Genomic DNA, 55220 nt, shown 5'->3' with positions numbered 1-55220 from the left:
GCCGAAGAAGACCGAGCGGCTGCGCATCACGCCGACACCGCTGCATTCGGATGGCGATATCGAGCAGCTCGTCGGTGCGCTGCACGCCCTCTGGTCGCGCTGCGCGCTCGCTAGGGCCGTCGCTTAGGAAATCGCAAAGGCTGCAACACGATCCCTCAGACAAGAAAGGAACAATCATCATGGATCAGACTGCCGTCACTGCCCAAACCGGCACACCGGATGCCCTTCGGCCTCTTGGTTCCGTGGAACGCTATTTCTGGCTGAGCGATCAGAACAGCCCCAAGCATTTTTGCATGGCCCTGCAGGTGTCGGGAGAGACGACGCCGGCACGCTGGAAGGCAGCGCTCGGACATCTGCGTGCGCGCCATCCGTTACTTCGGGTCAGCATAGGGTCGAGCTCCGATGGACGGCCGACCTTCCTGGAAGCCGGTGACCGGGACCTTCCGCTTCGGGTCATCCCCTGCGAGCAGCCGCACGACTGGGAAGGAACGATTTCGAAGCAGCTCATGGAACCTTTCCCCGATGACGCGCCCTCTCTCGTGCGCGCCGTCCTGCTCCACTCTTGGAGCTTCAGCACCTTGATCTTCACGGCCCATCATTCGGTGGCGGACGGCATCTCGGTCGCCTATCTCATGCGCGACCTTCTCCTTGCCATGGAGGAGCAGCCGCTTTCTCTCCTCGCGCTGCCACCGGCCCAAGAGACCATCGCCGCGCGATGGGGGATCGTCGCGGAACCGCTCTCGGCCGGAGGCAGGAAAGCGGCCAAGCTCGACCGCAGCAGGGGTGTCCCGCACGTATCGTCGCTTCGCCTGTCAAGCAAGCTCACCAGCGATCTCAGGGCGTCGGCCCGCTCGAACGGCACGACCGTCCACGGAGCGCTGGTCGCCGCCCTGGTGCTGGCGGGACGCCGGCTTCACAAGGCATGGCAGCAGGGTCCGGTGCGGACCGTCTCGCCGGTAAACCTGCGACCGACGCTCGAAATCGCCGACGATTGCGTCGTCTCGATCGTCTTCCCCTCCGGCGCCTACGCACCGGAGCCGGATGGAGATCTGTGGGAACTGGCGCGAGCCGTCAAAGCGGATCTTGCGGATGCGAAATCCCGTTCCTCGATCGTCAACGCCTTCGCGGCCTTCGATGCGATCATGGCGACCTCGCCCGGTGTGCCGGAGATCGCGGAAATCGAGCTCACGGTCTGCGCCTGCGAGATGATGTTGTCGAATGTCGGCGTCGCCCCGCTTCCCGAAACAGCGGGATCGCTGAAAGTGGAGGCGTTGTGGGGACCTTCGGTCTTCGTCGGCATAGAAGGCGAGCAGATGATCGGCTGCGCAACCTTCGCGGGGCGCATCCACCTTCTGCATACGAGCTTCAGCCCGATACCCTCTCTGCTTTCCCTGACGCGGGCCATGCTCGAACAGGCGGCATCGGATTAGCCGATTCCGTCCGCTTTATACAAAAGCTGTCCGGATCGTTCATGGCAGTTCCGTACCGTTGTCTATGATCGGCCCTCATCGATGGAGGCGCACAATGAACCATGATGCCCAAGACCTGCCGGGCGCCTTGCCCCTGGAGAAGGCTTCTCCCAGCCTGATCGTCGAAGCTCTCAAGGCCGTGGCGGGGCATCCGCCGGGCGTCCGCGCGAGCTTCGCGAAAGGGCATTGTGTTCGTGGCCGCTACGAACCGTCCGCGGAAGCGAGATCCGTGACGCGTTCGAAGAGCCTGACTAGACCCGCCCAGGTTCTGGGACGGTTTTCGGTCGGCGGCGGCAATCCCCATGTCGCGGACACGAACGGCCTGGTCCTGCGTGGTTTCAGCGTCAGACTTTCGAATGAAGCATCGTCGAACTTCCTGTTCGAGAATGCGCCGGTTCATTTTGCGCGAACGCTGGATCAGATGCTGGCATTCCTGCGCGCGAGGATCCCAGGTCCCGACGGCAAACCCGACGCGGAACGGGTCAAGGCATTTTCGGAAGCAAACCCCGAGACCCTGAACCAGGCGCGCTTCGTCGCCGCACGCGCTCTTCCCGCAAGCTTCGCGTTGACGACGTACTGGGGCGTCCATTCGTTTCCGGCGACAAGCGAGACAGGCGCGACGCGCTTCATCAAGTTCAAGATCGTGCCGGCCGGCGGCAACGCCACATTCTCGCAGGCCGAAATCCCCGGTCTGGGTGCGGATTTTCTCCGCGACGATCTGGAGGCACGCATCCAGGCCGGCAACGTCCGGTTCGACGTAATCGCCATTCTCGACCGCCCCGGGGACGACTGTTCCGATGTCACGAAACGCTGGAGCGACGAGGACGAGCGCCCTGGCGTGGTGTTGGGGCGCATAACGATTGACGCGCTCGAACCGAATGGAACGTGCGACGCCTCGGTATTCGATCCCGCCGGCTTGGCCGAGGGCATAGGTCATCCTCCGGACGAGATTTTCGCGGCCCGGTCGCCGGCCTATCGGATCTCGCTTTCGAAACGTTCGTAACATCGTCCCGGCCGACCAGATCCGCAGAGGAGCTTGGCAACGTGGAGGGCTTGGCATGAACAGCAGGGGAGTTTACGGCCAAAAGCTGGGCGATCACTTCCAACTGGAAGATGCTCCCGCCATCGTGACGCGAAGCCTGAAACGCTCCGAAATCGGCGTAACGCATATTCGATGTCGGAAGCCAAGCCTTACCTCCTCGATACCGGCCGAGGACGCCTATCTCGTCGCGTTTCAAATCGAGGACTGCATCGAGCACGAGCTCTGGATCAATGGCCGCGGAAGCGGCAAGCTGCCGCTTTTTGCGGGCCAGACCTCCATCTACGATCTTCGCGTCGATCCGATCGCCTTCGTTCGCGAGACGTCGAACTGCGTCATGTACTATCTGCCGAAAACCGCCTTCGACACGCTCGCGGAAGAAAACCATGCCTCCCGTTTCAGCGAGCTGGATGCCCGCGAGGGACGCCCCAACGACGATCCGGTCATGGCGGCGCTCAGTGCGGCGCTTATTCCAGCGTTCCAGAACCCCGACTATGCCAGCCAGCTGTTCCTCGACCACACGACACTGGCGGTGGCATCCCATGTTGCGGGCCATTATGGAGACCTGCGGCTTCCACGGCGAACCGTCGTCGGCGGACTGACCGAGCGCATGGAGAGGCGGGCAAAGGACATAATCGACGCCAATCTCACAGGGGAAATTTCGCTTGCGCTGCTCGCGCGGGAATGCGGCCTGTCCTCCAGGCATTTTGCCCGCGCCTTCAAGCAATCGGTCGGTGTCGCGCCTCACCAGTGGATGGTGCTCAGGCGCTGCGAACTGGCCAAGGAACTGCTGCGTTCGTCGCCGCTCTCGCTGGCGGAGATCGCGCTTGCCTGCGGCTTCGCCGATCAGAGCCATTTCACGAGAGCTTTCGCGCGTCTGGTTGGAATGACGCCCGGTGCCTGGCGCAGGGCGTCCTAAAGGGTTTCGAACAATGGAAGAAAAAGGCGCATACGGGGAAACCCTCCGGCGAACTTTCAAAACGGATGTTGCACCGTCCTTCGTTGCAAGGACGCTCAGGCATTCCAAGGTCGCGGTGACCGAAATCCGCTGCGACAATGAGAATACCGGAATGACGTTGCCCATTCCGAGAGAGGACGCCTTCCTGGTTACGGTGCAACTCAAGGATGTCCCTTTGCATGGGCTGTTTCTCGACGAGCGCCGAATCCAGACAAGTTTTCTTCCGGCGGGCACGGCCAATATCTACGATCTTAGAACCTCGCCCGTTGCCGATAGCATCAGCGCCTTTCATCATGTGAGCTTCTATCTTCCTCGTATCGCGCTACGGGAAGTCACGGAGCGCGAGGCGATCCCGGACACCGACGGCTTCGACCATAATCCGGGCGTCGGCGTTAAGGACCCGGTTCTGCACAGTCTTGCAAGGGCGATGCTCGCCTGCTTTCGAAAGCCCGATCTCGCAAACCGCCTCTTCGTCGACCATGTCACGATTGCCGCAACGGCTCATGCGGTAAAGAGCTATGCGTGCGGGCACCCTCCAGCCGGTCCATGCGCTCACGCGCTTTCGCCGCTTGAGGCCAAGCGCGCGAGGGAGCAGATCGCGGAACATCTGGATGGCGAGATAACGCTGGAGACCCTTTCCGACGAGACGGGTATGCCGCCCCTCGATTTCGCGGCCTCGTTCGAACTCGGCGCGGGTGTCAGCATCCATCGCTGGCGAAGCGATCTGAGGATCGAGCGCGCAAGGCGAATGCTGCAGAGGGGTTATGATCTCGAGACGATCGCCAGGCTTCTGAATTATGCCAGCGGCGCTCGCTTTGCCGCCGACTTCAAGCGGCGTACCGGCGTGGATCCGAGCAGCGACACTCCAAGAAACAAGCTCTGATGCTTCTCGCAGGTCTGCTTCGCATCGCCGCGATACGCCGCGCTGCAGCGGTTCCGCGTTTCATGGCCCTTTCGTGAAAAAGGCGCCCGCCTTGCAAAAGAACGAGTGAAGCATCCATCCGATTATTGTCCTGCGACAACACCGAGAGGAGCAGCAGATGTTCGAAGACTTCACTTTGAAACGCTTTGCCGGCCGGCTGCTGGGGACGGCCCTGTGCCTTGCGACCTCAAGCCTGGCCGCTGCGGGCATCGAGCAGAAGGAATCGCCACAGGATCTCGTGAACGCGCTCCACGGCACGTTCGGAGCGCATCATGCGAGAGCCGTTCACACCAAGGGCGTGATGGTTGTGGGAACATTCGTCCCCGCAAAGGATGCCAGATCCATCACCAAGGCGTCCGTATTCGAAATGGGCAAGCTGCCGGTGGTCGCCCGCTTTTCGCTCTTCGCCGGCGTTCCGGATATCCCGGACACAGCGAATGGCGCGGCACCGACCGGCCTCGCGATCAAGATCAAGGCCAAGGACGGGACCGAGTATGACTTTGCCACCGACCAGCACAACGGCTTCGTCGTCGCGACGAGCGATGAGTTTGCGAACTTCCTTCGCCTCGTCGGCGAAAGCGGACCTGGCGTCGCCCACCCGACCCCTCTCGAGACCTTCCTCAATACCCATCCGGTATCGAAACACTTCGTCGAGACGCTGACCTCGCCGGCGTCCTACGCGACCGCGACTTTCTTCGGCATCAACTCCTTCAAGTGGACCAATGCCGCGGGCAAATCGGCGTTCGTGCGGTATCGCTTCGTTCCCAGGGCCGGCGAGCGCTACCTGCGGCCGGAAGAGCTGAAAACCATGGGCCCGAACTATCTGCAGGACGAGATCGTCGCCCGCATCGCCAAGGCGCCTGTGGAATTCGACTGGTACGCGCAGATCGGGGAGGATGGCGACAAGATCGAAGACCCTTCGATCGCATGGCCGGAAAGCCGCAAGCTCGTCAAGCTCGGGACCTTCACCTTCGATCGCCTGCCGGCCGACAAGGATGTCGCCGACAAGCAAACCCTGTTCCTGCCGGGCACCTCGCATCCCGGCATCGACCCAGCCGATCCGATGCTGACGTTCCGTAACCACACCTACCCCATTTCTTTCGGGGAGCGTCAGTAGCGGTTCATTTCGATTGACGAGGCGATCCTCCGTGGAGGATCGCCTCGACGCAGACCAAACGTCGCAAGCTCCCTAAGCGACGGCCTGGGCACCGGTGATCTCGACCAGCGACCCGCACATGAACGCGGCTTCGTCCGAGGCCAGGAATGCGACAAGCGCGGCGACCTCTTCGGGTTTGCCGATGCGCCCGAAGGGCACGAGCCTGTCCAGATCCGCGATCGTGCGGCCGGACCGCTTCACCCCGGCCTCCAGCATAGGCGTATGGATCTCGCCCGGGCAGACTGCGTTGACCCGGATCTTGTCCGGCGCATAGTCGCGGGCCAGGTTCTGCGTGAATGCCGCAACAGCCGCCTTCGTGGTGTTGTAGGCGATATGATTGGGCGCGGGATGAAGCCCCCATTGCGAGGCGGTGTTCACGATCGCGCCGCCGCCCGCCGCAACCATGTGCGGAAGAACTGCACGGCACAGATGGAACATCGAGTGGAGATTGACCGCGAAGCTGATGTCCCAATCCTCGTCCGACAATGACAGCAGATTACCACGACGATTGATACCCGCATTGTTCACGAGGATATCCAAGCGGTTCCGCCAGCCGAATGCCTGCCCAACCAGATTGAAGCATGAATCCCTGCTTGAGATGTCTGCCGCGATCACCCGCGCCTTGCCGCCGGCAGCCTCGATATCGCTTGCGACGTGCGCGGCCGCCTCGGCGTTCACATCCGTGACGACGACGAAAGCCCCCTCGCTCGAAAGGCGCCTGGCGATGGCCGAGCCGATCCCGCCGCCCGCTCCCGTGACGATCGCAACTTTTTCCTCAAAACGCTTCATGAGAACCATCTCCATATTATCGAATGTAGCTTCCGCCATTGACATCGAGCGTCGCTCCGTTCAGCGACGCCTGGCTGGGCCGCAGGACGAATGCGACAAGTTCAGCCACCTCGGATGGCGTCGCCATGTCGCCGATCGGAATCTCCGCGACGGCGGCGGCCTTTCCATGCGCGGCGATAAAATCCTCCGCCATGTCCGTGCGCACCCAGCCAGGAGCGATCGCCACCGCCGTCACACCCTCGGCCCCGAAGCTGCGGGCGATGGACTTGGTCAGGTTGATGAGGGCCGCCTTGCTCGCGCCATAAGGCATCGCCTCGGCCGCATAACCGCGCTGACCGGCGCGGCTGGCGATGCTGACGATGCGGCCGCTGCCATGTGCCTTGAAATGGACGATCGCTTCCTTGGAAAGATCGGCGGCGGCGAAGAAGTTGATCTGGAATTCCCTCTGCCAGGCGGCCTTCCAGTCTTCCGGAGATGCCTCGACGGAAATCTCGGCGCGAATGCCGGCATTGTTCACCAGGCCATGAACCCTTCCTGCAGCCGCGACGGCATCTCGCCAAAGGCCGAAAGGGCCTTGCTCGGTCGACAGATCTGCTGGGACAATCCAGCCGTGACCGCCAATGCGGGCAAGCAAGGCTTCGGCCCCTTCCCTGTCCCGACCGTAGTGGATGATCGGCCTTGCGCCTTCCGCAGCAAGCCGCTCGACAATAGCGGCACCTATTCCCCCGGACGCCCCGGTGACCAGTATGGCGTATCCTTCAAGTGACTTGCTCATTTCAGTCTCCTATTTCAGCAGGCCCACCTGCGGACCCCACGTATCCGAGAGAGCGAAGCCCGCAGCAAACGGATCGTCATCGGACATACGGAGTTCCGAGCGTCCGTAGATGTAAGCCTGCCCGGTAATGCGGGGCAGCACGGCCTTGCGGCCGCCGATTTCCGTTTCACCGATCGCCTCGGCGAGAAACTCTCCGCCTATGATGGAACGAGACGTCCGGACATCGCCGACGCCGACCGCGCCGCGTGCATGGAGCGTCGCGAGATTGGCAGAGCTGCCGGTTCCGCAGGGTGAGCGGTCGACACGGCCAGGCTGCAGTGTCGTGCAGGTGCGAACCGCGCCGTCCGGCTCCGCGTCGCGGAACATCACGTATGCAATCTCATCGATCCCGGGAAGCGTCGGATGAACGACCGCCACCTGCTCGGCGAGAAGACGCTTGAGCTCAATGCCTGCTTCGGCGAGCGCCCGTGCGTTGTCGGGCCGGATGGTAAGCCCAAGCTGACCTACGTCGACCAGAGCATAGTAGACGCCGCCGAATGCGATATCGACCTTGACGCGACCCCAGAGCGGCGTGTCGATCTGGTGATCGAGCCGTTCCGCGAAGCTCGGCACGTTGTCGAGGCTGACGCTGAGGCAACGGCCGTTCTCACAGCGGGCGCGGGCGACGACAAGGCCGGCCGGCGTATCAAGCCGGACCACCGTCTCCGGCTCGTGCATGGGAACACGGCCGCTTTCGACAAGCGCCGTGGCAACGCAGATGCAATTGCTGCCCGACATGGGATGGGCACGGTCCGCCTGCAGCACGATGAAACCGGCATCGGCGTCGGCGCGCGTGGGCGCCACCAGCAGATTGACGGACATGGCGACATTGGCGCGCGGCTCGAAGGTGACGAAGCGCCTGAGACTATCGTCGACCGTATTGATGTGGTTCATCTTGTCGAGCATCGTCGCGCCGGGAATGTCCGGAGCGCCGGCGACGAGGACGTGGCCGAGCTCGCCCTGGCAGTGAACGAGCAGCAGTTCGAGAGATCGTTCGAAACGCATCCGGTGAGACCCCTATTTGATGTACCAGCCCCAGGGCTTGTCGGTGACGTATTTGGTGATCTGCTTGGTCTCGAGATAGTTTTCGAGACCCCAGCGGCCGAGCTCCCGTCCGATTCCGGATTCCTTGTATCCGCCCCATGGGGCCTCGGTGAACGTCGGCTGCGAGCAATTGATCCAGACGATACCTGCCCGGAACGCTGCGGCGACGCGTTCGGCACGAGAATCGTCTTTCGACATGACGGCTGCGGCAAGGCCGAAACGGGAGTCGTTGGCAAGCTCGATCGCCTCCTCCTCGCTCCCGAAGGGCCTGATGCACACGACCGGGCCGAATATCTCCTCGACCCAGGCGGCGCTGTCGAGCGGAACGTCCGTCAGCACGGTCGGGCGCAGATAGTAGCCTTTGTCGAACCCTTCCGGGCGCGTTCCACCGCAGGCGATCGTCGCCCCGGCCTTGCGGGCGCCTTCGATCGCTGCGACCACCTGATCGTAATGCCGCTTCGACACCAACGGCCCCAGAAGGACGCCTTCTTCCAGACCGTTGCCGATCCTGATCTTGCCCGTCTCCTCGACGAGGCGCGACAGCAGGCGCTGGTAGATTTTTTGATGCACGAGCACGCGGGACGTTGCCGAGCAGACCTGGCCCTGGTTCCAGAAGATGCCGAACATGATCCATTCCACCGCCTCGTCGATATCGGCATCGTCGAACACGACGAAGGGCGACTTGCCCCCAAGCTCGAGACTGATGCGCTTGATGTCGCGGGCCGCAGCCGCCATGATCTTCGATCCCACCGGACCGGAGCCCGTGAACGCCAGCTTGTCGACGCCCTTGTGATCGATGATGGCCTGTCCCGCGACCGAACCCGAACCGGTGACGATGTTCAGCACGCCCGGCGGAAGTCCGGCTTCATCGGCGACGGCGGCGAGCTCCAATGCGGTGAGCGACGTCAGCTCGGCCGGCTTGAGAACGACCGTGCAGCCGGCGGCCAGAGCGGGCGCAACCTTCCAGGCGGCCATCAACAGCGGATAATTCCAGGGAATGATGGCGCCGGCGACGCCGATCGGCTCCCTGACCGCCTTCGATGTGAAGCGATCATCCGCGAGAGCTATCGTTTCCACCGGATTGTTGTCGAGCTGCTCGGCAAGCCCGGCATAAAAATCGAAGCAGCCGGCGGCGTCGGCGATATCCCAGTCTGCCTCCGGCAACGGCTTGCCGTTGTCGATCACCTCCAGACGAGCGATCTCCGCTTGCCGGGCGCGAATACCCTTGGCGATCGCGCGCAGGTATTTCGCCCGTTGTGTGCCTGAAAGCTTCGGCCAGCCGTCCTTGTCGAAAGCTCGCCTGGCCGCCCTGACGGCGACATCGACATCTTCGGCCGTTGCGGCTGCGATCGTCTGTACGACGTCTTCGGTCGCCGGATCGATCACCTCGCAGACGCCCCCCTTGAGAGGCTTCACCCAATTGCCGTCGATGTAGAGTTCGCTTCGCATCTTCATATCCTTACTGACATCGGTCGCCGCGGCGCTAGAACCGGTCGACGCTATAGGGTTTCATGTCCACGGGCGGCTTGACACCAGTAATGATGTCCGCCATCAGCCGGGCGGTGGTCGCCGCATAGGTCAGGCCGAGATGACCGTGGCCTGTCGCGTACCAGAGGTTTCTTCGCTTGGCTGACGGCCCCATCACGGGCACCGTGTCGGGAAGAGCCGGACGGTGCCCCATCCACTCCGTTGCCTGGCGCGGCTGCAGATCGGGAAGCGCCTCCCTGGCTCGCTTCACCAGCACTTTTGCCCGGCGATAATCCGGCGCCGCATCAAGGCCCGCCATCTCGACCGTCCCGCCGACCCGGATGCCGCCGGCCGTCGGCGTGACCATGAAGGTACGCGCCGGCCATATGATCGAATGACGCATCGAAACGCCGGGATCCATGATCTGCGTGTGGTAGCCCCGCTCGGTCTCAAGCGGGATGTACTCTCTCAGCATGTCCGAGAGCCGTGCCGTGAAGGCGCCTGCCGCAAGGACAAACTTGTCTGCAGCAAGCAATCGTCCGTCGTTCAGCCTGACGGCGGATAGGCCCTCCTCGCGATGCTCGAAGCCGATCACCCCGCCTTGTTCGATAATGCCCCCCAGGGCTCTGAACCTGTCGGCTATGGCAAGGACGAACCCATAGGGATCGGCAATCGAACGATTGTCCGGGAACAGGACGGCCTTTGTGATCTTCGTCGTCAGCGCCGGTTCGAGATCGCGGATGGCATTGCCGCCGAGGATCTCGTGCCGGAACCCAAAGCGTTCGAGAATTTCGATATGCTCGCGATCGGCCCGGAACTCGGCCTCGTCGGCGTAAAGACTGAGGCATCCTTCGGCGCTCAGCATATGCTCGAGACCAGTCGTCTTGAGGAAGGCTCCAAGATCCTCGTGGACGCGTGCGCACAGCGCCGCGCCGGCTTCTTCAAGCTGTCTCAGCCTGGATGGACGGCTTGCGGCTATGAAACGCAGAAACCAGGGGATCAGCCGCGGCACATAGGAGGGCCGGATGCGAACGGGCCCTTCGGGATCGAGAAGCCATTTGGGCATCTGCGCCCAGATACCGGGGCGCGAGGCAGGCATGAACTCGGTCACCGCGATGCTGGCCATGTTGCCATAGGAGGCGCCCTGCCCCGGCGCGCTCTTGTCGACGAGCACGACGGACTGGCCGCGGCGCTGCAACTCATAAGCAAGGCTGGTTCCAATTATACCGGCGCCGACGACAACGATTGAAGCCACTTCACGTCCTCAAAAATGGGTATCGAGGCGCCACCGCACCGCGATACCCGATCCGCTCACCAGTTCAGGATAGGTTGCATCGCGGCCTTGAATTCAGCCTTCTCATCGGCCGTCAGCTCGCCGAGCGGCGCGCGGCAATTGCCGACGGGCAGACCCTGAAGATCGCAGCCATACTTGACCTTCTGCACGAACTTTCCACTCTCGAGAATGTTCATCGCACGATAGAGCACGATCATCTTCTCGCGCGCGGCGGCAAGATCACCCGAGCGGAAGGTTCGATCGAGATCGACGCAGGCCTTCGCCATGCAATTGGCGGGTCCGCAGATCCAGGCGTCCGCGCCCCAGAACATGAAGTCGAGGGCGATATCGTCCGACCCGGAGATCAGATCAATGCGGCCCTTGTACCGGGAATGAATGTCGATCGCGCGCTGGAGCGAGCCGGAGCTTTCCTTGATGCCGAGAACGCGGGGATCGTCCGCGAGCGCATCGAGAATATCGAAGCCGATCTCGACACCATCCTTGTACGGATAGCTGTAGAGCACGAGGTTGATATCGGTTGCGTCGAGCACCCTGCGAAAATGGGCGAGGAGTTCGTCCTGCGTCGGGCGTGTATAGAAAGGCGTCGCCAGCAAAACGGTATCGTAGCCGATTTCCTTCGCGCGAAGCGTGTTTTCAATGACCTCTCGGCTAGCAGGCGCGTTCGTGCCGGCAATCAGCGCTTCGCCTTCCCTTGCGAAGTCCTTGACGAACTTCAACACGTCGTCGCGCTCTGCATTCGACAGCGCGGAATACTCGCCCGTCGACCCCATGGGCACCCAGCCGGTCACGCCGGCGGCGCGCAGCGCGGTTAGATGTCGTTCGAAGGCCTTGAAATCGACCTTGCCGTTCGCATCGAAGGGGGTGATGAGCGCGGGCATGACGCCGGACAGTTTCATGAAAATCTCCTGTACGTGAAGCGATTGCGTTTAGATGGCGAGTTTCTTGAGTATGCGCGCCTCGATGAGGGAGACGGCTCGCGTCAACGGAAATGCGATGACGAAATAGATCAGGGCGACGACGGTCAGAACTTCGACGGGACGCGCGGTATTGTTCGAGATGTTCTGGCCGACGAACATCAGGTCGGCCATGCCGACCGCCGAAACCAGGGCGCTCTCCTTGAACAGGCTGACGCAATTCGACAGCAATGTCGGGACCGCGCGCAAGACGGCCTGCGGAAGCACGACGTTGACGATCTGGACATTTCGGGGAAGTCCGAGAGCAACGCAGGCATCCAGTTGCTCCGGTCCGATCGACTTCAGGCTCGCCCGGAAGGTTTCGCTGGTGATCGCCCCCATGTAGAGGGTCAATGCGATGACACCCGATGCGAGGTTTGACAGCTCGACGCCAAGCAGCAGAGGCAGGCAAAAGAAGATCCAGAAGAGCTGGATGAGGACCGGCGTGCCGCGAAAGAACTCGACATAGATGCTGGAGACGGCTTTCAGCACGAGATTGCGGGATGTTCTGGCAAGGCCGACCAGAAAGCCGAGGGAACATCCGAGCACGATGCAGGTCACGGTCAGTTTTACGGTCATCCAAAGACCGAGCAAAAGCGCGTGCTCGAAGCGCGGAAGGATCGAGAAATCGAGTGTCATCCTTGGCCTCCTAGCTGACGAGAAGCTGTCGGCGGCGTTCCAGGAAGCCGACGATCTGCGTGATCGGAAAGGACACGGCGAAATAGATCAGCGCCACGACGGTGAATGTTTCGATCGGTCTGTACGTTTCGGTCGCAAGCGTCTTTCCCTGGTACATCAGGTCCTGGATTGCGACGATCGCAACGAGCGCGCTCTGCTGGAAGATGACGATGCCGTTCGTCAGCAAAACGGGGATGGAGGCACGGAATGCCGTCGGGAAGACGATGTAGAGCACGCGCTGCAGCGGCGAGAGGCCAAGCGCAATCCCCGCGTCGATCTGCTCCTTCGGAACCGCCTGGATTGCCGCCCGATAGGCCTCGGCGTTGAACGCCATGAGGTTCAGCCCGAGCGCCAGCACGCCCATGGTGATCGGATCCAGGAAGACGTCGAAGATCATCGGAACGCAGTAGAATATCCAGACGATCTGAACGATGGCGGGCGTGCAGCGGAAAAATTCGACGAAGAGCACGAAAGGCAAGCGGACCAGCCTGTAGGGGCTCATGATCAGAAGGGCCAATCCAAAGCCCAGAACGATGCCGATGACATTGGCCGCCGCGGTCAGCTCCAGGGAAACCCACAACCCCTGCAGCAGCGGCGCGATCGATACAGCGTTGAAGTCGAACGTGTAGTTCACGCGACCGCCCCCTGCTGCTTGATATGGAAGACGCGGTCGATGAATTCCTTCGTCCGCTCCTCCCTGGGAGAGCCGAGCACCTGTTCGGGAGGGCCATCCTCCACAACGACGCCGCCGGCACAGAAAATCACGCGCGAGGCGATGTTCTTCGCAAACCACATGTCGTGGGTGACGATCATCATCGGCATGTTCTGCGATGCCAGTTGCAGGATCACCTGCTCGACCTCGCTGACAAGCTCCGGGTCGAGCGCCGACGTGACCTCGTCGAACAGCATCAGCTTGGGATCCAGCATCAGGGCGCGGGCGATGGCGACGCGCTGCTTCTGACCGCCGGAGAGCTGGGCCGGATAGGCCCTGGCCTTCGCTGCCAGGCCGAACCGTTCCAGGAGAGCCTCCGCGCGCGCCATCGCATGTGCCTTGGCTTCCCCGCGCACCTTGCAAGGCGCAAGAAAGAGGTTCTGCATCACGTTCAAATGCGGAAAGAGCGTGTAGTGCTGAAAGACCATGCCGATCGACCGGCGGACTTCCGTATCGATGAGGGTCTTCTTGCCGGCACCTCCGGACGAAATATAGGCTTTGCCGTCAAAGCTGATCGACCCGCTGTCTATCTGCTCCAGGCCCATCATCACCCGGAGCAGCGTGCTCTTGCCGCCGCCGCTCGGGCCGATGACAACGACGCGCTCGCCAGGTTTCATTTCGATGTCGATGCCTTTCAGCACCTGAATGGCTCCGTTGCCGTAGCTCTTGTGAAGGGCCTGCATTTTGACGAGGGGAAGGCTGAAGGACATGGTCATGGCCGATCTCGGTTTGTCTGAAAAGCGAGAGAGTGCGCCGGCGACGAAGCGCCGACGCCGGGCGGGACTTAGTTTGCCCCCTTGAGGACTTCCTCGACGGCCCTGCGGATCAGCTCGTCGACATGACCGGTAGCTACCTTCTCCTCGAGAAAGATGTTCGCGACTTCGACGTCCGCCGCGGACATGTTGTGCGGCAGACCGAAAGATACGCCTTGCTTGGCAAGCGCGGGCTGCGGGTTCAGGGCGACGGCCCAGTCGGGATTTGCCTGGGTCAGAAGCTGGTTGGTGTCGGAGGCGTCGACCAGAATGTCGGCGCGCTTCGAGGTAAGGGCCAGGCGCGTCTCGTCATTGCCGGGAAGACGCATGATGGTGGCATTCTTAACGGCTGCCGAGATTGCCTTGTCCTGGGCTGTTCCGGACATGACGGCGATCGTCACACCGGCCTTGTCGATATCCGCCACCGAGACCGCCGTCGCCGGAATCTTCGGATTGTTCTTATTGTAGGCGAGCGAGATCTGATACTCCATCGCCGGGATGGAGAACTGAACGGCCATCGCGCGGGTGGGCGTCCGGTTCAGGGCCAGCGAGACGTCCCATTTTCCGGCCTGAAGACCGGCAACGATATTGTCCCATGTCGTATCGACAAATTGCGGCTTCACCTTGAGAACATCGGCAAATTCCTTGCAGAGATCGGCAAAGAAGCCCGAATACTCGCCCGTTGCCGGATCGCGCATGACGTAGGGCGGCGCTACGGCTGCTCCACACCTCAGGACACCGGCCTTCTGCACGCCCTGCCAGTAGCCATCGGCGGTTTGGGCATGTGCTGTGGTGACGGAAAGACCTCCCATGAGGGCGAGCGCAGGCAACGCCCGCAAGGCGGACGTGATCAACTTCGAAAGCATCGGCATTCCTCTTTTGCTGTGCGCGAAGCGCGGTTCCACTCGTCGGCTTTGGCCGTTTCTTTTCAATTTTTCTGTCGGCTGCGTGTCGACTGACAAATTTATGTCAACAGCGTGTCGACAAAGTCAAGCGGAAAAATTACATTGCCGACACGCTGCTTTTCTGACCCAATGCAGCATGCGCCGATGAAAGGGACCTAAGTGTCTGACGAAACCGAAGTGAAACGCGTCCGCGGAACCGGTTGGAAAAGCGTCTATGAAACGCTGCGAAACGAAATTCTCGCTCTCGCCCTGCCGCCGGGCCAGCTCCTCGACGAGATGAGCCTGGCCGAGCGTTTCGACATGTCGCGATCGCCGGTGCGCGAAGCCCTGATCCGCCTGGGCGCCGACGAGCTCGTCGTCACGCTCTCCAACCGCAGCACGATCGTCGCGCCGATCGAGGTGGCGACCTTTCCGAAATACGTGGAAGCACTCGACATCGCCCAGAGAATGAACACGCGGCTGGCGGCGGCGCTGCGAACGGATACCGATCTGAAGCTGATCGCCAAGCGGGAAAAGGCCTTCGCGACCGCGGTCAGAACCGGAAACCATCTGGCGATGTCGGAGGCCAACAAGGAATTCCATATGGCGATCGCCTATGCCGGCAAGAACCAGTATCTGGCGACCTTCTACGACAAGCTCCTGTCTCAGGGCCAGCGTATGCTGCATCTGCATTTCGAGTATCTGGAGCGCACCCACGAGGGGTATCTTCTCACGGACGAGCATAGTCTGATGCTGGAGGCGATCCGCGACAAGAACGTCGATCTGGCGGATGAACTCGCTCATGCTCACACCCGGCAGTTCCAGGATAACTTCATCAACTTCATGCGCGAGAACTACACCACCGACGTCCCGCTCGGGTCGGCGCGAGCGGCACAGTAGGTGGCCGGGATGAAAACAATCGGCTTTGTCGGAACCGGCGCGATCACGGAAGCCATGGTGCAGGGTCTCCTGACCGGGCCTAAGCACGTATCCGCCATCCATCTCTCGCCTCGCAATGCGGACATCGCGGCAAGGCTTGCCGCCAGATTCGACGATGTGACCGTTGCCGCCGATAACCAGGCAGTCGTCGATCGCAGCGACATCGTCGTGCTGGCCATACGCCCGCAGATTGCCGAAGACGTGATACGCGGGCTCCGCTTCAGAGATGGACAAAGCATCGTCAGCGTTGTCGCGACGATGGAGCGCCAAAGCTTGCTCGACTGGATCCAGGCGGACATAAGTCTGGTTCAGGCGATCCCGTTGCCTTTTGTCGCGAATCGTCGCGGCGCAACCGCCGTCTATCCGCCCGATCCCGAGATAGCCGCCCTTTTCGATGCCCTTGGCACCGCCGTTCAATGCGAATCCCGAAAGGAATATGATCTTCTTGCCGCTGCCAGCGCCATGATGTCGACCTTCTTCGGCGTCATGGAGTTCACGACAGACTGGCTGGAAAAGAACGGGCTCGATCGCTCGAAGGGACGAGCCTATATTGCGCCGCTATTTGAAAGCCTCGCGCAGCGGGCCAACGAAGGCAGCGGACATTCGTTTCACGCGCTCAGCGAAGAATTCGCAACGAAGGGCGGGGTGAATGAGCAGGTTCTGTCGGATTTCGAAGAGAGAGGCGGCCGTGCCGCAATAGTCTCGGCATTGGACCGGGTTTTCGCTCGCATTGAAGGACGGAGCGGCAACGCCGAACGAGATGGGTCGCCTTGAAGGGATCCGAACGACCGGCCACGTCGCTGGCACCGCACTCCTCCCGGGACATTCGACTTGCAGATCCGCAACAATTCCCGACTTGTTTGATGACGCCGTAACTTGCGCTGAGCGACGCGAATCAGCGGCGACGCATCGTGTGGAATGGTCACCTTCTGGATCCCGCACACCGAATTTCGCAGCTGAGAATTCGAAGGATACCGCGCATTGTTCGCCGCTGCCGAGCCGCACCGGTACGGATAGTCTGCGGCTGCCGATATCAACAATGATGGCGAATTGCCGATCTGCGCGCCTTGGGGCGTAGCCAAGGGTTGAGTTCGGCTACGCGCCGACTACCTCGAGGCTACGTATTACCAACGCAGGCGTTCAAGTATTGACTGGAGACGACTTAAGATAAGCACTCGCTCTCGAAATGCAATTTGCGGGAAACGATGCAACTTCCTGCAAGCTCCAGAGTAGATTTGATTAAATTTACGTAATATTCATAAATGTCAGTTGTCTTTGCCAGTCTTATCTGACCTCCTAGGCGGCACAGCGTCAAAAGCGGCGAGCAGGAAGCTCCTTGTCTGTAATGTTTCCGATTTATAGAGCAGGCAACCGCCGCCATGCATTGTTCCACGTCGCATAGGCAGACACCGGCTCACCGCGATTCATGAGCCCGCAATGTCCTTCCTCCGAAATTCGATATTCGGAAATAGAATCCTTCCCATCGTCACCCCGATCCGCCCGGCCGGCGTTGTCCGCACCATTGCGGCGACGCCACAACATGGCGGCAGCAGTGCTCGCTGCGTTCGGATGCGCCGGGAGAGCTGGGGCTACCGCCTCCCGGGAAGAGCCGCTTTTTCGCAATCGACGTTCCCACTCTCCTTAACTGAAAGCAGACGCGGATGATCTTGCCGTCAGGTGTCACCCCACCGGACCCGGCCGCACTCGCCGGAATCTTGCATCACGTTTCCGAGCTGATGGCATCGGGAAACAGCCAGGACGCCATCAATAGCCTGCTGGCTGTTCAGGATCTTATCCGATCGCAGCCTTTGGCCTGCTGCACGCTCGGCTACCTGCTGCTGCACAATGATAGATCGCCGGAAGCCATTTCCTGGTTCGAGGCCGCCCTTGCCGTCAACCCCGGCGACGCTCAAGCGCTCTCGGGCCTCGGCATGGCCTGCCAGGCCACCGGGGATCTTGCGCGCGCATTGCAGTGTTACGAAGCCGCGCTCGTGCCCCGTTGGAACCACGCCTCTGCCTGGTACCATCATGGTGCCTTGCTCACGCAGCTGGGACGTTTGCGCGAGGCGCTTTCGAGCCTCGACAAGGCAATAGAGCTTCAGGATGACTACGTCGCAGCGTTCACCAAGCGCTGCCAGGTTCTATCGGCGCTTGGCGACGTTTCGGGAGCGGCCCTGTCGGCCATGCGTTGTTGTCAGCTGGCGCCGAACGACGCATCGTCCTGGCTGCTCTTCGGCGATCTCTGCATGAAGCACGATGACCTCGGACGCGCGATATCGGCCTACGACAAAGGGCTGGAAGTCTCGCCGGCAAACTTTCAATGTCTCTACAACAAGGGATTTGCGCTCAAGCGGACGGGGCAGAGGGAGGCTGCCCTTGCTCATGCACAAGCTGCATTGCATATCGAACCGGACAACAAGGATGCACTGCTGTTCTGCGCCGGCATCGAGCAGGAACTCGGCAATACCGGGCAGGCGTATGACTGTTTTCGCCGTGTCGCGGCCAAGGGCGTCGCTCGCAGCTACCGAGCGAAATGCCAGCCGGCACGCTTCCAGGCGCTACTGCTCTTTTCGCCGTTTTCCGGTAACACGCCCTATGAAGATCTGATCAGCGACAGCTGCTACGACGCCGATGTCGTCCTTATTCTGCCCGGACATTCCGACGATCCGCGCGCAGTGAATGCGGACGTCGTCGTCAATCTGGTTTCAGAGGCCGATCTCGGGCGAGATATCGTCGCCCAGGCTGGGGATTTCGTCGATTCCATCGGAAAGCCCGTGATCAATCATCCGCAATTGATCCTCGGCACGGATCGCCAGAGCATCGCACAACGGCTTGCGGCCATTGCCGGCGCGGTCGTGCCGGCCACCATTCGGGTAGAGGCAACCGCTTTATACCGGTTCCTGTGCACAAACACTCTCCCGGGCATCAACCTCATCGCCCGCCACGCAGGCACTCATGGAGGCGACAAGATGGAGTTGCTCTCCACCTCTCGGGAATTGAGTGCCTTTGCCGAGCAGGCGGGAGATCAACCTCTCTATCTCACCGATTTCTTCGACTACAGGTCGGCCGACGGCTTTTATCGCAAATACCGCTTCATCTTCGTCGGGGACGAAATTCTCCCTTATCACCTGGCAATCGGGGATGTCTGGAAGGTCCATCACATGTCAACCCGCATGGCGGATGTCGAATGGATGCGCAAGGAAGAGCAGGCATTCCTGGAACGACCCCACGACGTCTTCGGAACCGGGGCCATGGCGGCGCTGGATGCGATCCGAAGAGAGGTGGGACTGGACTATTTCGGGATCGATTGTTCGCTGGATTCCGAGGGCCGGGTCGTGGTGTTCGAAGTCAACGCCTCCATGTTGATCCATCTTCACAACACGGGCTTCGAATATAAAACCAAGCATGTGATGAGGATCAAACAGGCATTCGAACAGCTGCTGGAACGGCGGGCGCAGAGCGCACGACGTATCTTCCAGCCGACGCAAACGCATTTCTCGAACCCGTCCATGACAAGGCAGTATCTGGTCCACTCCCGACCCAGCGAGACGGCGGATGCCGAATTGACGGCACATCGCATGAGATAGAGGGCGCGCGCTTGCAAAGACAGGTCAGCGGCGACGTCTCGCGAGTTCCGCTGTCCGGATCGTCACCGAAAGGATGGGCGACCCATAGCTGTGTCATCACAAAACAAAAAGGAAGGGCTCTCGGCATAGCCGGAGCCCTTTAAGGTTTGAAGGTAAAACCTCCAGAGGGAACAGCCAACGCAGCGCAACAGGGAGGAACGAAACGCCGAACGCGTTGACTATGGAGATAGTGCATCCGACGGGCGTCAAAGGCGACAGATAGAGTGTTCGAATTTTCGCCGGTATCCGACATATATGCCTAATATCCGGCGCAAGCTTGAAACATATCGCCACAACACGGCCACCGCTCGAGCGAGCTTTCGAATTCGCGGGGGCAACGCCTGAGCGAACACGCATATCAGGGCGCTCCTATCGGAACGTTTCAATTCGCGGGCAATTTCCAGAAGAGAAACTTCGGGCAAGATCTTGGAATTCTTTTCTACGATTGTCGGGTCCATTTGGTATCAACCGGAATAGCCATCCCTGTTGGCACATCATATAGTCTATTAAAATTATGGACTAATAACCTCCCTTCCCGCTCGGCAAGCGTAGCTGAAGGACAGATTGTGTGGGGTGACGGCAATGGCAAAACAGGTGATCGAATATGCCGGCGTGCCGGTTGGCATTGTCGTACCGGACCGGGACTTGCTCAAGTTCATTACCGTGAAATTTCATGTGCATGAGCTCGATGGCCAGCACTTTGCGTCGTCATCGGAGGTGTTGCGCGCGATCCATAAACTGATGCTCGTATCGAGCGCCGGCGCCCATCGCGCCGCCTGACGGGGAGAGAAATCATGGCCAGGCTACGCCACTTCTTCCGTCTCTCCGCGCAGCGCGACGATATCGAAACGAAGCTTCTTCTTCGAGAATTCAGCGCGCTGTTCCTCGAAGACCCTTTCGAGGACGGCACTGACAAGGAGCTGCGAGCGAAATGCGCGGAACTCTCCGCGGCAATCTCCTCGCGCCGCTTCAGGCACCGTCATTGATGGAACAGGCCGAAGTTTTCATGAACGCGGCAACCTCTCCCTTGCGGCGAAGAGCCGTGCGAATCCATGGTCTCGGCCGCCGCTGAAGATCGACCTCCTCCATCGCCATCGCCAAGGAACGCTGCGGCGCTCAATCAGGACATCATACATGCATAGCGGACTATTCTCCAAAAGAGCCTCGGTGTTGAAAGCGACATTGAGGATGGCGGCGCTGCTCGTCATCCTCCCGTTTTCGTTTCAGACGACGGCGGTGGCGGGTCAGAAGGTGCTTCTGTCCTATGAGGCAACGCCTTCTGCAGGCTTTCACCTGCCGCAGCTTGCCAAGGCCAGCTACGATGATCGGGCAGCCTTTTCGGTTGACGTGCTGAGGGAGATCGTACCGAGGATCGTAGCGGCCAACGGGATCGATCCTGCGACCTTGGAGACGGAGGTGACGCCGGGCGGTTATCTCCTGAAAACAAACGCGTCGCTTCAGACCGAGGGAGACCTTGATGACGTCGCGGCCGATCGGCTTGCCGGCTCTCTGGGATACGTCTTCCGTCAATACAGCGTCCTTGCCTCTCGCCTCGACGACACCACCGGCCGAACCGGCTTCGTCGTCGTGCGCTTTCCCAAGGACAGCCTCAACGCTGCCGTCGCCCAAAGGTTCTTCGAGGCGGCGGACGCTACGAGAAAGGGCCTGGGCGGTGGCTATACGGTGTTCGGAGACGAGCAGATTTTCCTTAATGTGACCAATTCCGAAGGAAAGCCCTATAGCGGCCTCGACGACACGGCTTTCCTTGAGGGCCTGAAACAAACGGCCGCATCGTTTCGCGATCCGGAACCGGAAGTGTCCGCCTCCGGCAGGGCGGCCGCGCGATTTATCGGGAATGATTGGGACAAATCCCAAAGAGGCGAGGATTATCTGAGCCTGCTCGGCGGATCCGGCTCTGAACTGGTAAACAAGCTGGACGAGATCGGCAAGGACTATGCATCCCTCGTCGAAAAGACGGCGGAGATCAAAGGCTGGAGCCGAGATGAGTGAGGATCCGTATGAGGCGCGCGGCATGAACTGCCCGGCCCTTTCTATCGTCTTTGCGCTCTCGCAAGGGCCTGAAGCACAGGGTCGGACCAGAGCCTGACCCAACGAGACCATCGCCATCGACCAGATCTAAATTTCGGAGATCCCATTCATGCCTGCCACGACCCAGCCCCTCGTCCTCGATCACGCGGTTATTGGCGTACTCGACCAGCTCGATGCCGCCGCAGCTCTTTATCGCAAGCTCGGATTCGCGCTGACGCCGCGAGGCTATCACACGCTCGGCTCGATCAACCATCTCGCCGTCTTTACCGACAACTATCTGGAGCTTCTGGGCTTTCCACCCGAGGGCGCCAAGGCCAGGAGTGATCTCTGGTCGTATCCGGCAGGCCTGAACGGTCTTGCCTTTCGCACCACCGATGCCGCCGCCCTGCAAGGCGAATTGGCGGCGGCCGGCAAACCGGTGACGGATTGGAAGGATTTCTCGCGCCCTGTCGACGTCGATGGCGTGCAAAAGCCGGCAAGCTTCCGTACCTTCCAGATCGGCGGAGATGCGATTTCCAATGGCCGCTTCTTCTTTTGCCAGCACAATACGCCGGAGCTGGTATGGCGGTCGGTCGATCAGAACCATCCGAATAGTGTCGTGAACATCAGCGATGTCTTCATCGTCAGCCGCGCCCCTCAGACGATCACGGGGCTGTTGGATGGATTTCCTGCAGCGTCGGCCCCTCAAGCCGGCAAGGACGGCATCTCCATTCAGGCCGGCATCGTCACGATCCACCTCCTATCGGAAGACAGCGCCGCCGCCCGCTTCGGGCAGGCCATTCCGCAGGGCTTCGACGGCAATGAGCGCAAGGTCGCGCTCGGACTCAAGGTTCGCTCGCTGAAGGCCGCCGCCGATGCTCTGGCGCTCGGCGGCGTTTCGCCTCGGCCGTTCGAAGACGGCCTGCTTGTTGACGCCGAGGCCGCCAATGGTGTCGCTCTCTGGTTCAAGGAATAGACCGGGACCATTCATTCCCACGACGATATCGATAACCCGATCGCCGATCGTCGGCGGAGACGACGATAAATCCGGTCGCAAACGCGCGGCCGCTCGCCTAAAGTTTCATTGTTAAAACAAATCAGAGCCAGGAAACATATGCATGGCCACCCAGCCCGTCACCACACGCATCGTGCTTGCGTCCCGCCCCACCGGAAAACCGGTCGCGGCCAATTTCCGGCTTGAACAAGAGACGGTTCGGGATATCGGCGAAGGCGAGGTTCTTCTCCAGATCCTCTATCTTTCTCTTGATCCCTACATGCGCGGCCGCATGGACGATGCAAAATCCTATGCCAAGTCAGTCGAGATCGACGGCGTCATGGAAGGGGGAACGGTCGCCCGGGTCATCAGCAGCCGCAACGCGGCGTTCAAGCCAGGGGATATCGTTCTCTCGCATTCCGGTTGGCAGAGCTATGCGATCTCGGACGGGTCCGCATTGCGCAAGCTTGATCCGGACGCAGCGCCGATCACGACGGCGCTCGGCATTCTCGGCATGACCGGCTTCACCGCCTATGCAGGGCTTCGCAATATCGGCAAACCCAAAGCCGGCGAAACCCTGGTGGTTGCGGCGGCAAGCGGTGCCGTCGGCTCCGCAGTCGGCCAGATAGCCAGGATTTTCGGAGCGCGGGTCGTCGGCATCGCCGGCGGCGCGGAGAAATGCGATTATGCGAGCCGGGAATTCGGCTTCGACGCCGTGATAGATCATCGTTCGAGCGATTTCGCCAGCCGGCTCGAGGCCGCCTGCCCGAATGGCATCGACGTCTATTTCGAGAATGTCGGTGGTCACGTCTGGAACGCGGTGTTTCCGTTGCTCAACGACTTCGCGCGCGTCCCGGTCTGCGGACTGATCGCCCATTACAACGAAGAGCCTTCGATCTCGGAGGGGCACAATCAGCTTCCGACGGTGATGCGAGGCATCCTGCGCCGAAGCCTGACGATACGAGGCTTCATACAGCGCGAATTCGTCGACCAGCGCCCCGATTTCTATCGCGAGGCGGCGCAGTGGATCGCAGAAGGACGCCTCAAGTACAGGGAAGATATCGTGGACGGACTTGAGAACGCACCGGAAGCGTTCATGGGCCTTCTCGAAGGAAAGAATTTCGGCAAGCTGATCGTCCGGATAGCCCAATAGCGGTGATATCGCCTCGACAGCTCCGGCGAACGCGGAAGCATCGCCGCCTGCCGAATAGCGCAAAGAGGCCCGTTCCCGGCAGAGGTGCCTTGCGAATGCGTTGCTGCCAACTGCATTGAACTCCCGCTGCGTGGCGGGAGCATTTGGCATGTTGTTGTCTATACCCCGCCCAATTCCGCCACTTCGCTTGTCGTGCTGAAGGGCGTGATGATCTTTCGGTAACCGACCGCGACGGGCTTCTTGCCGGAGACGGCAAATTCGCCGACGACGCGGTCGTGATAGATGCGCGGATTGTGCGATGTAATCGTGCGGGCATTGCGCCAATGACGATCCAGGGCCGTTGCTCGTTTGGCCGCCGATGCCCCGAGAGCGTCGAAGAGCACGGTCGTCGCCTCCAGGATCAGCTTCGAGATGACCGTCACCGACTGGCTCGTTTCGATCTCTGCCAGCAGATGAATATCCGTTTCGGTCGGGTCAACTCCGGCGAGGTTAGCTTCATAGGATCGCTGAAGGGCGGCGGCGACGTTCAGCACGATGGCGCCCGCGGCATATGCCGGACCCCTCACCCGGCCGACGACTTCAAGGACCTGAGGATCCTCTGCGCTCGCCGCGCCGTTCCCGCGCGGGTATATGCGTGCCCGCGCGCCCACATGTCGCGATAGCTCGCCGGCGGCGGCTCGGCCGATCCCGGCGAGGCTTGCGAGATGCACAAGCTGAAAGAACGCCGTCGTATAGGGGAAACGCGCCGAATTCGGCTTGATATGGAAGCTTTCCAGCCGGACATCCTTGAACCGTGCCGTGCCGCTGCCGCTCAGCGCCTGCCCGAAGCCATCCCAATCGTCCAGAATTTCGACGCCTGCTGCCGAGGTCGGGACGAGGGCGGCGATCGGCTCTCCCGATCCGTCAATCGCGCCGAGATTGATCCAGTCCGCGTAGATCGAGCCTGTCGTGTAGAATTTTTCGCCGTTCAGGCGATAGCCGTCACCATCCGTGACAATCGTCGTCGCATAGTCGCCCACCTTCGCCCCGGCGAGCTCGGAGAACCCGCTGCCGATCATCTCGCCGCCGCCCAGGCGGGACAGCCACTCGTCGCGCCATTGATCATGGGGCGCGTTGAGCAGATCCTCCGTAAAGCCTTGATGACTGCGGAAGATATTCGTGATGTTGGGATCCGCCGCCGATAGCTCGATCAGAAGAGCAAACAATTCCGGCAAGGTCAGTTCGCTCCCTCCATAGGCTTTCGGAATGCGAAGACCGCCAAATCCCGCCTCGCGCAGCCATTCGACCTCCCTGAAGGGGAGGCGCCGCTCCTGATCTCTCTCGATCGCGGTTTGAGCGATCCGCTCGAAAATCGGGCGGAAATGGGCGGCGATCTCATCATATCGGGCGCTGGGACCGCTGCCCCAGCCGTCACTGATCCTGGTCATGCAATGCTCCTTGAATTGCGGCCTGCCCGAATTGAACCTGCGTCATGAGCTTTCCTCCCGCCGGCTTACCCGTGCCCATGTCGAATTTGCCGGCTGCCGGGCCGGCGACCCCCAGCCATGCCAGAAGCTGCGATCGCAGCCGGTCGAATTCCGCGCCGCCCGCCGAACGGGGGCGCGGCAGATCAACCGGCGCCTCATGGGCCACGATGCCGTCCCGCATGACCAGCACACGGTCGGCAAGCAGCAGGGCCTCTTCCACATCGTGGGTGACGAGAAGAACAGCCTGACGATGTTTCTGCCAGAGATCGGCGACGAGTGCCTGTGCCTTGATGCGCGTCAGAGCATCGAGCGCTCCGAAAGGCTCGTCCAGCAACAGGAGATCGGGATTGCGCACAAGCGCCCGCGCGAGCGAAGCGCGCTGGGCCTCGCCACCGGACAAATCCTTGGGCCAGGCATCGCGGCGGTGGGCAAGACCAACCTCGGCAAGGGCATTTTCGGCTCGCGCCTTGTTGCGCCCGGCGGGCAGCCCCGCAACGACATTGCTCCAGACCTTTTTCCATGGAAAGAGCCGTGGCGACTGGAACGCAACGCCACGCCGGCGCGAGACAAAGACCTCGCCTTCGATTTCGCGATCGAGACCCGCCAGGATGCGAAGCAGCGTACTTTTTCCGCAGCCACTTGTGCCCAGCAGGGCGACGAACTCCCCTCGCCTGATATCGAGGCTCAGCCGGTCTATGATCGTTCTGTCTCCGAAGCGGCGAACGACACCCTGAACGCTCACGGCAAGGCCGGCAGCAGGATTGGGAGCTGAACTGTCCATCCTCACGCCCCGTCGAAGTTCTGGCGCCAGCGGAGCAGTATCCGCTCCAACAGCCGCACGACCAGATCGGCACTGAGCCCGAGAAGGGCATAAATGACGAGGCAGAGAATGATGATATCGACGCGATAGACCTCGCGTGCATGCATGATGAGATAGCCAAGCCCGCCTTGAGCATTGACGGTCTCGGCAAAAACGAGCGCCAGCCATGCGGAGCCCAGCGAATAGCGCAGGCCGACCAGGAGGTTGGGCAAGGCACCGGGCAGGATGACCTGAAAGATCAGGGCGGCTCGCCCGAAGGACAGGGTCTGCGCTGCCTCGACCAGCGCCTTGTCGACATTGCGGATGCCGGCAAAGGTGTTGATGTAGAGCGGGAACGTCACCGCGAATGCGACGAGCGCGATCTTCGGCGTCTCGTCTATGCCAAGCCAGATAATCAGAAGCGGCACGAGGCCTGCCCATGGAAGGGTGCGTGCCATCTGCATCGGAGCGTCGATCAAATCCTCTCCCAGGCGGAAAAGTCCCGAAACGAGCGCAAGACCGACACCGATGACGAAGCCGAAGCAAAAGCCAGCCGCGACCCGCTGCAGCGACAAGGTCAGGGCGTCGGAGAGATCGCCGCTGGTAATGAGATCGATCAGCGTCGCCCAAAGCGTCTGAGGCGTCGGCAGAAGGTCCGGCGATATCCAGCCGTAACTCGTGCCGACGGACCACAGCAGCACCAGCGCTGCGGGGCCGAGCCCCTTGCCGATGACGCCGCCCGGAATAAATCGCCGACGCTGACGGCCAACCGGCACAATACGCTCGAGATCCGCAAGCTCCGACCGCGAAACGGTTCTTCGAGGTGTCGATAGAGGCGACGTATCGTCCGAAAGGCTTGCTAGCGTCGCCATCAATTTGTCTTTGCGAGCTTCTTGTTTTCGCTGTTGATCACATCGTCAAAATCCTTGGCGACGTAATTCTCCACCTGAAACTCGTTCTTGAATTGTCCGCTCTGGTGAAAATAAGCCACTTCCTGTTGCCAGCCCTTCAAGGCATTCGCATCCGTTGCCGGAGCGTATTCCTGGAAAGAACGGCTGGTCTGGAGATTGGCGGCGTCCGGTGAGATCTGGGACAGCTTGGCGACCTGCGCCGACCATTCCTGCGGGTGGGCGTTGACCCAGGCCTGCGCACGGATGATCCGGCGCGTGAGATCTTCAAGAGCAGCCTTGCGAGCCGGATCGGCAAGCGAGGAGGTCGGCGCGTAGAGCACGCCGGCCGTATCGATGACCTTGCTCAGGGACTGGAGGATGCGGGCGCCGTGCTGCTGCTGGGCGATCGCGGTATTCGGGTCCCAGACGACAAAGGCGTCGACCTGGCCATTGACCAAAGCGGACAGGCCGTCCGTCGTGTTGAGGTTGAGGATCAGCTTTGGATCCCACGGCACGCCGGCCTGTTCCAATGCCTTGGCGAATTGATAGTGCTGCTTGGTGAAGTAAGGGAGCGCCACCTTGCGACCCTTGAGATCGGCCACCTTGCCGAGATCGGAATCCCCACGCACCAGAATGGCGCTGCCGCTTTCCTTGCGCTCCCAGGTCGCGGCCAGGATCGTCACCTTCACGCCGTTTGCAATCGCCGAAAGCACGCCGGTATCGCCTCCCGCGGCGATATCCACATGTCCGGCCCTTAACGCCTCGACAAGCGGCGGCGTCGAATCGAAATCGGCCCACTTGATCTTATAGGGAACATTCTCGACCTCGCCGGCGGCAATCAGCTGACGATGGAGGCCGGTCTTGTTCGGCGTCCCGATTGTGACCGTCACCGTTGAAAGATCCGCTGCGGACTGGGCCGATGCGGACATGGAGAACGAGGCCGCCAGAGCGATTGGCAGGACGACTCTCTGAAAAAGGCGCGACAAACAGGTCATTCCGATAATGCCTTTCCTTGGCGACGGACGAGAACAGCGCATCGAACCTGCACGGTCGAACGCGTCGCTGTTCGATGACCGAGACAGTAGGAAAGCATCGGCCTCATCGTAAGAAAATTTTATCTATAGATTTTATAGACTATAAAAATGCTTTCCCATTTGCCGGGCGATTGCGCCTGGCTCCACCGTCGTCACCGGCGAACTCCGGCGCTAGGTTTGAAGGAGGAAACGGCATCGCACGGGAGCGAAATCATGAGCCAGAAGACGATTTCCAAGGACACCTTTCGCAATTGGCTGGAGGATGGCAAGGAGCTTGCCGTGCTCGACATTCGCGATCCCGCCATTGTCGGCTATGCTTCGCCTTTATTTGCCACCAACCTGCCGGCAGACCGGGTTGTGAACGAACTCGGCCGGTTCGTGCCGCGCAAAGCCGTTCGTATCGTGCTTGTCGATGCGGGCGACGGGATTGCGTCGCGCCTGGCCGACGAGCTGGGGGCGGCCGGCTGGCCGAATATCTTTACGCTCGAGGGCGGCATACCAGCCTGGACCGCAGCCGATGACGGCGCTCCGCTGCCGACATTCGACATACCCGGCGTGGACTTCTCCAAGGCCGTCGAAAAGGAAAGGAAGACGCCAGCCATTTCGGCGCTGGAGCTGAAAAAGCTGCAGGACGCAGGCGAAGACGTGATCGTCATCGATACGCGCACGGTGGCGGAATTCGCCCGCGATCACGTCCCGGGCGCAGTCAGCGTTCCCGGGGCGGAATTGGTTTTGCGCTATAGGGATATTGTCCCCTCGGAAACGACAAGGGTCGTGGTTTCCTGTGCCGGACTGCCGCGCGCCATCCTCGGCGCCCAGACGCTCATCGACGCGAACGTTCCAAACCGGGTTGCCTATCTCGACGACGGAACAAAAGCCTGGAGCGCTGCGGGCCTTCAACTGGAAAGCGGCAGGACACGCGTCTATCGCGACCCGACGGACGAGGCGCGCGACTTCGCGCGCCAGCATATCGCAACATTGAGCGAGCCTGATCAATTCCCGGAAATCGATCTCGATACGGCAAGAAAGTGGGCCGGCGACCCCAATCGGACCACCTACCTGCTCGACGTGCGGACACCCGAAGAATTCGAGACGGTCCATCTTGAGGGAACCTTGTCGTCCGAAGGAGGGCAATTGCTGGGCGTCGCCTACCGCACCATCTCGGTGAGAGGCGCAAGAGTGGTCCTGATCGACGATCTTCTTGGCGTTCGGGCCCGTACCGTTGCCCATTGGCTGCAACGGCGCGGCTACGAAATCGCGTTGCTGCTGGTCGATTTTCACGCATCCGATCGGCAGGTTTCAGCGGGGGCAGTTGAGCTGGCGGCGCAATGAAATTGCGCCGGGCGGCTTCATATCGCCAAGAGAACGGCCCCATTGCCTCCTTGCTTTGACGCAGCGGCTTTCTGAACCGATCCAAGGCGCCTGCCGATCGCTGGGCGTGGATGCCTGCGGCATGATCGCGCCTCTGTCGCTTCTGCCCGTTTCGCCAGCGATATTGAACCGCCCAGCACAGGCCCATTGCGCCTACTTGCCGCTGATGACGCCGGCAGCTCCCTGCCTGCGGACGGGTATACCCATGACAATACCGTGACAATTACGCAACAGAATACGCTGTTCTATAATCTATAAATTTTATAGAAATACATTACTAAACATCGCCTCCAAGTCCCGTCATGTATCATGTCGGAATCGAGACTGAATGTCTTGGTTCTCCCAGATCAGGGGTCAACGTTTGAAAACCAGGTGGGGTAGGGCGCGTCGATTTTCTCGGCGTGGATAGTCATACCTAATCGATATTGGAACTGGAGTTACTATGAACATCAAGAGCCTTCTTCTCGGCTCCGCTGCTGCGCTGGCAGCAGTATCGGGTGCTCACGCGGCTGACGCGATCGTCGCTGCCGAGCCGGAGCCGCTGGAATACGTCCGCATCTGCGACGCCTATGGTGCTGGCTACTTCTTCATCCCGGGCACCGAAACCTGCCTCAAGGTCGGCGGCATGGTCCGTACCGAAGGCGGCTGGTACAACGCCTACAATCCGGGCCCTGGCGGCAACCGCGGCACCTACTGGCACACCCGCGCCCAGCTGAGCGTCGACACCGCGACCGACACCGAATACGGTCCGCTGAAGACCAACACCGTCTATCGTTTCGACTGGAACGACGGCGGCTCCACCACCACCAAGCTGCTCTGGGCCAACATCAGCCTCGGCGGTTTCCTGGTCGGTAAGCAGGACTCGCAGTACAACCTGTACACCGGCTACGCCGGCGACGTCATCAACGACGACGTGATCTGGGACGGCCCGTACGAACTCAACCAGCTGACCTACAACTACGATGCCGGCAACGGCTTCACGGCTGTGGTTTCGCTCGAAGACTCCAACTCCGGTTCGGACTCGTCGTCCTTCGGCGGCGCCTGGGTTCAGTCGAAGGCTGACCACTACGCTCCGAACGTGGTTGCCGGTGCCGGCTACAAGACCGGCGGCTTCGGCGTCAAGGTCGTCGGCGGCTATGACTCGATCGTCGAGGAAGGGGCCGTTAAGGCTCGTATCGACGCCGACTTCGGCGCCTTCACGGCCTTCCTGATGGGCGGCTACAACACCGACGGCAAGAAGCTGAACCAGTATGCCGGCTCGAACCTGAACGCATCAGCTTGCCCGGCTGGCCGCGGCGATCTGTGCGGCTGGGGCGACTGGGCCGTCTGGGGCGGCGTCGGCGTTCCGATCAACAGCAAGCTGAAGTGGAACCTGCAGCTCGCCTACACCGACTCGAAGATCTTCGAAGCGACCACGAACCTCAAGTTCAACCCGGTCAAGAACCTGCTCATCGAGCCGGAAGTCACCTATACCAACTTCGATTCCGTCAACCAGGACCAGTGGGCCGGTATCCTCCGCTTCCAGCGCAGCTTCTAAGCCGCGCAGCTGAACCAAGTTCGACACATCTCCCGCTCAGACCTCCGAGCAGGAGAGGAAAGGCCCGGTATCCCAACCGGGCCTTTTTGCAATGGATTGAGGCGCCATCCGTTTCCGGCCTGATTTCGTTTATGGCTGCGCCTCTTGGCAACGGGTGCGACGAACCCGGAAGAAGGCGATCGCAGCGTCGTAACCCATTTTCACCGGGGGCATCGCCGCTCGGTTCCACTTTGAAAGGATAGAGGCCGAGTAATTATGAAACGTCGAGACGGACTCAGCTTCCGGGGGAGAAACGGTCAAAGCACAAATATTCTACAAATTTTGTAGAAAAAGAATGACCTGTCTTTCTGAGGCACAGGGGCCGCGTTAGCTTTTCGGCACACGATCAGGTGAAGCAAACCACAGGGATATAGATATGCCGACCGAATTCATCAGCATCACCTTTCCGAACGCCTCGACCGAGCTTAATCCTCTCGAGAATCCGGCAATCGACCCGCAGTTCCTGGAGCGTTACGCCCGCTCGCTCGACGATTACGGTTTCAACTATACCCTCATTCCCTATGATACCGCATCCTTCGATCCCTTCACCATCGGCGCGACGGTCGCGGCCCATACGAAGAATATCAAGATCATCATCGCTCTCCGCCCGAATACGATCTATCCGACGGTCGCGGCGAAATCGCTCGCGACGCTCGATCAGCTGAGCGGCGGCCGCGTGGTCGTCCACTTCATTGCCGGCGGAAGCGATGAAGAGCAGGCCAAGGAAGGCGACTTCCTCGACAAACGTCAGCGTTATGAGCGGCAGGAGGAGTATATCCGCATCCTGCGTCGCGTCTGGCAGTCGGGCGAACCTTTCGACTTCGACGGCCGGTACTATCAATTCAAGCAGTTCCATAGCCGGGTGCGTCCGGTCAACGGCACCATCCCGGTATCGGTCGGCGGGTCGTCGGACGACGCCTATCGCATCGGTGGCGAACTTGCCGATATCTTCGGGCTGTGGGGCGAGCCGCTGGCGGAAACCAGGCAGCAGATCGATCGCGTCTATGCCGAAGCGGCCCGCGCCGGACGCAAGGATCGCCCGCGGATCTGGGTCACCTTCCGTCCGATTGTTGCGGAAACCGACGAGCTTGCCTGGGCCAAGGCGCATCGCACCCTCGACCTGCTCAAGGAAAATCGCGCCAAGGGGCTTGGCAAGGTTCCGCCGGCCGCCCCCTCTCCGCAGAATGTCGGCTCGCAGCGCCTGCTTGAAATCGCCTCCCGCGGCGATGTGCACGACCGGGCTCTCTGGTATCCGACGGTGACGGCAACCAACGCACGCGGTGCGTCCACCGCGCTGGTTGGCTCGCCAAGAACGATCGCAGATTCCATTCTCGACTACGTCGATCTTGGCGCGGATCTGATCTCGATCCGCGGTTACGACAATCTGAACGATGCCATCGACTACGGCCGCTATATTCTGCCCCTCGTCAGGGCGGGTCTGGCGGAGCGTGAGGCGCCGCAACAAGCGGTCGCCTGATCCACCGTCTTGAGGCCCCGGCAAACACCATTCGGACTGTAGCCCGCAAGGATCGGTCATCGCACGGTGAGCGCCGCGCAATGCCATTCTTCGCCACTTCAAAGAGGCTGATGCAACGTGTCTTACAGCACAATCGATCTGGCGGAAGTCACCCGGAAGCTTGCCGCCGCGGCCCCTGCGGCGGACGCATCGGGCGCCTTTCCCTGGCCCGGCATAGAGGTCGTTCATGCCGCCGGTCTTCTTGAAAGCGCGGTGTCGGCCCGGTTCGGTGGCAAGGGCGCGGGCATTGCCGATGTCGGGCGTATCCTTGCGGCTCTGGGCCGCGGCGATCCTTCGGTGGCCCTGATCAGCGCCATGACCATCTTCACCCATCTCGGCCAGGCGGCGGCCAACCGCTGGCCGGAGCCGCTATACCTGCGTTTGCTCGACGACGCGCGGGATCGTCCGATCCTGCTGAACGCGGCGCGGGTCGAACCCGAGCTTGGCTCCCCGGCGCGGGGTGGACTTCCCGATACATTGGCGCGCCGGACGGCGAACGGCTGGGCAATTTCCGGCCGCAAGCGTTTCGTCACGGGCGCGCTTGGCCTGACCCATTTCCTCGTCTGGGCGCGCACCGATGAAACGCCGCAACGGGTCGGTACTTTCGTCGTGCCATCGGAACGTCCCGGCATCAAGGTCATCGAGAACTGGAAGAGCCTGGGAATGCGGGCCAGCGGCTCGCACGACGTGGAGTTCAAAGATGTCGAGGTGCCGCTCGAAGACGTCCTCGATCTGGTCGATACCTCCATCGGCACGCAGGACAATCGCGCCCATGCCGCCGCCTCCGTCGCGCTGACCGCCATATATCTCGGAGCCGCCGAAGCTGCGCAGGAGGCGTTCATCCGCTTCGGTCACGAACGGATACCCGCCAATCTCGGCGTTCCGATTGCAAGAACGGACAGGTTCATTTCGGCGGCCGGGGAGATCGACCTGCTCGTGGGGGGAGCAAGGCAAATCCTGTTCAATGCGCTCGACCATTCGCTGGACGAACCGGAAGCTCTGATCAGGGCGCGGCTGCTTGCGGCGCGCAATATACGCGACGCGGTTCAACTGGCCGTTCGCACGCTTGGCAATCCCGGCCTCAACGGCGATCTGGGAATCGAGCGGCACTTCCGCGACATCCAATCGGTTCTCGTCCACGCCCCCCAGGAAGACACCTCAATTTCGATTCTCGGGCGCTCGGCATGCGACCGGTGGAACCGGAAAGCCGAGGAAGAGCGGCAACTCCTCAGCGGGGAAAAAACGTCCGGTTCAATCTCCGGCTCCCGGCAGACGGAAGGCCCGCGAGAACTCCTGGACACGATTTCCGAAAGGCGAGCATGACGCGCTACATCATTATCGGAGCTGGTGCTGTCGGTGCCAGCCTTGCCGCCCAGTTCGAGCTTTCGGGCATCGACTATGCTCTTGTCGGACGCGGGGCGCAGATAAGGCACATCATCGATCACGGCCTCACCTACCGGCGGCCCGCCGGGACGCGGCAGATCCGGCTGAAAGCCTTCGATACCGCAGAGCCGCCGTCGCTGCGGCGGGACGATATCCTGTTGCTGACGGTGAAATCGCAGGATGTCGCGGAAGCTCTCTCCGTCTGGGCCTGGCGGCCGGTCGAGGATGCTCCGGAGCTGACGGCTTCCAGCCTGCCGATCGTCACGTTTCAAAACGGCCTGGCAACCGAGGCGGCGGCTCTTAGGCTTTTTGCGAACGTCTATGGCGCCAGCATACTGACCCCTGCCCGCTTCACCGAGACCGGTCACGTCGTGGTCGGCGGTGATCCGCAAGTGGCGATCGTCACCATCGGCCGTTATCCGCGCGGCACGGACGAGACGGCTGCCAAGCTCGTCGCCGATCTTGGCCGGTCCGATTACATCGCCGAGGCGACCGACGCTATTCAGCGGTGGAAGGCGGCGAAGCTTCTTCACAACGTGCGCAACGTGCTGGAACTCTTCGACGGACCCGAAAGCGAGCGAGCCGCCTTCAGCGCCGCCCTTGTTCAGGAGACCGAGACTGTTCTGACGGCGGCTGGCCATACGTTCGCGTCGCCCTCGGAACGCACGGTCAGCATGGCGCACTGGAAGATCGCCGAAAACTCCGGCATTCAGCCCGGCCAGCAGTCGACCTGGCAGAGTTTCACGCGCGGCGCCTCAAGCGAAGTCGACTATCTGAACGGAGAGGTCGTTTTTCTCGGGCGCCTGCACGCGATAGAGACGCCATTCAACAGGGCTGCCCAGGAAATTGCCGGGTCGGCGGTGCGACAAGGTGGCTTCACGGCGCTGCTTCCTTTCGCTAATCTGCGCCGGCTTGCCGAGAACTACCTGTCTTTCTCCACCCTTATCCATTCGAGGCCGAAAGCACATCAAACGGGCTTGTCCCGGGATGATGCATGCGAAGGCATCCGGACCGACACAATGAAAATATCCGAGCATATACTGAACACCGCCGGCACCCTCTTCTACAAGGAAGGCATTCGCGCCGTCGGCATCGACCGCATCGTCGACGAAGCCAATGTCGCCAAAGCCACCCTCTACCGGCACTTTCCGTCCAAGGATCATCTTGTCGCAGCCTATCTGACGGAGCGTCACGAGCGCGTGCTTCTCCAGCTGGGAGATGTCATATCGAACGTCGCGCTGCAACCGCGCGACCAGATCGCGCTGATTTTCGAGCGCCTGTTCGAAAAGGCCGACAGTCCCGAGTTTCGCGGCTGCGCCTTTGCATTGGCCGTCGCCGAACATGGCGATTCCGAGCGCGTGGTCTCGATCGCCCGCGAGCACAAAAAAGCCGTGGGCGACATCTTTCGCTCCATCATGGCGGCTGCCAGGTGTTCGACCGAACAGGCTGCCGCGCACATGTCTCTGCTTTACGAAGGAGCGCTCGCAACGGTCGCCGTCGGCCGTGATCCCCAGGCCGTCTTGATGGCACGCGACTGCGCGCTTTCCGTCTTCGATAGTGCAACCGGCCAATACATCCTGTCTGGAGGAAAGCCTTATGACCAAAACCATTGACTATTTCTTCGGGATCGGATCGCCGTGGGCCTATATAGGCTTCGACCCGTTCATCGAGCTGGCGGCGCAATCCGGCGCCGAAATTCGCCCCTATCTCATTCCGCTGATCGTCGAGAATGGCGCGATCTACTCGCGTGACCGCCCCGACGCTCGCCGCGCCTACGGGGTGAAGGATCTCCGGCGCTGGGCTTCTCTTCGCGGCAAAACGCTCGATTTCACCAATCGGTCCGCGCTCTCCGACCCGACTCCTGCCGGCTTTCTCATTTTGGCGGCCCAGCTCAAGGACCTGGACTGGGTGGGGCTGACCAGGGCGCTGCAGCGCGCCTTCTGGAGTGCCGGCGCAGACATCGGCAATGCCGATGTGCGAAAGGCGATTGCCGATGCGGCCGGATTTGACGGTGCAGCCCTCGAAGCACACGCGGCCCTTTCCGATGTCAGCGACCTCTGGAGCAGCAATCGCGAAATTGCAAAGGAGGCCGGCGTCTTCGGCCTTCCGACCTTCCGCTATGACGGCGAGCTCTATTGGGGCCAGGACAGCCTTCCCTTCCTGGAACGTCATCTGTCCGGCGAAAAGCTGGTGGCCTGACCAAAGCGTGGAGGACTTCAGGTCGAAGAGACCTGAAATCCTCCACCATCTGCCGATCAGAAAATCGGTATGCCGCGCGAAAATCGCGCACTGCTTTCTGCGTCCCCTTTGGCATCAAACCCTGCAAGACCGTGCAGCAACGGGCGCACGCCGGCAGCTTGAGAGGTGGAGGTTGAACGGTTCGTCGGCAAACTACGGCCATTGCGGATCCTCAAGCCGCCCAATTTCAAAAATCGATCCGGATACGATCAGTCCGCGAAGTTCGATCGCCAAGGAGGGTTTTAACCCTGCTACGTCTCTCGGCGACGGGCCTTGAAAAAAGCCGACCCCCGCACGCGCCAAAACCGGACAAAATAATCCATAAATTTAGTAGAAAAAGAACAACCAGTCTTTCTCCTTTGGTTCTGCCTGCATAGGCTTTGTTTCACGAACTCGCCGAAACCGAACCAGCAGGATCTCTCCATGACCGAACGCCTTTTCTCGCTGTCCCTTTCCCGGCGCCGTCTGTTGATCACCACTTCCGCAGTGGCAACCGGAGCCCTGGCGACGATGGCGGGCCTCACTCCGGCTTACAGTGCCGGCGAAGCCGTCAATGGCGGAGACATCACCTTCCTCATCGACTCGTTGGGCGATACCTGGATCCCGAACAACAGCGCGATTTCCAGCTTCCAGGGTCATATCTGGGGCCATGTGACCGACAAGCTTGTCTACGTCGACGCCGACGGCAAGGTCAGCCCCTGGATTGCCGAACGTTGGGAGCAGAATGACAAGGCCACCGAATTCACCCTTCACCTTAAAGGCGGCGCGACCTTCTCCGACGGCACGCCGCTCGACGCGGCCGCCGTCGTGGCCAATCTCGACATATGGTACGCCGGCCGCAAGAAAGAGGGCATCAACCCGATCGGGCTCTTCCCGAAGACCTACGACCATGCCGAGGCCGCTGACGCAGCGACCGTGAAGGTCTTCTTCAAGGCGCCGACACTCGGCTTCATACCGACGCTCGGCTATCACGGATCGATCCTCATCTCCCCGAAGACGATCGCTCAGCCGGCCGCCCAGCAGGCCGACTTGAGCAAGACCTCCGGCAGCGGCCCGTATCTGGTCGACTCCTGGAAGGAAGGAGACTTTGTCAAACTGGTGAAGAGAAAGGATTACAACTGGGGTCCGGCGGCAGTCGGCCACACGGGTCCGGCCTTCCTCGATACGATCACCTACAAGCTGGTATCCGAACCATCCTTGCGCGTCGCCGCTGTCCAGTCCGGGCAGGCCGACATCGCCTACAACGCCTCGCCACAGGAACTGACATCCCTCAAGCAGGACGGCTTCACGGTCGCGACGCCGCGTTATCTTGGTTTCGTGAATGGCTGGGCCATCAACACCAAGCTTGCACCTTACGACGACGTGAAAGTACGCCAAGCCCTGCAGGCGGGCATCAATCGCCAGGAAATCATCGATACCGTCTATACGCCCGACTGGAAGCTCGCGACCTCGTTCATCCAGAGCAACGTGCCCGGCGCGACTGATCATAGCGACCTGCTCGCCTACAATCCCGACAAGGCCGAGAAGCTGCTCGACGAGGCTGGATGGATCAAGGGCGCCGACGGCATACGCGCAAAAGACGGCAAGCAGCTGTCATTGACGCTCAACTCCAACCCCTACCTCGCGACCTCGAAATCGATCGACGAGCTCATCGCCCAGCAATTGGCCGCGATCGGCTGGAAGGTCGATATCCGGGCCTACGACGTCGTGACCTTCGGCCAGAAGGTCCAGTATGGCGGCCCGGCCGTGCCGGCCTATGAGGTCACGCGCAGCTTCATCGACGCCGGTACAGTCGCCAGCATCCTCACAGACGCCAACAATGGCGAGAATTGGTTCGCCCTCGGGGAGAGCGACGAGAAACTCAACGAGCTGCGCGATAAGATCGCCAGCGCCGGCTCCGCCGAAATCCGCAATCCGCTCCTCGACGAGCTGCAGAAATACGTCCTCGAACAAGGCTATTTCATCCCGCGAACGCAGATCGTCCAGCGCATCTATGTCCAGTCTCCGAAACTCAAGGGCGAGACATACAACGGCGTCGCCTACGCCAGCTATTACGTGGCCACGAAAAGCGCGTAGCCCGCACAGTTCAACCGAGCAACCGAGGAGGTGACCGGCATGAGCAATGCCTATCTAACCTACGCCGCAAAGCGCCTCGTGCAGGCCGTTGTCGTCATTCTGCTGGCCTATGTCTTCACCTTCGTCGTCGTCAGCATCCTGCCGGGCGACCCCGTGACGAACGTCCTGCGCAATCCGCAGAACGGGTTCACCGAGGAAGAGATCAAGGAAATCATCGCCGCTCAGGGCCTGGACAAACCGGTCCTGGTCCAACTGTCGACCTCCTTGTCCCACTTCCTGATCGGCGACCTGGGCCTGTCGATGCGAACCAACCGACCCGTGACGACCATGATTGCCGAGGTGCTTCCCTCGACGCTGGTCCTTGCCTTTGCGGCTCTCGCCGTCGCGCTGCTGCTGGCGATCGTGATTTCATACGGCACCCAATTCCTTCCCAAAAGGTTCGGCCAGGGCTTGCTACGGGGTTTTCCGTCCCTGTGCCTGTCGGTGCCGAATTTCGTGATTGGCCTGGTGCTGATTCATATCTTCGGCTTTCAGTTCGGTCTCTTCCGCGTCATTGAGCCCGACAGCTTCTGGGCGACCCTTTTTGCGGCGGTCGCGCTCGGTATCCCCATCTCGGCGCAAATCGCCGAGGTGCTCATCGCCAATCTCGACCACGAGTCGGGACAGGAATACGCCGCCGTCGCGCGGAGCCGCGGCCTCGGGCAGATGCGCCTCTTTGCCAAGCACCTGCTGAAGCCGTCTTCGCTTCCCGTCGTCACCGTCGTAGCGCTCACCGTCGGCGAGCTGCTCGGCGGCTCGCTCATAACCGAGGCGGTCTTCGGACGCACCGGCGTCGGCAGTCTCGTACAGCGCTCGGTGAGCACGCAGGATTTGCCCGTCCTGCAAGCGGTGGTGTCGCTGGCGGCGGTGGTCTTCGTGCTGGTCAATCTCATCGCCGACCTTGTCTATCCGCTGCTCGACCCGCGCATAAAGCTTGTCGGCAATGCGGAGGCCCGCCCGGCGGCCGTGGACGAAGGCTCCGCCGGCATTTCCAAGGCGGTGACGTCATGACCCTCGTCTCCGCCGCCACGTCCTCGCGCATCAAGGCGGCCGGTTTGCTGGCTGTTCCGCGATTGCCGCCGATCGTCGCGCTCTCGTTTCTGGTCGTTGCGATCGTGATCGCCTGGTCGCTCGCGCCGGGCCTGTTCACCAGCCACAACCCGGCCATCGGCGTTCCCGCTCAAAAGCTGCTCGGTCCCAGTGCCGGACACTGGTTCGGAACCGATCACCTGGGTCGCGATCTCTATACCCGCGTCGTCTATGGCTCGGCTTCCTCCGTCAGGAGCGCGCTTATCGCCGTCGTCATCGGCGTCGTGGCCGGTGGGCTCATCGGCCTCCTGGCGGGCTTCCTCGGCGGTCGTGTCGATACCGTGCTTGCCCGCCTCGTCGACGTGCTGCTTGCCATTCCGAAGTTCCTGCTTGCCGTCATCGTCGTCACCGCGATCGGCTTCGACACCACCAACGCCGCCATCGCCACCGGCGTCTCGTCGGTGGCCGTTTTCGCCCGGGTGATGCGCTCAGAGGTCATCAAGACCAGGCAGGCGACCTTCATCGAAGCCTCGTTTCTGCTGGGAGGCTCGCGCTGGCACATTCTATGGCGGCACGTCCTGCCGAACGCGTCGCGCTCCGTGCTGCCGCTTGCGGTGCTGCAGTTCGGCGATTCGATCCTGGTGATCGCCAGCCTCGCGTTCCTCGGCTATGGCGATCCGCCACCGGCCTCCGACTGGGGTTTGCTGATTTCAATCGGCAAGGACTACCTCAAATGGCCCTGGCTGGTTTACGCGCCCGCCTTCGTCACGATCGCGACCGTCCTCTCTGTGAATAGGATCAGCCGATGGCTTCGCAAGACAGACTGAATGCAGTTCTCGCCCGTCCCGACGGTACGGCGGTGTCGTCGCCTCGGCCAGCGCCCCTGCTCCAGGTAGACGGCCTGTCCGTCTCCTACGGGCCACATGAGGTCGTTTCCAATGTCGGATTCGAGCTGGGCCGCGGCAGGAGCCTTGCCCTCATCGGAGAGTCGGGCTCAGGCAAGTCGACCATTGCCCGCGCGGTCCTGCGGCTGCTCCCCGGCGGAGGACGCGCCGCCGGCCGCGTCGAGTTCGAGGGCCAGGACATGCTGGGGCTGCCCGAGCGGCGGTTCCGGCCGCTGCGGGGACGAGCCATCGGCTTCGTCCCGCAGGACCCCGCCAATGCGCTCAATCCGGTGCGGACGATCGGTGCCCAGGCGATGGAAGCGGCCGCGCTTGTCGACGAGCCCAACAAGATCGTCCGCAAGGCGCTCGTCCTGGAGACGTTCGCCGAGGTCGGGCTCGATAACCCCCAGCGTGTCTACGACTCCTATCCCCACCAATTGTCCGGCGGGATGCTTCAACGGGTGCTGATCGGTCTTGCGGTCCTGCCGCGGCCGCTGCTGCTGGTCGCGGATGAGCCGACCTCCGCGCTTGACGTCACGATCCAGAAGCGGATTCTCGATCTGCTTTCGCGCTTGCAGCACGAGCTGGATATCAGTCTGCTCCTCATTACCCACGATCTGGCGATCGCCGCCGAGCGGGCAGACTCGCTTGTCGTCCTCAAGGGCGGCGTTGTTCAGGAAGCCGGCAACACCGCGACCGTCTTTTCCGCGCCTGCGTCCGCCTACGCGAAGAAGCTGCATGCCGACGTCCCGGCCCTCAACCCCGACCGTTACCACAAGCTTCGCGATCCCGGCTTCCGTTTGCTTGACGCCGATGCCACTACCACGCCGAAGATCGAAGTTAGCGGCATCACGAAGAGCTTCACCGTCGATGGCAAGGTGCTGACCGCCGTTGACGACGTATCGTTCACCGTCCGGGCCGGCACCACCCACGCGCTCGTCGGCGAGTCGGGCTCGGGCAAGACGACGACAATCCGGCTGCTGCTTGGGCTCGATCAGCCGGATACCGGGCACATTTCGATCGCCGGGGAAAAGCTCACCGGTCGCTCGCAACAATCTTTGCGCACGGTATGGCGCCATCTTCAGCTCGTCTATCAAAACCCGTTCACCTCGCTCGACCCGACCTGGAAGGTCGAGCAGCTGGTTCGCGAGCCGCTCGACAGGTTCGACATCGGAACCCGCGACGAACGGGCGGCGCGCGTCCGCGAGGCGCTGGACGATGTCGGGCTTGGCGAACATCTGCTTTCGCGCAGGCCGCAAGCCTTGTCAGGCGGCCAGCGCCAGCGCGTCGCCATCGCCCGGGCGCTGGTCCTGAAGCCGGATGTAATCGTTCTCGACGAGCCTACCTCCGCGCTCGACGTCAGCGTTCAGGCCGACATCGTCGAGGTGTTGCTCTCGCTGCAAGCCAGCCTCGGCCTGACCTATGTCTTCGTCTCGCACGATCTGGCCCTCGTGCGCCAGCTCGCCCACACCGTCTCGGTCATGCAGCGCGGGCGTATCGTCGAACAGGGTAGAGTCAAGGACATATTCGACAGCCCCCGGCAGCCCTATACCGTGTCGTTGCTGGAATCGATCCCGACCGGCGTCGCCGGTATCGCCCGCGCACCGCACCCGCAACTTCGCCGGATCATCAACCAGGAAAAGATCGCATGACCATAGCCGCATCTGTCAGCCCCCTGCCCGCGATCTTTCGTCCGAAGCGACGGCTCGGTTTCAACACCCGGGTGGCATTCAACGACGAAGCAGGGCCGGCGCAGGGGCTGCGCGACGGGATCGAGCTGTTCAAGGCGGCAGAGCGGCTGGGTTATCAATCCGGCTGGGCCTACCAGCGGCATTTCGACCATTATCTGTCCTCGCCACTTCCGTTCTTCGCCGCGGCCGGCCAGCATACGCAGCATATCACGCTGGGCTCGGCGGTCATCCCGATGCGCTACCAGGATCCGATCCTGCTCGCCGAAGCAGCCGGGACCACCGATCTGTTGATCGGCGGCCGGCTGGAGCTGGCCATCTCGACCGGCGCCAATGCCGCATTCGACGCGGTTTTCGGCGCGGTCGACACAGATGCGCGGACAGAGGCCAAGCGCCGGCAGGCACGCTTCCTTGACGCGCTCTCGGGCACGGTCCTGCACGTCGTCGATGGGCCGGGTCAGGGTGCCCCGGAAGGCACGGAACTGCGCGTAACGCCGCACAGCCCGACCCTGCGCTCCCGGATCCGGCAGGGCTCGGCCAGCCTGGCCTCGGCTGTGCAAGCCGCCGAACTCGGGATCGGGCTGATCTCCGGAACCGTGCAGCACGATCATGCCGAAGGCGAGACGTTCGGGGAGTATCAGGCCCGCTCCATCGAGGCTTTCCGCACCAAATGGACCCATAAATGGGGTACCGAGCCGCCACCGGTCACCGTCGCGGCCTCGATTCTGGTGGGCACCACTACCGAACTCCGGGAAAAATACGCCGCTTACGATTTCGAGCGTCGCACCCACGGCATCGCCGCATCCCGCCCCAAGGGCGCCCTGGCGCCGGCCAATCAGCCAACCGGGATCCAGATATCCCCGGTCTTTCAGGGCACCCCGGACCAGGTGATCGAGGCGGTCCTCAGCGACCCGGGCCTTGCCGCCGCAGACGAGGTTGTGCTTTTCCTGCCGCCCGCCTTCAATCTTGCCGAGAACATACGGCTACTGACCGACCTTGCGCAGACGGTGGCGCCGAACTTCGGCTGGTCGCCTGGCGCATGACAGCGCGCGGCTACGCCGTTCAGGGTCCGTCGCCTTGACCTTTAGAAGGTGCTCTCGGCATCGGTGGGAGCATGGTGGCGTCCTTTGAGTGGCCGGCGATCCGGTACCAAATCTCAATCATGCGGCCGCGCGGCGGGCTGCCACTCCTTCAAAGGCTTCAATCCTTCGACACCCGTCTTTGAAGCCATCGCAACACGCGAACCTCCTCGATGTCCATCCACTGCAGGAGCCTCTCGCTGCGCGTTTGGATCTTGAGGACCTCTGGAAGGCATCCGGCCCTGAAATCCTCGAAAACCGCGGGATGGATGTAGGATGACCTGCAAACCGAACGCGTGTTGACGAGCATCGATGCGACAGTATCGATCACCTGATTGAGCTGGCGCGTGACCGCTCTCTCCGACAATTCCACGTCGAGGGGAGCCAGAGCCGAGACCGCCATGCAAGTCGCACCCCACGTTCTGAACTGACGCGAGCTGAAATCGCTTCCGGACGTCTCCCTGATATAGGCGTTCACGTCCTGCGACGAGATCTGCCGGTAGCCCCCGTCGTCGCAAACATACTTGAAAAGCTGCTGGCCCGGCAGCTCCTGCAACCTTCGCACGACGTTTGCGATGCGTCGGTCGCTGTGCACCAGATTCCATTCCTTGCCGGACTTGCCCCTGAAGCGGAATTTGACCGTTCCCCCCTCCACGCGCACATGGCGCCTTTTGAGCGTCGTCACTCCGTAAGACCGGTTCGCCTCGGCATAGGCGGCATTGCCGACGCGAATATAGAGGTTGTCCAGCATCCAGATCACGGTCGCCAAGGCCTTTTCCATGGTCAGACCTCGGGAACCGAGATCGGCATCGACCCGCTGACGGATTTCGGGAAGGCTGCTTGCAAAGTCGACGAGACGATCGAACTTCACGCGACCGCGTTCGGAATGCCAGTCCGGATGATAGCGATATTGCTTGCGGCCGCGAGCATCGATTCCGATCGCCTGAAGGTGGGAAAATGGGTTTGTCGAGATCACCACATCCGTATAGGCGGGAGGGATGGCCAGGGCGTCCAGACGGGCGATCTCCACTCTATCGGTGATCCGCATTCCGCTTGGCATGTAATAGAGAAATCCGTTCTTTCCATGCCTTCGGCGAATGCCGTCTTCAAGGCTGACAAGGTAGGTCAGTCCGGAATGGAGTTTCAGTTCGGCGGCCGCGGCGGCGGCATCCACTTTGGAGATGATCTGGTTCATGCCCCGATAACTCCCGCGCGATGCGCCGGTTCCCATACATTCGCCTGGATGTTTGATCCCGGATTTTGACGGCGCGACCGTCTTGCAAGCGCGGAGAAATCCGCTGTGGGGCAGGATCCGCATGAGAAGCGGCGCGATGACGGAAGCCATCGCGCCAGCGGGCGACCATGAGAAATCGACAGAGCGACATCGCCGATCCGGCGGACGCCGACTATCCGCCCTTCATCGTACTAGGCCCGGTCCCGCATGCGCTTCATCCAATGGACCAGCGCATCGTCTTTCAACGCGCCCAGAATGTGGCTGAAGGTTTCGTCGCTCTCGTCCTGGCCGAGCTTGAAGCGGGCTGAAATGGAAAGGATGCGGGCGCGGAAACCGATGACGCCGCTGCGGAGCTTCGCATAACGCGGACCGAGGCTGTCGATGGTCCAGGGCGTCTGTTCGTTCTGCTCCATATGGGCGACCGTTCGCACCAGAGCCTCGTCGGTCAGCTCGTCGCTGAACGCGATTTCCGCCGCAATCCGCACCACCACGAAATTCCATGTCGGCGCCCAATCGCTTTTTCCGGCCATGGCCGGTGAGATATAGGCGCTCGGGCCATGAAAGCTCAGGAGACAGCGGGAATCCTTGTTGAGAACCGGATAAATGGACGCATGCCGTGGCAGATGGCCGAGCAACGCCGTCGGCCGGCCATCGGCATTGCGCTCGAGCAGAACAGGCATATCGGTCATGTGGAAATCGCCGTCATGAGCCGCGATGGCCGCCATCGGATAGGCGTCGATCACGTCGCCGATGTCGCGATCGTTCCAGTTGTCGAATTTTCCTGTCATCTTGTCCTGCCCGTGACGTTGCGGCCGGGTCTCGTGCCCGGCTCTCGTTCGAAATATCAGAGAAACCAAACGACCTGGCGAATGGCCGCGCCATCGGCCAATCGATCGAAGCCGGTATTGATCTCTTCAAGGCTCAGGCGGCCGGTCAGCAGCTTGTCGACCGGCAGCTTGCCGCGCCTGTAGAGATTGAGGAAACGAGGGATATCCCGCGACGGCACGCTCGAGCCGATATAACTGCCTTTCAGCGTGCGCTCCTCCGCCGTCAGGGTCACGGCGGGCAGGCGCAGCATGGCGTTAGGATTGGGAAGGCCGCCGGTGATGGTTGTTCCGCCCCGGCGCGTGATCGCGTAGCCGAGTTCCAGCGCATGGACCGAGCCCGCAAATTCGAGCGCCACAGCAACGCCGCCGCCCGTGATCTCGCGGGCTTTCCCGACCACATCCGGATCATCGCCGCGCAGGGTATGAGTCGCGCCGAGCGAGCGAGCGAATTCGAGCTTCGACTCCAGCCGGTCGATGGCAAGGATGGTCTCGCAACCCGCGGCGACAGCGCCGAGCAGCGCGGCAAGCCCGACGCCGCCGAGACCGATGACGGCGACCGATCCGCCGGGTTTGATTTCGCCGGCGTTGAACACCGTGCCCACACCGGTGATGACGGCACAACCCATCAGCCCGGCGATATCGAGCGGCACCTCGGGGTCGATCTTCACCAGCGAACGGCGGGAAACCGTGGCATATTCCGCGAAAGACGATACGCCGCAATGATGGTGGATAGGCTTGCCGTGACGGAAAAGGCGCGTGGCGCCGGTGGTCAGGTCGCCCTTGGCGTTGTGCGCGGCACCCGGCTCGCAAAGCGCCGGGCGGCCCTCCGAACAGGGATTGCAATGGCCGCAACTCGGCACGAAGACGAACGCCACATGATCGCCGGGCTTCAGGTCTTCCACGAAAGGACCGACCTCCTCGACGATGCCGGCGGCTTCATGGCCCAGCACCATCGGCAAGGGGCGCGGCCGGTTTCCCTCCATAACGGACAGATCCGAATGACAGAGACCCGCGGCCGCCATGCGCACGAGGACCTCCCCCGGGCCTGGCCCTTCAAGGTCGATCATCTGCACCTTGAGAGGCAATGTTTCGCCATAGGGCCGGTCCAGCCCCATTTCCTCGAGCACGGCAGCTTTGATCCTCATCGTCGGCAACCCTTTCGGCTGATGTGGAGTGTACGCAGGAGACTATCATCCCGGCGGCGTGGCCCGCCTGCGACATCAGGTCAAAAACTATCGCGATAGGGCCGCATTGCGATGGCGAAAGACAGGCTCAGGATCAGGCCGCGTCGCCGAGCATGTTTTGCACGACACGCATGAAAACGCCGGCGCCGATGCCGATGAGGCCATCCGGGAAATCATAGTCGGGGCTGTGAAGCGCTGGACAATTCGGTCCTGCGCCGAGGAGGAACATCGCCGAGGGAGCGACGGCTCGGAAGCGCCCGAAATCTTCCGATCCGAGCATCGGCAAGTTGCCGCGACCGAAGACGATACCCTGTTGTTCCAGCGCTTCGGCAAGGCGGGCAACCGCCTCCGGACTGTTTTCGCAATGGGAGAAGATATCGCTGTAGTCGATGGAAAGACCGAGCCCTTCGGCCGTAGCGACCTGTTTCACCAAAGCCTCGACCTCGTTGCAGAGATGCTCCATGCGGTCGTCGATCAAGGTGCGCAACGTCGCCCAGACCTCGGCCGTGCCGGGAGCGACGCCGAAGGTGGGCTCGCCGAGCGACGCATGGGTGACGGTCACCATCGAGAGGCTCTCGTCGCGGGCGCCATCGACGGACATGGCCGCAAGCGCCGTCATCAGCGCCGCCACGGCACCCATGGGCGATTTGCCGGAGCGGGGCGTGGACGCATGCGCCGTCCGTCCTGTCAGCCGAATGCGGATGCCGCGGGAGGCGCAATTCACCGGCCCTTCGGCAAGCGCCACTTCGCCGAACGCCAGGCCCGGCGAATTATGCAGCGAAAAGGAAAAATCCGGGCGGATCTCGGCAAATCGCGGATCGTCGAGCACCGCTGCCGCGCCCGCGCCGGTTTCCTCGGCAGGCTGGAAGAGCAATACCACGCGGCCGCGCCGCAGCCGCTCCCGCGACAGGCCGTGGGCAAGCCCCGCCATGATCGCCATATGCCCGTCATGACCGCACATATGGCCTTTGCCCGCCACGAGCGACTTGTGGGCGATGTCGCGGGTTTCGGCGATCGGGAGGGCATCGAGCTCGCAGCGGAAGAGCAACGTCGGTCCCGACCCCTTCCCTTCGAAAACGGCGGCGACACCGGTGCCGCCCAATCCCGTCATGATCCGGTCCGGCTTCAGCGGCGTGAGGAAGGAGACGACGCGCCCGGCCGTTTCATGTTCCTCGCCGGAGATTTCCGGATGCCGGTGAAGATCGTGTCGAAACCGCACCAGATCCCCGATATCGCCTTCAGTCAGAAACATGAGCCCATCCTTTCTTGTCTTCCCTCGTTCAGGCGCCTGCTCTGCCAAGCACGCGGGATATGAACCGCGCGCCATCGGCAATCGCCTCCCGTGCCAGCCCGGACATGGACATCGCCTCCAGGAAGGAATGCGTGGCGCCCTTGTAGACCTTGCTGTCGGCGACGTTGCCAGCCCCTCGCAGCCTCTCCACCATCTCGAAGCTGTCGGCCGCAATGATATCCCGATCCGGAACGACAAGGAAAGCGGGCGGCAGGCCATGAAGCTCGGCCTTCAGCAGATAAATCTCGGGATTGGTCAGGTCTTCCGGCGTGCGCGTGTAGTTGCGGAAATAGAAGTTGACCTCCTCGCGATCCATGACGGAGCCCGGCCCGCCATGCAGCGCCTCGGCCTCGTCGGAGCATTCGGTTGCAAAACCCGCGTAGTTGAACAGCAGACCCTTGATCGCAGCGCCATCACCCTTGTCGCGCATGCGGATTGCCGTGGCGAGCGAAAGATTGCCGCCCGCCGAATCGCCGCCCAGAGCCAGCCGCGAGGGATCGATACCGATCGATGCGAGTTTCAGCCAGCCGAGCGCATCCTCCACCTGATCGATGGCGACGGGATATTTGTGCTCGGGAGAACGATAGTAGTCGAGACCCAGCACCTTGACCTTGGCCGCATGAGCATATTCGCGCATCAGCCTGTCGTGGGTGTCGATGCTGAACAGAACAAAGCCGCCGCCGTGAAGATAGACGAGGACCGGCGCATCATCCGGCAGTCCGGGATCGTAGAGCCTAGCGCGCATAGCCCCGTGGCGTGTCGGGATCGACAGATCCTGCGTCTTTGCCATGACGGGGCCGCCCTGCCGGAAGGGCTCGCGGACGATTTCCGCGATCCGGCGCGCTTCTTCGGGAGAAACGCTGGAGAGCGACGGATACTGTGCCCAGCCCTTGCGCATCCTGGTGAGGAACAGGGCGATTTCGTCATCGATTGGCGACAGGGTGGCGTGCTGCGGGGAGGAAGGAGATATGCTCACGGAACTGGCCTCATGGTCTTCGGGTCGAGGCAATCTTAGCAATCGTCCGTGCGCCGGCGCTCCCTTCGCCGGGTCTTTTCCTGTCTCGATCAGGCCGTTGTGCCCTGCGGCTTGAGGTTGTGCTCCGCCCGATAGTGGCTCGGCGGGGCGCCGAAGGAACGATGGAAGATCGACGTGAACGCCGAGACGCTCTCATAGCCTATGCCATAGGCAACAGAGGTCACCGAATGGCCCGCATGCAGGAGCGAGAGCGCGTGCATCAGGCGCACCTGCAGCCGCCATGTGGCCAGAGCCATGCCCGTCTGATTCTTGAAGATGCGCGTGAATGTCCGCCGCCCCATATTGGCGACGGAAGCCCAGTAATCGATATCGCTGTGGTCCCCCGGATTGTCGATGATCATGTTGCAAACCCGCAGGATGCGGCTGTCGCTCGGCATGGGTATCTGGATGTTCGCTGTCGGCATGCGTGGAATCTCGTCCAGCAGCAGCCGGACGATCTGCCCCTCGCGTCCTGCCTCGTCATAGGCGAAATTGAACGTCATGATCTCGCCGATCAGCGCGCGCACCAGATCGGAAACCTCAAAAACCCGGCACTCCTTCGGCAGGTTGTCGAGCATCGGGTCTATATAGACAGCGTAGAATTTGACGTTCTCGCGACACTGGGTCTGGTGGCGCACGCCGGGCGGAATCCAGATCGCCCGGTTGGGTGGCAGCACGTAGGTCGCTGCTTCCGTCGTAACGGCCTGGACGCCCGACAATGAAAAGCTGAGCTGGGCCCGCTCATGTGCATGGAAGGGGTCGACATATCCGGCCGGGTACTCGTCCGACAGCGTCACGACCGGCCTGATCGTGAGCGGGTAATCCTGACTGCGCTTCATCCTCGCCTCTCCAAAGCACATCTTCCTGGCGGAAAACTGTGGTCACGAGCCTTAGCCTGATTCAAGCAAATTTGCTTGCCACTGCATCAAATTGGCCAGTTCAAAACACTTTCAGTCCCGGCCGCGACAAACTTCCCCGTGGCTTGATGCTACTGTCTCAGGACGAAAAGCAACGCAGCGGCACCCCGCCGGGAGTGCTTTTCGAGTAACGAATAGAAAAGGGGAATCAATAACATGAAGAATAAAGGTGCCTCGGGCGCTTGTTTCGCCGCGCTTGCGCTATGCCTCTTGGCGGGGACCTCCGCCATGGCCAACGAAATCTCCAAATGCCCGCTTTCCGGTGAAAAGGGTTCCATTTCTATCACGCCCGCGAATCCGGGCGAAATAACCGTCGAGACGGCACTCCCCAACCCGGCCTGGTGGAATGGCGATACGCCTGACCAGATTGCGGACGGCTTCGAATATTGCCTCGCCGCCAACGTCGCCCATCGCGCCGGCTTCGACAAGGTCAAGATCGTCGTCTCGTCCTTCCCCGCGCTGATTGCGAACGCCAACCAGCACAAGGACCTGGCGATGGCGACAATCTCCATCACCGACGAGCGCAAGAAGGTCCTGTCTTTCTCGGCGCCCTACTTCTCCTCCGATATCGGCGTGCTCGTGAAAGCCGGCAAGCAGGTGGATTCCGCCGCACTCAAGACCTTCCGCATCGGCGTTCTGCAGGGCACCACCGGCGCCAATTTCGTGACCGATCGTATTAAGCCCGCAGAAGTGAAGGTCTATCCGGAAAACCCCGGCATGTTCGCCGCGCTCATGGCCGGTCAGATCGATGCAGCGATCACCGACACCGCGATCATCCTCGCCCAGGCATCGAAGTCGAACGGCGCACTGACCGTCGCCGGCCAGTTCGAGACGGGCGAGTATTACGGTGCGATCTATCCGAAGGACTCGCCGAACAAGGCCGCAATCGACAAGGTCATCCAGGACATGCGCGCCGACGGGACGTTGGCGAAGCTGGCCTCGACCTATCTCACTGGCATCTGGGGTGCCGATCCCACCAAGATCCCCTATCTGAAGCCTTGATCGGACGGCGGGAAAATACGCTATGACGACCACTTCTCGAAGCGCCGAGACCAAACTGATGGGTCTCGGCGAAGGACGATCTTTCGGCGCCGGTGCGGCGCCGAAAGATCCGCGCGGATGGACGACGACAGCCATGCTCTGCGCTCTGTTCATAACCGTTTCGACCTGGATCACCTTCGGCGCGGCTCGCGACCAAGCTGCCGCGCTGGGTATCGGCGCGGTGCTATCAGGTGCGCTGTTTGCAATTCCGGTCGTCCTCGCCTTGTTGCTGCTGTGGCCGGCATCGGCAAGCGTCCTTCGCGCCCAGAAGGCGCGGCAGGCGGTTGCGGCCGGGGATATGATCGCAGCGAGAATCGCGACCTCTGCATCGCTCGATTACGCCCACTACACGGCCGGCTTCTCCGCGCTCTTCGCGGTCATCATCGCTCTCGCGCAGTTCCTGATGGCAAACGACCTGGCGGTCAGCCGCACCTTCCTGGCGCTGCCGCTGATCGTGTCGTCGTTTCCGTTGGTTCTGAAGGCTTTCTGGGTCAACATCTATATCTTCGTCGTCGCCGAAATCTGCGTTCTCGTCTGGGGTCTGATCGTTGCGGTGGCGAGGCTCATTCCGGGCAAGACCGGCGCTCCGGTGCGGGCGATGGCCACGCTCTATACCGATATCTTCCGCGGCATGCCGGCGATCATCACGATCTACCTCATCGGCTTCGGCCTCCCCTTGAGCAACCTTCCGATCCTGAAGGATCTGTCTGTCGAGACCTACGCAATCCTGGCCTTGACGCTGACCTTCGGTGCCTATGTCGCCGAGGTCTATCGGGCGGGGATCGAAAGCATCCATTGGAGCCAGGTGGCGGCGGCGCGTTCGCTCGGCCTGTCCCACATGCAAACCATGCGCTACGTCATCGTTCCCCAGGCGGTGCGGCGCATCATTCCGCCGCTGCTCAACGACTTCATCGGCTTGCAGAAGGACACGGCGCTGGTCAACGTCATCGGCTCGATCGATGCCTTCAACCAGGCCAAGATCCTCTCGAGCAACTACTTCAACCTGTCGCCCGTCACCGTCGTCGCCTTCGTGTTCGTGCTGATCACGATACCGCAGGCCCGGTTTGTCGACCGGATCATCGAAAACGACCAGCGGCGCATGCGCGCAGGATAAGGCGAGGATGGCCATGCCGATCATCGAAGTCAGGAACATCTCCAAGAACTATGGCACCTTCAAGGTTTTCGACGGCCTGACGCTGGAGGTGGAAGAGCATCAGGTCGTTTGCCTGATCGGGGCCTCCGGCTGCGGCAAGTCCACGCTCTTGCGCTGCCTGAACGGGTTGGAGACGATCAACTCCGGCGAAATTCGAATCCATGACGACCGCATCACCGGCCCGGGCGTCGATGTCAACGCGCTGCGGCGCGACGTCGGCATCGTCTTCCAGAGCTACAACCTCTTTCCCCACATGACGGTGCTGGAAAACGTGATCCTGGCGCCGTGCAAGGTGCTCAGACAACCGAAAGACGACGCCGTGGCGCTGGCGATGCGGCTCCTGGAGCGCATCGGCCTTGCCCACAAGGCCCATGAATATCCCGACCGTCTCTCCGGCGGCCAGCAACAGCGCGTCGCGATCGTGCGGGCACTGGCGATGAGCCCGATGATCATGCTTCTCGACGAGATCACCTCGGCGCTCGATCCGGAACTCGTCTCCGAAGTCCTCAACATCGTACGCGACCTCGCCGCCGACGGCATGACCATGGTGCTTGCGACGCACGAAATGGGCTTTGCCCGCGAGGTTTCCAGCAAGGTCTGCTTCCTCGCCGACGGCAAGGTCTACGAGGAAGGTCCTCCCGAGCAGATCTTCAGCGCTCCGACGCGGGAGCGCACGGGATCCTTTCTGCAGAAGATCGTCGAGGCAGGCCGGCTGTAGTTTCGGCGTTCAATCAGCACGGGCGGTTGAGCATCCGGCGGTCGCCGTCAGCCGTGCGTGGACAGCTTCGCCGGATCGTCGATGCCGCACGCTTTGATACAAGTCGTCGGATGCCCGAAAGCGCCGTGACGACTCTGGCATTGGGACAGTTGACAGGAGGAAAGCGCGACTGGACTATGCCAGGATCGGAACGCGCTCAAGAGGCTTACCGTGATTACAGGCCCGCAATGCCACGCTGCTCGTGCCTTGGTGGAGTTCACCAGGGATCGTCTCTCCAAATCATCCGGGGTGGAAAAGGAGCGAATCGAACGGTTCGAACGAAAGCTTGAGGAGCCGGATGACCGGGTTGTCGGTCTGCTCCAGTCAACGCTCGAGGCGGCAGGCGCAGTCTTTCTGCAAGATGGAGACGCCGGCGGCATCGGCGTGCGGCTGAAGTTCAACCGATCCGAAACCCGTCGGATCGCCACCCTGGAAAGCGAAGGCGGCATCGTGGCACAAGACGACGTGCCTTGAAGGCTGCCGCAGACGGCGTTCTCGGCGGCTTGCTTCGTAAGGCGAAGCCGCCTCTTCCATCGCCGACCGGCAACATGGATATGACTGCTCGATCCCGGCCCCGCCTTGATATTTGAAAGGCAATAGCTCTTTTGCGAAGGGCGATGATCGGCAATTCGGCGAGAGCCCTAAGCATTTCGGTCTCGCCTTGAAGGGCGCCGAAATACCCCCCTTTTCAGATACCGCCGCAAAATAGCATGGCGCGGAACGATGCCGTCCAATGGCGGCGATAACGTATTGTTGAAGTTTACCAGGGGGCGATACCGGCGTACTGTCCGGCGAGCAGTTCCGTTGATGCATCGCTTTCGCTGTCACGCAGGGATGGAGACATGCTCACTCTGAATATCAATGCGCAATTGCGCGAAGTGGATGTCCCCGAGGATATGCCGCTTCTCTGGGCGTTGCGCGATCACCTCAATCTCGTCGGCACCAAATATGGCTGCGGCGTCGCCCAGTGCGGCGCTTGCACCGTGCATGTGGGCGGCAAGCCGGTACGCTCGTGCCAGCTGGCCGTTGGCGACGTCGGCACCCGCGCCATCGTCACCATCGAAGGAATTGGCAGGACGCCCAACGGCGCCAAGGTCCAGCAAGCCTGGATGGAAGCTGCGGTGCCGCAATGCGGCTATTGCCAGGCCGGTCAGATCATGTCGGCAACAGCCTTGCTGGACAGCAATCCTCAACCTGACGATTCCGACATCGACGCGGCCATGGCAGGCAATCTCTGTCGCTGCGGAACCTATATCCGCATCCGCCGCGCGATCAAGAACGCCGCCGCCAAACCGGCCTGACCATGAAGAAAATCATCGGTCTTGTCGTCGCGCTCATCGTTGTCATCGCGCTTGGTTTTGCGGGATGGCTGGTACTCGGCCGTGATCCGACGTCCTTTGCCGGTGGCTCGACCGTGGCACTGGAAGACTATCAGGTCGCCAATACGACCGGCGTTCCGGCACAGCTTGCCGGTGAAGATCTGGTGAAGCGCGGCGAATATCTCATCCATGCCGCAGACTGCCAGGCCTGCCACACCGCCCCCGGCGGCACGCCCTTTGCAGGCGGCTTCGCCTTCAACCTGCCGTTCGGCACCATCTATTCCACCAACATCACGCCGGACAAGGAAACAGGTATCGGCAACTACACCGACGCGCAGTTCCTGGCGGCCGTGCACCGGGGCATTCGGGCCGACGGCGAGAAGCTTTATCCCGCCATGCCCTATACCTCCTACAGCTACATGACGGACGCCGACGTGCTGGCCATCAAGGCCTATCTCTTCACGCTGGCGCCGGCACATGCTCCGGCCAAGCAAAACCGGCTTTCGTGGCCCTTCGACCAGCGCAGCCTTCTCACCTTCTGGAACGGGATGTTCAACACCGACGAACGCTTCCGTCCCAACACCGGCCAGAGCCCGCAATGGAACAGAGGCGCCTATCTTGCCGAGGCGCTCGGCCATTGCGGCGAGTGCCATACACCGCGCAACCTCGCCTTTGCGCTGGACAATCACCACAAATTCGCCGGCGCCATCACCGCCGGCTGGCACGCCTACAATATCACCGGCGACAGGGATTCCGGTATCGGCGGCTGGAGCGACGAGGATATCTATCTCTACCTCTCGACCGGCCATGCCAACGGGCATGGCGGCGCGGCGGGCCCGATGGGCGAAGCCACCGACGACAGCCTCAGCTATCTGGTGCCGGACGACGTGCATGCCCTGGTGGCCTATCTGCGCAGCATACCCGCCCATGCGAGCGATCTTCCGCGCACAGTCACGACGGCTGCACCGGCATCGCACAAGGAGGGTGTGGCAGCGGATGTCGATTCGCGCGGAGAAAAGATCTTCGCCGGCGCTTGCGCGAGCTGCCATGACTGGACCGGCGTGAGCCCGGTCACCGGCTACGCCACGCTCACCGGCGTGCGCGCGGTGAACGACCCGAGCGCCACCAACGTGGCGCAAACGGTCATCAATGGCGTCGATCGCACGACCGCCGAAGGCAGGATCTTCATGCCGGCCTTCGGCGAGGGTTATTCGGACGACGATATCGCGGCCGTCGCCAACTATGTGACGGCCCGGTTCGGCGCCAAAGGCGCGCATTTGACAGGCAAGGATGTGGTCAACCTGCGAAAGCAGGCGCCCCAGCAATCCAGTTCCCCGGAGGCACACAATGGCTGACACCAGCTCCAATTTTGCCGAATCCGATGCCTATCTGTCGGCTCTGATGCGCGAGGTTCGGTCCGTATCGGCAACCAATGCCGTGCTGTCCATGGGACGGCGCACCTTCTTCAAACTGGCCGGCGGGAGCGCCGCCGGCCTGATCCTGGGCTTCCACCTCGGAGACACGGCGTTCGCTGCCGAGACAGCCGACGACAAAGATCAGGTCATGAACGCGTTCATCCGTATCGCGCCGGACAACACGATCACCATCTACTCCAAGTGCCCGGAGATCGGCCAGGGCATCAAGACCTCGTTCGGCGTGATCATCGCCGACGAACTCGACGCCGACTGGAACCATGTCGTGATGGAGCAGGCCGATATCAATCCCAAGGTCTATGGCAGCCAG

51 protein-coding genes and 2 pseudogenes (1 of these 53 only partly in view) are annotated in these 55220 nt (G+C 61.6%); 33 read left to right on the top strand and 20 right to left on the bottom strand.

Annotated features, from left to right (window positions below; genetic code table 11):
- The 6 genes and pseudogenes from ACQZ6J_RS29190 to ACQZ6J_RS29165 all read left to right on the top strand — a co-directional run.
- Positions 1 to 127 (top strand): annotated as a pseudogene (locus ACQZ6J_RS29190) (5-aminolevulinate synthase); the annotation flags it as partial.
- A 52-nt stretch (positions 128 to 179) separates the two neighbouring features.
- Complete coding sequence (locus ACQZ6J_RS29185) at positions 180 to 1430, top strand: phthiocerol/phthiodiolone dimycocerosyl transferase family protein (protein WP_449086576.1); 1251 nt, start codon at positions 180 to 182, stop codon at positions 1428 to 1430.
- A gap of 94 nt (positions 1431 to 1524) precedes the next feature.
- Positions 1525 to 2472: a catalase gene (locus ACQZ6J_RS29180; protein WP_449086575.1), complete on the top strand. Its 948-nt coding sequence runs from the start codon at positions 1525 to 1527 to the stop codon at positions 2470 to 2472.
- Between the two features lie 55 nt (positions 2473 to 2527).
- A complete protein-coding gene (locus ACQZ6J_RS29175) occupies positions 2528 to 3427 on the top strand; it encodes a helix-turn-helix domain-containing protein (RefSeq protein WP_449086574.1) in 900 nt (299 codons plus the stop codon).
- A 151-nt stretch (positions 3428 to 3578) separates the two neighbouring features.
- A complete protein-coding gene (locus ACQZ6J_RS29170) occupies positions 3579 to 4349 on the top strand; it encodes a helix-turn-helix domain-containing protein (RefSeq protein ID WP_449086573.1) in 771 nt (256 codons plus the stop codon).
- Between the two features lie 157 nt (positions 4350 to 4506).
- Positions 4507 to 5505: a catalase family peroxidase gene (locus ACQZ6J_RS29165; protein ID WP_449086572.1), complete on the top strand. Its 999-nt coding sequence runs from the start codon at positions 4507 to 4509 to the stop codon at positions 5503 to 5505.
- Between the two features lie 72 nt (positions 5506 to 5577).
- Here ACQZ6J_RS29165 and ACQZ6J_RS29160 read toward each other — a convergent pair whose 3' ends face one another.
- From ACQZ6J_RS29160 to ACQZ6J_RS29115, 10 genes are all read right to left on the bottom strand, one after another.
- Positions 5578 to 6333: an SDR family NAD(P)-dependent oxidoreductase gene (locus tag ACQZ6J_RS29160; protein WP_449086571.1), complete on the bottom strand. Its 756-nt coding sequence runs from the start codon at positions 6331 to 6333 to the stop codon at positions 5578 to 5580.
- 16 nt (positions 6334 to 6349) lie between these two features.
- Positions 6350 to 7108 carry an SDR family NAD(P)-dependent oxidoreductase gene (locus tag ACQZ6J_RS29155; protein ID WP_449086570.1) on the bottom strand — a complete coding sequence of 253 codons (759 nt, stop codon included), beginning with the start codon at positions 7106 to 7108 and terminating at the stop codon, positions 6350 to 6352.
- Between the two features lie 9 nt (positions 7109 to 7117).
- Entirely contained in the window at positions 7118 to 8152 is a 1035-nt protein-coding gene (locus tag ACQZ6J_RS29150) for a proline racemase family protein (protein ID WP_449086569.1), read from the bottom strand.
- Between the two features lie 12 nt (positions 8153 to 8164).
- The gene (locus ACQZ6J_RS29145; protein WP_449086568.1) at positions 8165 to 9640 is read right to left on the bottom strand and encodes an aldehyde dehydrogenase family protein; all 1476 of its coding nucleotides are present in this window, start codon (positions 9638 to 9640) and stop codon (positions 8165 to 8167) included.
- A gap of 34 nt (positions 9641 to 9674) precedes the next feature.
- Complete coding sequence (locus tag ACQZ6J_RS29140; RefSeq protein ID WP_449086567.1) at positions 9675 to 10913, bottom strand: NAD(P)/FAD-dependent oxidoreductase; 1239 nt, start codon at positions 10911 to 10913, stop codon at positions 9675 to 9677.
- 56 nt (positions 10914 to 10969) lie between these two features.
- Positions 10970 to 11848 carry a dihydrodipicolinate synthase family protein gene (locus tag ACQZ6J_RS29135; RefSeq protein WP_163992635.1) on the bottom strand — a complete coding sequence of 293 codons (879 nt, stop codon included), beginning with the start codon at positions 11846 to 11848 and terminating at the stop codon, positions 10970 to 10972.
- A 30-nt stretch (positions 11849 to 11878) separates the two neighbouring features.
- On the bottom strand, positions 11879 to 12544 hold the full coding sequence (locus ACQZ6J_RS29130; protein ID WP_449086566.1) for an amino acid ABC transporter permease: 666 nt from the start codon (positions 12542 to 12544) through the stop codon (positions 11879 to 11881).
- 10 nt (positions 12545 to 12554) lie between these two features.
- On the bottom strand, positions 12555 to 13217 hold the full coding sequence (locus ACQZ6J_RS29125; RefSeq protein ID WP_163992630.1) for an ABC transporter permease subunit: 663 nt from the start codon (positions 13215 to 13217) through the stop codon (positions 12555 to 12557).
- Positions 13214 to 14011, bottom strand: coding sequence for an amino acid ABC transporter ATP-binding protein (locus ACQZ6J_RS29120; RefSeq protein ID WP_449086565.1), 798 nt, complete (start codon positions 14009 to 14011; stop codon positions 13214 to 13216). Before ACQZ6J_RS29120 ends, ACQZ6J_RS29125 begins: the two co-directional genes overlap by 4 nt.
- Positions 14012 to 14079: 68 nt before the next feature.
- Positions 14080 to 14913, bottom strand: a complete 834-nt coding sequence (locus ACQZ6J_RS29115) for a substrate-binding periplasmic protein (protein WP_449086564.1) — start codon at positions 14911 to 14913, stop codon at positions 14080 to 14082.
- A gap of 198 nt (positions 14914 to 15111) precedes the next feature.
- Here ACQZ6J_RS29115 and ACQZ6J_RS29110 point away from each other — a divergent pair, with 198 nt between their 5' ends.
- From ACQZ6J_RS29110 to ACQZ6J_RS29075, 8 genes are all read left to right on the top strand, one after another.
- Complete coding sequence (locus ACQZ6J_RS29110) at positions 15112 to 15831, top strand: GntR family transcriptional regulator (RefSeq protein WP_163992625.1); 720 nt, start codon at positions 15112 to 15114, stop codon at positions 15829 to 15831.
- A 9-nt stretch (positions 15832 to 15840) separates the two neighbouring features.
- Positions 15841 to 16644 (top strand): pyrroline-5-carboxylate reductase, encoded by an 804-nt coding sequence (locus ACQZ6J_RS29105; protein WP_449086563.1) that lies wholly within the window; start codon positions 15841 to 15843, stop codon positions 16642 to 16644.
- 887 nt (positions 16645 to 17531) lie between these two features.
- Positions 17532 to 19457, top strand: coding sequence for a tetratricopeptide repeat protein (locus tag ACQZ6J_RS29100; RefSeq protein ID WP_449086562.1), 1926 nt, complete (start codon positions 17532 to 17534; stop codon positions 19455 to 19457).
- A 621-nt stretch (positions 19458 to 20078) separates the two neighbouring features.
- Positions 20079 to 20276, top strand: a complete 198-nt coding sequence (locus ACQZ6J_RS29095; protein WP_449086561.1) for a hypothetical protein — start codon at positions 20079 to 20081, stop codon at positions 20274 to 20276.
- A 14-nt stretch (positions 20277 to 20290) separates the two neighbouring features.
- Positions 20291 to 20482, top strand: coding sequence for a hypothetical protein (locus ACQZ6J_RS29090; protein ID WP_163992616.1), 192 nt, complete (start codon positions 20291 to 20293; stop codon positions 20480 to 20482).
- Positions 20483 to 20789: 307 nt separating this feature from the next.
- Positions 20790 to 21506 (top strand): hypothetical protein, encoded by a 717-nt coding sequence (locus ACQZ6J_RS29085; protein WP_449086578.1) that lies wholly within the window; start codon positions 20790 to 20792, stop codon positions 21504 to 21506.
- Between the two features lie 148 nt (positions 21507 to 21654).
- A complete protein-coding gene (locus tag ACQZ6J_RS29080) occupies positions 21655 to 22500 on the top strand; it encodes a VOC family protein (protein WP_449086560.1) in 846 nt (281 codons plus the stop codon).
- Between the two features lie 142 nt (positions 22501 to 22642).
- Entirely contained in the window at positions 22643 to 23671 is a 1029-nt protein-coding gene (locus ACQZ6J_RS29075; RefSeq protein ID WP_449086559.1) for an NADP-dependent oxidoreductase, read from the top strand.
- A 158-nt stretch (positions 23672 to 23829) separates the two neighbouring features.
- On the opposite strand, the gene ACQZ6J_RS29070 is transcribed toward ACQZ6J_RS29075, so the two are convergent.
- The 4 genes from ACQZ6J_RS29070 to ACQZ6J_RS29055 are packed head-to-tail and all read right to left on the bottom strand — an operon-like array spanning position 23830 to position 27716.
- On the bottom strand, positions 23830 to 25098 hold the full coding sequence (locus ACQZ6J_RS29070; RefSeq protein ID WP_449086558.1) for an acyl-CoA dehydrogenase family protein: 1269 nt from the start codon (positions 25096 to 25098) through the stop codon (positions 23830 to 23832).
- Complete coding sequence (locus tag ACQZ6J_RS29065) at positions 25082 to 25918, bottom strand: ABC transporter ATP-binding protein (protein WP_449086557.1); 837 nt, start codon at positions 25916 to 25918, stop codon at positions 25082 to 25084. The genes ACQZ6J_RS29070 and ACQZ6J_RS29065 overlap by 17 nt, the downstream gene beginning before the upstream one ends.
- 2 nt (positions 25919 to 25920) lie before the next feature.
- The gene (locus tag ACQZ6J_RS29060; RefSeq protein WP_449086556.1) at positions 25921 to 26808 is read right to left on the bottom strand and encodes an ABC transporter permease; all 888 of its coding nucleotides are present in this window, start codon (positions 26806 to 26808) and stop codon (positions 25921 to 25923) included.
- A complete protein-coding gene (locus ACQZ6J_RS29055) occupies positions 26808 to 27716 on the bottom strand; it encodes an ABC transporter substrate-binding protein (RefSeq protein WP_449086555.1) in 909 nt (302 codons plus the stop codon). The genes ACQZ6J_RS29060 and ACQZ6J_RS29055 overlap by 1 nt, the downstream gene beginning before the upstream one ends.
- Before the next feature lie 357 nt (positions 27717 to 28073).
- Here ACQZ6J_RS29055 and ACQZ6J_RS29050 point away from each other — a divergent pair, with 357 nt between their 5' ends.
- The 12 genes and pseudogenes from ACQZ6J_RS29050 to ACQZ6J_RS28995 all read left to right on the top strand — a co-directional run bounded on the left by ACQZ6J_RS29050 (position 28074) and on the right by ACQZ6J_RS28995 (position 42703).
- Positions 28074 to 29192 (top strand): rhodanese-like domain-containing protein, encoded by a 1119-nt coding sequence (locus tag ACQZ6J_RS29050; RefSeq protein ID WP_449086554.1) that lies wholly within the window; start codon positions 28074 to 28076, stop codon positions 29190 to 29192.
- Between the two features lie 481 nt (positions 29193 to 29673).
- Positions 29674 to 30768 carry a porin gene (locus ACQZ6J_RS29045; RefSeq protein WP_449086553.1) on the top strand — a complete coding sequence of 365 codons (1095 nt, stop codon included), beginning with the start codon at positions 29674 to 29676 and terminating at the stop codon, positions 30766 to 30768.
- Between the two features lie 415 nt (positions 30769 to 31183).
- Positions 31184 to 32284, top strand: coding sequence for an LLM class flavin-dependent oxidoreductase (locus ACQZ6J_RS29040; RefSeq protein WP_449086552.1), 1101 nt, complete (start codon positions 31184 to 31186; stop codon positions 32282 to 32284).
- 117 nt (positions 32285 to 32401) lie between these two features.
- Positions 32402 to 33646, top strand: coding sequence for an acyl-CoA dehydrogenase family protein (locus ACQZ6J_RS29035; RefSeq protein WP_449086551.1), 1245 nt, complete (start codon positions 32402 to 32404; stop codon positions 33644 to 33646).
- Positions 33643 to 34668: pseudogene (locus ACQZ6J_RS29030) on the top strand (ketopantoate reductase family protein); the annotation flags it as partial. The gene ACQZ6J_RS29035 and the pseudogene ACQZ6J_RS29030, both read left to right, overlap by 4 nt.
- A gap of 57 nt (positions 34669 to 34725) precedes the next feature.
- Positions 34726 to 35319: a TetR/AcrR family transcriptional regulator gene (locus tag ACQZ6J_RS29025; RefSeq protein WP_163993089.1), complete on the top strand. Its 594-nt coding sequence runs from the start codon at positions 34726 to 34728 to the stop codon at positions 35317 to 35319.
- A complete protein-coding gene (locus ACQZ6J_RS29020; RefSeq protein WP_449086550.1) occupies positions 35303 to 35905 on the top strand; it encodes a DsbA family protein in 603 nt (200 codons plus the stop codon). The genes ACQZ6J_RS29025 and ACQZ6J_RS29020 overlap by 17 nt, the downstream gene beginning before the upstream one ends.
- A gap of 462 nt (positions 35906 to 36367) precedes the next feature.
- Complete coding sequence (locus ACQZ6J_RS29015) at positions 36368 to 38020, top strand: ABC transporter substrate-binding protein (RefSeq protein ID WP_449086549.1); 1653 nt, start codon at positions 36368 to 36370, stop codon at positions 38018 to 38020.
- A gap of 39 nt (positions 38021 to 38059) precedes the next feature.
- Entirely contained in the window at positions 38060 to 39070 is a 1011-nt protein-coding gene (locus tag ACQZ6J_RS29010) for an ABC transporter permease (protein ID WP_449086548.1), read from the top strand.
- On the top strand, positions 39067 to 39915 hold the full coding sequence (locus ACQZ6J_RS29005) for an ABC transporter permease (protein ID WP_449086547.1): 849 nt from the start codon (positions 39067 to 39069) through the stop codon (positions 39913 to 39915). The genes ACQZ6J_RS29010 and ACQZ6J_RS29005 overlap by 4 nt, the downstream gene beginning before the upstream one ends.
- On the top strand, positions 39894 to 41624 hold the full coding sequence (locus tag ACQZ6J_RS29000; protein ID WP_449086546.1) for a dipeptide ABC transporter ATP-binding protein: 1731 nt from the start codon (positions 39894 to 39896) through the stop codon (positions 41622 to 41624). Before ACQZ6J_RS29005 ends, ACQZ6J_RS29000 begins: the two co-directional genes overlap by 22 nt.
- A complete protein-coding gene (locus ACQZ6J_RS28995) occupies positions 41621 to 42703 on the top strand; it encodes an LLM class flavin-dependent oxidoreductase (protein ID WP_449086545.1) in 1083 nt (360 codons plus the stop codon). Before ACQZ6J_RS29000 ends, ACQZ6J_RS28995 begins: the two co-directional genes overlap by 4 nt.
- 157 nt (positions 42704 to 42860) lie before the next feature.
- Here the strand turns inward: ACQZ6J_RS28995 and ACQZ6J_RS28990 are convergent, their stop codons facing one another.
- From ACQZ6J_RS28990 to ACQZ6J_RS28965, 6 genes are all read right to left on the bottom strand, one after another.
- Entirely contained in the window at positions 42861 to 43934 is a 1074-nt protein-coding gene (locus tag ACQZ6J_RS28990) for a DNA topoisomerase IB (protein ID WP_163993103.1), read from the bottom strand.
- Between the two features lie 230 nt (positions 43935 to 44164).
- Positions 44165 to 44761, bottom strand: a complete 597-nt coding sequence (locus ACQZ6J_RS28985) for an FMN-binding negative transcriptional regulator (RefSeq protein WP_449086544.1) — start codon at positions 44759 to 44761, stop codon at positions 44165 to 44167.
- 56 nt (positions 44762 to 44817) lie between these two features.
- On the bottom strand, positions 44818 to 45945 hold the full coding sequence (locus ACQZ6J_RS28980) for a zinc-dependent alcohol dehydrogenase family protein (RefSeq protein WP_449086543.1): 1128 nt from the start codon (positions 45943 to 45945) through the stop codon (positions 44818 to 44820).
- A gap of 133 nt (positions 45946 to 46078) precedes the next feature.
- On the bottom strand, positions 46079 to 47236 hold the full coding sequence (locus ACQZ6J_RS28975; RefSeq protein ID WP_449086542.1) for an amidohydrolase: 1158 nt from the start codon (positions 47234 to 47236) through the stop codon (positions 46079 to 46081).
- A 28-nt stretch (positions 47237 to 47264) separates the two neighbouring features.
- A complete protein-coding gene (locus ACQZ6J_RS28970; RefSeq protein WP_449086541.1) occupies positions 47265 to 48251 on the bottom strand; it encodes an alpha/beta hydrolase fold domain-containing protein in 987 nt (328 codons plus the stop codon).
- Positions 48252 to 48340: 89 nt separating this feature from the next.
- Positions 48341 to 49129, bottom strand: a complete 789-nt coding sequence (locus ACQZ6J_RS28965; protein WP_163993114.1) for an AraC family transcriptional regulator — start codon at positions 49127 to 49129, stop codon at positions 48341 to 48343.
- A 234-nt stretch (positions 49130 to 49363) separates the two neighbouring features.
- On the opposite strand from ACQZ6J_RS28965, the gene ACQZ6J_RS28960 reads away from it, so the two are divergent.
- The 7 genes from ACQZ6J_RS28960 to ACQZ6J_RS28930 all read left to right on the top strand — a co-directional run.
- The gene (locus ACQZ6J_RS28960; protein ID WP_449086540.1) at positions 49364 to 50209 is read left to right on the top strand and encodes an ABC transporter substrate-binding protein; all 846 of its coding nucleotides are present in this window, start codon (positions 49364 to 49366) and stop codon (positions 50207 to 50209) included.
- A gap of 22 nt (positions 50210 to 50231) precedes the next feature.
- The gene (locus ACQZ6J_RS28955) at positions 50232 to 51362 is read left to right on the top strand and encodes an amino acid ABC transporter permease (protein ID WP_449086539.1); all 1131 of its coding nucleotides are present in this window, start codon (positions 50232 to 50234) and stop codon (positions 51360 to 51362) included.
- A 13-nt stretch (positions 51363 to 51375) separates the two neighbouring features.
- Positions 51376 to 52119 (top strand): amino acid ABC transporter ATP-binding protein, encoded by a 744-nt coding sequence (locus ACQZ6J_RS28950; protein ID WP_163993215.1) that lies wholly within the window; start codon positions 51376 to 51378, stop codon positions 52117 to 52119.
- 210 nt (positions 52120 to 52329) lie between these two features.
- Positions 52330 to 52632, top strand: a complete 303-nt coding sequence (locus ACQZ6J_RS28945; protein ID WP_449086538.1) for an XRE family transcriptional regulator — start codon at positions 52330 to 52332, stop codon at positions 52630 to 52632.
- A 368-nt stretch (positions 52633 to 53000) separates the two neighbouring features.
- Complete coding sequence (locus ACQZ6J_RS28940; RefSeq protein ID WP_163993120.1) at positions 53001 to 53459, top strand: (2Fe-2S)-binding protein; 459 nt, start codon at positions 53001 to 53003, stop codon at positions 53457 to 53459.
- A gap of 2 nt (positions 53460 to 53461) precedes the next feature.
- The gene (locus tag ACQZ6J_RS28935; RefSeq protein WP_449086537.1) at positions 53462 to 54832 is read left to right on the top strand and encodes a c-type cytochrome; all 1371 of its coding nucleotides are present in this window, start codon (positions 53462 to 53464) and stop codon (positions 54830 to 54832) included.
- On the top strand, positions 54825 to 55220 hold the start of the coding sequence (locus ACQZ6J_RS28930) for a molybdopterin cofactor-binding domain-containing protein (RefSeq protein WP_449086536.1). The gene runs 1890 nt beyond the window's last position; 396 of the gene's 2286 nt are visible here — the first part of the coding sequence; the start codon lies at positions 54825 to 54827; its stop codon lies off the right edge, out of view. Before ACQZ6J_RS28935 ends, ACQZ6J_RS28930 begins: the two co-directional genes overlap by 8 nt.

The organism is Rhizobium sp. A37_96, from assembly GCF_053521765.1.
Note: the sequence above shows the minus strand (reverse complement) of the source record. Positions and strands in the feature narration are given on the sequence as shown.

Bases quoted from the DNA above. Each gene is read 5' to 3' on its own strand.
- ACQZ6J_RS29090 (WP_163992616.1), top strand. From the start codon at position 20,291: ATGGCCAGGCTACGCCACTTCTTCCGTCTCTCCGCGCAGCGCGACGAT.
- ACQZ6J_RS29045 (WP_449086553.1), top strand. From the start codon at position 29,674: ATGAACATCAAGAGCCTTCTTCTCGGCTCCGCTGCTGCGCTGGCAGCA.
- ACQZ6J_RS29095 (WP_449086561.1), top strand. From the start codon at position 20,079: ATGGCAAAACAGGTGATCGAATATGCCGGCGTGCCGGTTGGCATTGTC.
- ACQZ6J_RS28980 (WP_449086543.1), bottom strand. From the start codon at position 45,945: ATGAGGATCAAAGCTGCCGTGCTCGAGGAAATGGGGCTGGACCGGCCC.
- ACQZ6J_RS29145 (WP_449086568.1), bottom strand. From the start codon at position 9,640: ATGCGAAGCGAACTCTACATCGACGGCAATTGGGTGAAGCCTCTCAAG.
- ACQZ6J_RS28985 (WP_449086544.1), bottom strand. From the start codon at position 44,761: ATGACAGGAAAATTCGACAACTGGAACGATCGCGACATCGGCGACGTG.
- ACQZ6J_RS28975 (WP_449086542.1), bottom strand. From the start codon at position 47,236: ATGTTTCTGACTGAAGGCGATATCGGGGATCTGGTGCGGTTTCGACAC.
- ACQZ6J_RS28950 (WP_163993215.1), top strand. From the start codon at position 51,376: ATGCCGATCATCGAAGTCAGGAACATCTCCAAGAACTATGGCACCTTC.
- ACQZ6J_RS28960 (WP_449086540.1), top strand. From the start codon at position 49,364: ATGAAGAATAAAGGTGCCTCGGGCGCTTGTTTCGCCGCGCTTGCGCTA.
- ACQZ6J_RS29120 (WP_449086565.1), bottom strand. From the start codon at position 14,011: ATGACCATGTCCTTCAGCCTTCCCCTCGTCAAAATGCAGGCCCTTCAC.
- ACQZ6J_RS29155 (WP_449086570.1), bottom strand. From the start codon at position 7,108: ATGAGCAAGTCACTTGAAGGATACGCCATACTGGTCACCGGGGCGTCC.
- ACQZ6J_RS29020 (WP_449086550.1), top strand. From the start codon at position 35,303: ATGACCAAAACCATTGACTATTTCTTCGGGATCGGATCGCCGTGGGCC.
- ACQZ6J_RS29115 (WP_449086564.1), bottom strand. From the start codon at position 14,913: ATGCTTTCGAAGTTGATCACGTCCGCCTTGCGGGCGTTGCCTGCGCTC.
- ACQZ6J_RS29025 (WP_163993089.1), top strand. From the start codon at position 34,726: ATGAAAATATCCGAGCATATACTGAACACCGCCGGCACCCTCTTCTAC.
- ACQZ6J_RS29050 (WP_449086554.1), top strand. From the start codon at position 28,074: ATGAGCCAGAAGACGATTTCCAAGGACACCTTTCGCAATTGGCTGGAG.
- ACQZ6J_RS29100 (WP_449086562.1), top strand. From the start codon at position 17,532: ATGATCTTGCCGTCAGGTGTCACCCCACCGGACCCGGCCGCACTCGCC.
- ACQZ6J_RS29060 (WP_449086556.1), bottom strand. From the start codon at position 26,808: ATGGCGACGCTAGCAAGCCTTTCGGACGATACGTCGCCTCTATCGACA.
- ACQZ6J_RS28940 (WP_163993120.1), top strand. From the start codon at position 53,001: ATGCTCACTCTGAATATCAATGCGCAATTGCGCGAAGTGGATGTCCCC.
- ACQZ6J_RS29010 (WP_449086548.1), top strand. From the start codon at position 38,060: ATGAGCAATGCCTATCTAACCTACGCCGCAAAGCGCCTCGTGCAGGCC.
- ACQZ6J_RS29185 (WP_449086576.1), top strand. From the start codon at position 180: ATGGATCAGACTGCCGTCACTGCCCAAACCGGCACACCGGATGCCCTT.
- ACQZ6J_RS29105 (WP_449086563.1), top strand. From the start codon at position 15,841: ATGAAAACAATCGGCTTTGTCGGAACCGGCGCGATCACGGAAGCCATG.
- ACQZ6J_RS29040 (WP_449086552.1), top strand. From the start codon at position 31,184: ATGCCGACCGAATTCATCAGCATCACCTTTCCGAACGCCTCGACCGAG.
- ACQZ6J_RS29005 (WP_449086547.1), top strand. From the start codon at position 39,067: ATGACCCTCGTCTCCGCCGCCACGTCCTCGCGCATCAAGGCGGCCGGT.
- ACQZ6J_RS28965 (WP_163993114.1), bottom strand. From the start codon at position 49,129: ATGAAGCGCAGTCAGGATTACCCGCTCACGATCAGGCCGGTCGTGACG.
- ACQZ6J_RS29175 (WP_449086574.1), top strand. From the start codon at position 2,528: ATGAACAGCAGGGGAGTTTACGGCCAAAAGCTGGGCGATCACTTCCAA.
- ACQZ6J_RS28990 (WP_163993103.1), bottom strand. From the start codon at position 43,934: ATGAACCAGATCATCTCCAAAGTGGATGCCGCCGCCGCGGCCGCCGAA.
- ACQZ6J_RS29180 (WP_449086575.1), top strand. From the start codon at position 1,525: ATGAACCATGATGCCCAAGACCTGCCGGGCGCCTTGCCCCTGGAGAAG.
- ACQZ6J_RS29135 (WP_163992635.1), bottom strand. From the start codon at position 11,848: ATGAAACTGTCCGGCGTCATGCCCGCGCTCATCACCCCCTTCGATGCG.
- ACQZ6J_RS28995 (WP_449086545.1), top strand. From the start codon at position 41,621: ATGACCATAGCCGCATCTGTCAGCCCCCTGCCCGCGATCTTTCGTCCG.
- ACQZ6J_RS29170 (WP_449086573.1), top strand. From the start codon at position 3,579: ATGACGTTGCCCATTCCGAGAGAGGACGCCTTCCTGGTTACGGTGCAA.
- ACQZ6J_RS29130 (WP_449086566.1), bottom strand. From the start codon at position 12,544: ATGACACTCGATTTCTCGATCCTTCCGCGCTTCGAGCACGCGCTTTTG.
- ACQZ6J_RS29165 (WP_449086572.1), top strand. From the start codon at position 4,507: ATGTTCGAAGACTTCACTTTGAAACGCTTTGCCGGCCGGCTGCTGGGG.
- ACQZ6J_RS29075 (WP_449086559.1), top strand. From the start codon at position 22,643: ATGGCCACCCAGCCCGTCACCACACGCATCGTGCTTGCGTCCCGCCCC.
- ACQZ6J_RS29065 (WP_449086557.1), bottom strand. From the start codon at position 25,918: ATGGACAGTTCAGCTCCCAATCCTGCTGCCGGCCTTGCCGTGAGCGTT.
- ACQZ6J_RS29070 (WP_449086558.1), bottom strand. From the start codon at position 25,098: ATGACCAGGATCAGTGACGGCTGGGGCAGCGGTCCCAGCGCCCGATAT.
- ACQZ6J_RS29150 (WP_449086569.1), bottom strand. From the start codon at position 8,152: ATGCGTTTCGAACGATCTCTCGAACTGCTGCTCGTTCACTGCCAGGGC.
- ACQZ6J_RS29080 (WP_449086560.1), top strand. From the start codon at position 21,655: ATGCCTGCCACGACCCAGCCCCTCGTCCTCGATCACGCGGTTATTGGC.
- ACQZ6J_RS28935 (WP_449086537.1), top strand. From the start codon at position 53,462: ATGAAGAAAATCATCGGTCTTGTCGTCGCGCTCATCGTTGTCATCGCG.
- ACQZ6J_RS29015 (WP_449086549.1), top strand. From the start codon at position 36,368: ATGACCGAACGCCTTTTCTCGCTGTCCCTTTCCCGGCGCCGTCTGTTG.
- ACQZ6J_RS29000 (WP_449086546.1), top strand. From the start codon at position 39,894: ATGGCTTCGCAAGACAGACTGAATGCAGTTCTCGCCCGTCCCGACGGT.
- ACQZ6J_RS29160 (WP_449086571.1), bottom strand. From the start codon at position 6,333: ATGAAGCGTTTTGAGGAAAAAGTTGCGATCGTCACGGGAGCGGGCGGC.
- ACQZ6J_RS28955 (WP_449086539.1), top strand. From the start codon at position 50,232: ATGACGACCACTTCTCGAAGCGCCGAGACCAAACTGATGGGTCTCGGC.